At 73.1% G+C, this 56532-nt stretch carries 50 protein-coding genes and 2 pseudogenes (2 of these 52 cut by a window edge); 19 read left to right on the forward strand and 33 right to left on the reverse strand.

Annotated features, from left to right (window positions below):
• Nucleotides 1-494: the 5' portion of a response regulator gene (locus tag ACZ607_RS12485; RefSeq protein WP_469734508.1), read on the reverse strand. Its footprint begins 208 nt before the window's first position; 494 of the gene's 702 nt are visible here — the first part of the coding sequence; it begins with the start codon at nt 492-494; its stop codon lies off the left edge, out of view.
• A gap of 251 nt (nt 495-745) precedes the next feature.
• Here ACZ607_RS12485 and ACZ607_RS12490 point away from each other — a divergent pair, with 251 nt between their 5' ends.
• From ACZ607_RS12490 to ACZ607_RS12500, 3 genes are all read left to right on the forward strand, one after another.
• Nucleotides 746-2476 (forward strand): sensor histidine kinase, encoded by a 1731-nt coding sequence (locus tag ACZ607_RS12490; protein WP_469734510.1) that lies wholly within the window; start codon nt 746-748, stop codon nt 2474-2476.
• A 111-nt stretch (nt 2477-2587) separates the two neighbouring features.
• Nucleotides 2588-2797 carry a hypothetical protein gene (locus tag ACZ607_RS12495; RefSeq protein WP_469734512.1) on the forward strand — a complete coding sequence of 70 codons (210 nt, stop codon included), beginning with the start codon at nt 2588-2590 and terminating at the stop codon, nt 2795-2797.
• Nucleotides 2798-2819: 22 nt separating this feature from the next.
• Entirely contained in the window at nt 2820-3476 is a 657-nt protein-coding gene (locus ACZ607_RS12500) for a CBS domain-containing protein (protein WP_469734514.1), read from the forward strand.
• 14 nt (nt 3477-3490) lie between these two features.
• Here the strand turns inward: ACZ607_RS12500 and ACZ607_RS12505 are convergent, their stop codons facing one another.
• Nucleotides 3491-3946: a universal stress protein gene (locus ACZ607_RS12505; protein WP_469734516.1), complete on the reverse strand. Its 456-nt coding sequence runs from the start codon at nt 3944-3946 to the stop codon at nt 3491-3493.
• A 191-nt stretch (nt 3947-4137) separates the two neighbouring features.
• Here ACZ607_RS12505 and ACZ607_RS12510 point away from each other — a divergent pair, with 191 nt between their 5' ends.
• Nucleotides 4138-4821 (forward strand): helix-turn-helix domain-containing protein, encoded by a 684-nt coding sequence (locus ACZ607_RS12510; RefSeq protein WP_469734518.1) that lies wholly within the window; start codon nt 4138-4140, stop codon nt 4819-4821.
• A gap of 71 nt (nt 4822-4892) precedes the next feature.
• Here the strand turns inward: ACZ607_RS12510 and ACZ607_RS12515 are convergent, their stop codons facing one another.
• The gene (locus tag ACZ607_RS12515) at nt 4893-5579 is read right to left on the reverse strand and encodes an AAA family ATPase (protein ID WP_469734521.1); all 687 of its coding nucleotides are present in this window, start codon (nt 5577-5579) and stop codon (nt 4893-4895) included.
• Between the two features lie 129 nt (nt 5580-5708).
• Here ACZ607_RS12515 and ACZ607_RS12520 point away from each other — a divergent pair, with 129 nt between their 5' ends.
• Nucleotides 5709-6380 (forward strand): GNAT family N-acetyltransferase, encoded by a 672-nt coding sequence (locus ACZ607_RS12520; RefSeq protein WP_469734523.1) that lies wholly within the window; start codon nt 5709-5711, stop codon nt 6378-6380.
• A 48-nt stretch (nt 6381-6428) separates the two neighbouring features.
• Here the strand turns inward: ACZ607_RS12520 and ACZ607_RS12525 are convergent, their stop codons facing one another.
• Together ACZ607_RS12525 and ACZ607_RS12530 are read right to left on the reverse strand one after the other, a co-directional pair.
• The gene (locus ACZ607_RS12525) at nt 6429-7355 is read right to left on the reverse strand and encodes a nitroreductase family protein (protein WP_469734525.1); all 927 of its coding nucleotides are present in this window, start codon (nt 7353-7355) and stop codon (nt 6429-6431) included.
• Entirely contained in the window at nt 7355-8746 is a 1392-nt protein-coding gene (locus ACZ607_RS12530; RefSeq protein ID WP_469734527.1) for a nicotinate phosphoribosyltransferase, read from the reverse strand. Before ACZ607_RS12530 ends, ACZ607_RS12525 begins: the two co-directional genes overlap by 1 nt.
• Nucleotides 8747-8999: 253 nt before the next feature.
• On the opposite strand from ACZ607_RS12530, the gene ACZ607_RS12535 reads away from it, so the two are divergent.
• Both ACZ607_RS12535 and ACZ607_RS12540 read left to right on the forward strand, forming a co-directional pair.
• Nucleotides 9000-9878, forward strand: a complete 879-nt coding sequence (locus ACZ607_RS12535) for a universal stress protein (protein ID WP_469734529.1) — start codon at nt 9000-9002, stop codon at nt 9876-9878.
• Nucleotides 9875-10732 (forward strand): universal stress protein, encoded by an 858-nt coding sequence (locus ACZ607_RS12540; protein WP_469734531.1) that lies wholly within the window; start codon nt 9875-9877, stop codon nt 10730-10732. The genes ACZ607_RS12535 and ACZ607_RS12540 overlap by 4 nt, the downstream gene beginning before the upstream one ends.
• Nucleotides 10733-10903: 171 nt before the next feature.
• Here ACZ607_RS12540 and ACZ607_RS12545 read toward each other — a convergent pair whose 3' ends face one another.
• Nucleotides 10904-11557, reverse strand: a complete 654-nt coding sequence (locus ACZ607_RS12545) for a CBS domain-containing protein (RefSeq protein ID WP_469734533.1) — start codon at nt 11555-11557, stop codon at nt 10904-10906.
• A gap of 55 nt (nt 11558-11612) precedes the next feature.
• On the reverse strand, nt 11613-12197 hold the full coding sequence (locus ACZ607_RS12550) for an Rv1733c family protein (protein ID WP_469734535.1): 585 nt from the start codon (nt 12195-12197) through the stop codon (nt 11613-11615).
• Nucleotides 12198-12544: 347 nt separating this feature from the next.
• Between ACZ607_RS12550 and ACZ607_RS12555 the strand changes: the two genes are divergently transcribed.
• Nucleotides 12545-13576, forward strand: a complete 1032-nt coding sequence (locus tag ACZ607_RS12555) for an alcohol dehydrogenase catalytic domain-containing protein (RefSeq protein WP_469734537.1) — start codon at nt 12545-12547, stop codon at nt 13574-13576.
• A gap of 52 nt (nt 13577-13628) precedes the next feature.
• Here ACZ607_RS12555 and ACZ607_RS12560 read toward each other — a convergent pair whose 3' ends face one another.
• Complete coding sequence (locus tag ACZ607_RS12560) at nt 13629-14921, reverse strand: sialidase family protein (RefSeq protein ID WP_469734539.1); 1293 nt, start codon at nt 14919-14921, stop codon at nt 13629-13631.
• A gap of 413 nt (nt 14922-15334) precedes the next feature.
• Here ACZ607_RS12560 and ACZ607_RS12565 point away from each other — a divergent pair, with 413 nt between their 5' ends.
• Both ACZ607_RS12565 and ACZ607_RS12570 read left to right on the forward strand, forming a co-directional pair.
• Nucleotides 15335-18826, forward strand: coding sequence for a phosphodiester glycosidase family protein (locus ACZ607_RS12565; protein ID WP_469734541.1), 3492 nt, complete (start codon nt 15335-15337; stop codon nt 18824-18826).
• Nucleotides 18827-19041: 215 nt separating this feature from the next.
• Nucleotides 19042-19836, forward strand: a pseudogene (locus ACZ607_RS12570) (GH12 family glycosyl hydrolase domain-containing protein); the annotation flags it as partial.
• A 59-nt stretch (nt 19837-19895) separates the two neighbouring features.
• Here ACZ607_RS12570 and ACZ607_RS12575 read toward each other — a convergent pair.
• The 3 genes from ACZ607_RS12575 to dhaK all read right to left on the reverse strand — a co-directional run bounded on the left by ACZ607_RS12575 (nt 19896) and on the right by dhaK (nt 22028).
• Nucleotides 19896-20306 carry a PTS-dependent dihydroxyacetone kinase phosphotransferase subunit DhaM gene (locus tag ACZ607_RS12575; protein ID WP_469734543.1) on the reverse strand — a complete coding sequence of 137 codons (411 nt, stop codon included), beginning with the start codon at nt 20304-20306 and terminating at the stop codon, nt 19896-19898.
• Nucleotides 20303-20920 (reverse strand): dihydroxyacetone kinase subunit DhaL, encoded by a 618-nt coding sequence (gene dhaL / locus ACZ607_RS12580; RefSeq protein ID WP_469734545.1) that lies wholly within the window; start codon nt 20918-20920, stop codon nt 20303-20305. The genes ACZ607_RS12575 and dhaL overlap by 4 nt, the downstream gene beginning before the upstream one ends.
• A gap of 115 nt (nt 20921-21035) precedes the next feature.
• Nucleotides 21036-22028 (reverse strand): dihydroxyacetone kinase subunit DhaK, encoded by a 993-nt coding sequence (gene dhaK, locus ACZ607_RS12585; RefSeq protein WP_469734547.1) that lies wholly within the window; start codon nt 22026-22028, stop codon nt 21036-21038.
• 294 nt (nt 22029-22322) lie between these two features.
• Between dhaK and ACZ607_RS12590 the strand changes: the two genes are divergently transcribed.
• A complete protein-coding gene (locus tag ACZ607_RS12590) occupies nt 22323-23423 on the forward strand; it encodes an NAD-dependent epimerase/dehydratase family protein (protein WP_469734549.1) in 1101 nt (366 codons plus the stop codon).
• Between the two features lie 10 nt (nt 23424-23433).
• Here the strand turns inward: ACZ607_RS12590 and ACZ607_RS12595 are convergent, their stop codons facing one another.
• On the reverse strand, nt 23434-24546 hold the full coding sequence (locus ACZ607_RS12595) for a sensor histidine kinase (RefSeq protein ID WP_469734551.1): 1113 nt from the start codon (nt 24544-24546) through the stop codon (nt 23434-23436).
• Nucleotides 24547-24550: 4 nt separating this feature from the next.
• On the reverse strand, nt 24551-25321 hold the full coding sequence (locus tag ACZ607_RS12600) for a response regulator transcription factor (protein WP_469734553.1): 771 nt from the start codon (nt 25319-25321) through the stop codon (nt 24551-24553).
• A gap of 125 nt (nt 25322-25446) precedes the next feature.
• Here ACZ607_RS12600 and ACZ607_RS12605 point away from each other — a divergent pair, with 125 nt between their 5' ends.
• The 3 genes from ACZ607_RS12605 to ACZ607_RS12615 are packed head-to-tail and all read left to right on the forward strand — an operon-like array spanning nt 25447 to nt 27601.
• On the forward strand, nt 25447-26175 hold the full coding sequence (locus ACZ607_RS12605) for a glycosyltransferase family 2 protein (RefSeq protein ID WP_469734555.1): 729 nt from the start codon (nt 25447-25449) through the stop codon (nt 26173-26175).
• Nucleotides 26172-26831 (forward strand): TIGR04282 family arsenosugar biosynthesis glycosyltransferase, encoded by a 660-nt coding sequence (locus ACZ607_RS12610; RefSeq protein ID WP_469734557.1) that lies wholly within the window; start codon nt 26172-26174, stop codon nt 26829-26831. Before ACZ607_RS12605 ends, ACZ607_RS12610 begins: the two co-directional genes overlap by 4 nt.
• Nucleotides 26828-27601 (forward strand): class I SAM-dependent methyltransferase, encoded by a 774-nt coding sequence (locus ACZ607_RS12615; protein ID WP_469734559.1) that lies wholly within the window; start codon nt 26828-26830, stop codon nt 27599-27601. Before ACZ607_RS12610 ends, ACZ607_RS12615 begins: the two co-directional genes overlap by 4 nt.
• A gap of 310 nt (nt 27602-27911) precedes the next feature.
• On the opposite strand, the gene ACZ607_RS12620 is transcribed toward ACZ607_RS12615, so the two are convergent.
• The gene (locus tag ACZ607_RS12620) at nt 27912-29186 is read right to left on the reverse strand and encodes a molybdopterin-dependent oxidoreductase (protein WP_469734561.1); all 1275 of its coding nucleotides are present in this window, start codon (nt 29184-29186) and stop codon (nt 27912-27914) included.
• A 164-nt stretch (nt 29187-29350) separates the two neighbouring features.
• On the opposite strand from ACZ607_RS12620, the gene ACZ607_RS12625 reads away from it, so the two are divergent.
• On the forward strand, nt 29351-30763 hold the full coding sequence (locus ACZ607_RS12625) for a hypothetical protein (protein ID WP_469734563.1): 1413 nt from the start codon (nt 29351-29353) through the stop codon (nt 30761-30763).
• A 157-nt stretch (nt 30764-30920) separates the two neighbouring features.
• Here ACZ607_RS12625 and ACZ607_RS12630 read toward each other — a convergent pair whose 3' ends face one another.
• The 3 genes from ACZ607_RS12630 to ACZ607_RS12640 all read right to left on the reverse strand — a co-directional run bounded on the left by ACZ607_RS12630 (nt 30921) and on the right by ACZ607_RS12640 (nt 33807).
• Nucleotides 30921-31190, reverse strand: coding sequence for a hypothetical protein (locus tag ACZ607_RS12630; RefSeq protein ID WP_469734565.1), 270 nt, complete (start codon nt 31188-31190; stop codon nt 30921-30923).
• Between the two features lie 19 nt (nt 31191-31209).
• Nucleotides 31210-32406, reverse strand: coding sequence for a glycoside hydrolase family 26 protein (locus ACZ607_RS12635; RefSeq protein ID WP_469734567.1), 1197 nt, complete (start codon nt 32404-32406; stop codon nt 31210-31212).
• Nucleotides 32407-32517: 111 nt separating this feature from the next.
• On the reverse strand, nt 32518-33807 hold the full coding sequence (locus ACZ607_RS12640; protein ID WP_469734569.1) for a cytochrome P450: 1290 nt from the start codon (nt 33805-33807) through the stop codon (nt 32518-32520).
• Between the two features lie 191 nt (nt 33808-33998).
• On the opposite strand from ACZ607_RS12640, the gene ACZ607_RS12645 reads away from it, so the two are divergent.
• The gene (locus tag ACZ607_RS12645) at nt 33999-34478 is read left to right on the forward strand and encodes a tyrosinase family oxidase copper chaperone (RefSeq protein ID WP_469734571.1); all 480 of its coding nucleotides are present in this window, start codon (nt 33999-34001) and stop codon (nt 34476-34478) included.
• A 12-nt stretch (nt 34479-34490) separates the two neighbouring features.
• A complete protein-coding gene (locus ACZ607_RS12650) occupies nt 34491-35351 on the forward strand; it encodes a tyrosinase family protein (RefSeq protein ID WP_469734574.1) in 861 nt (286 codons plus the stop codon).
• An 82-nt stretch (nt 35352-35433) separates the two neighbouring features.
• Here ACZ607_RS12650 and ACZ607_RS12655 read toward each other — a convergent pair whose 3' ends face one another.
• From ACZ607_RS12655 to ACZ607_RS12695, 9 genes are all read right to left on the reverse strand, one after another.
• Nucleotides 35434-35715, reverse strand: coding sequence for a chaplin (locus ACZ607_RS12655; protein WP_469734576.1), 282 nt, complete (start codon nt 35713-35715; stop codon nt 35434-35436).
• A 110-nt stretch (nt 35716-35825) separates the two neighbouring features.
• The gene (locus tag ACZ607_RS12660; RefSeq protein WP_469734578.1) at nt 35826-36992 is read right to left on the reverse strand and encodes a GNAT family N-acetyltransferase; all 1167 of its coding nucleotides are present in this window, start codon (nt 36990-36992) and stop codon (nt 35826-35828) included.
• Nucleotides 36989-37657: a YveK family protein gene (locus tag ACZ607_RS12665; RefSeq protein ID WP_469734580.1), complete on the reverse strand. Its 669-nt coding sequence runs from the start codon at nt 37655-37657 to the stop codon at nt 36989-36991. Before ACZ607_RS12665 ends, ACZ607_RS12660 begins: the two co-directional genes overlap by 4 nt.
• Complete coding sequence (locus tag ACZ607_RS12670) at nt 37654-38808, reverse strand: glycosyltransferase (protein ID WP_469734582.1); 1155 nt, start codon at nt 38806-38808, stop codon at nt 37654-37656. The genes ACZ607_RS12665 and ACZ607_RS12670 overlap by 4 nt, the downstream gene beginning before the upstream one ends.
• Entirely contained in the window at nt 38805-39575 is a 771-nt protein-coding gene (locus ACZ607_RS12675) for a polysaccharide deacetylase family protein (RefSeq protein WP_469734584.1), read from the reverse strand. The genes ACZ607_RS12670 and ACZ607_RS12675 overlap by 4 nt, the downstream gene beginning before the upstream one ends.
• Nucleotides 39565-41187: a lipid II flippase MurJ gene (locus ACZ607_RS12680; RefSeq protein ID WP_469734586.1), complete on the reverse strand. Its 1623-nt coding sequence runs from the start codon at nt 41185-41187 to the stop codon at nt 39565-39567. Before ACZ607_RS12680 ends, ACZ607_RS12675 begins: the two co-directional genes overlap by 11 nt.
• Nucleotides 41184-42536 carry an O-antigen ligase family protein gene (locus ACZ607_RS12685; protein WP_469734588.1) on the reverse strand — a complete coding sequence of 451 codons (1353 nt, stop codon included), beginning with the start codon at nt 42534-42536 and terminating at the stop codon, nt 41184-41186. Before ACZ607_RS12685 ends, ACZ607_RS12680 begins: the two co-directional genes overlap by 4 nt.
• 3 nt (nt 42537-42539) lie before the next feature.
• A complete protein-coding gene (locus tag ACZ607_RS12690; RefSeq protein WP_469734590.1) occupies nt 42540-44030 on the reverse strand; it encodes a sugar transferase in 1491 nt (496 codons plus the stop codon).
• Nucleotides 44027-45202: a glycosyltransferase family 4 protein gene (locus ACZ607_RS12695; protein ID WP_469734592.1), complete on the reverse strand. Its 1176-nt coding sequence runs from the start codon at nt 45200-45202 to the stop codon at nt 44027-44029. The genes ACZ607_RS12690 and ACZ607_RS12695 overlap by 4 nt, the downstream gene beginning before the upstream one ends.
• A 591-nt stretch (nt 45203-45793) precedes the next feature.
• Between ACZ607_RS12695 and pgm the strand changes: the two genes are divergently transcribed.
• A complete protein-coding gene (gene pgm / locus ACZ607_RS12700; RefSeq protein ID WP_469734594.1) occupies nt 45794-47440 on the forward strand; it encodes a phosphoglucomutase (alpha-D-glucose-1,6-bisphosphate-dependent) in 1647 nt (548 codons plus the stop codon).
• A gap of 63 nt (nt 47441-47503) precedes the next feature.
• Here pgm and rho read toward each other — a convergent pair whose 3' ends face one another.
• From rho to ACZ607_RS12715, 3 genes and pseudogenes are all read right to left on the reverse strand, one after another.
• The gene (rho, locus tag ACZ607_RS12705) at nt 47504-48646 is read right to left on the reverse strand and encodes a transcription termination factor Rho (RefSeq protein ID WP_469734596.1); all 1143 of its coding nucleotides are present in this window, start codon (nt 48644-48646) and stop codon (nt 47504-47506) included.
• A 407-nt stretch (nt 48647-49053) separates the two neighbouring features.
• Nucleotides 49054-49383 (reverse strand): annotated as a pseudogene (locus ACZ607_RS12710) (type III effector protein); the annotation flags it as partial.
• A 47-nt stretch (nt 49384-49430) separates the two neighbouring features.
• Complete coding sequence (locus ACZ607_RS12715; RefSeq protein ID WP_469734598.1) at nt 49431-49826, reverse strand: cupin domain-containing protein; 396 nt, start codon at nt 49824-49826, stop codon at nt 49431-49433.
• Between the two features lie 52 nt (nt 49827-49878).
• On the opposite strand from ACZ607_RS12715, the gene ACZ607_RS12720 reads away from it, so the two are divergent.
• Nucleotides 49879-50871 (forward strand): helix-turn-helix domain-containing protein, encoded by a 993-nt coding sequence (locus tag ACZ607_RS12720; protein WP_469734600.1) that lies wholly within the window; start codon nt 49879-49881, stop codon nt 50869-50871.
• 78 nt (nt 50872-50949) lie between these two features.
• On the opposite strand, the gene meaB is transcribed toward ACZ607_RS12720, so the two are convergent.
• The 4 genes from meaB to ACZ607_RS12740 all read right to left on the reverse strand — a co-directional run.
• The gene (gene meaB, locus ACZ607_RS12725) at nt 50950-51945 is read right to left on the reverse strand and encodes a methylmalonyl Co-A mutase-associated GTPase MeaB (protein ID WP_469734602.1); all 996 of its coding nucleotides are present in this window, start codon (nt 51943-51945) and stop codon (nt 50950-50952) included.
• An 11-nt stretch (nt 51946-51956) separates the two neighbouring features.
• On the reverse strand, nt 51957-54191 hold the full coding sequence (gene scpA / locus ACZ607_RS12730) for a methylmalonyl-CoA mutase (protein WP_469734604.1): 2235 nt from the start codon (nt 54189-54191) through the stop codon (nt 51957-51959).
• Nucleotides 54191-56047, reverse strand: a complete 1857-nt coding sequence (gene mutA / locus ACZ607_RS12735) for a methylmalonyl-CoA mutase small subunit (protein ID WP_469734606.1) — start codon at nt 56045-56047, stop codon at nt 54191-54193. Before mutA ends, scpA begins: the two co-directional genes overlap by 1 nt.
• A 163-nt stretch (nt 56048-56210) precedes the next feature.
• Nucleotides 56211-56532, reverse strand: the 3' portion of a protein-coding gene (locus ACZ607_RS12740) for an ATP-binding cassette domain-containing protein (RefSeq protein WP_469734608.1). Its footprint extends 2069 nt past the window's final position; the window shows 322 of its 2391 coding nt (coding positions 2070-2391); its start codon lies beyond the right edge, outside the window; the stop codon is at nt 56211-56213.

Below are 56532 nucleotides of genomic sequence, written 5' to 3' on the forward strand. Positions count from 1 at the left end.
CCGGACAGCCGGTCGTCCTCCTCCGTGTGCGTCTGCGCGGGGGCGCGAAGCGAGCGCATGAGCTGTGCCGTGGTGGCCGGGTCCAGCATGGACTGCCCGGCGGCGACCGTCCGTACCGCCGCCACGAGATCGACCCCCTTGACCTCCTTGAGCACATAGCCGGCCGCGCCCGCCATGATGGAGTCGAGGAGCGCCTCCTCCTCGTCGAACGAGGTCAGCATGAGGCAGGCGAGATCCGGCAGGCGCGAGCGCAGCTCCCGGCAGACGGTGATCCCGTCGCCGTCCGGCAGCCGGACGTCGAGCACGGCGACATCGGGGCGCAGGGCCGGCCCGCGGGCGACGGCCTGCTGCGCGGTCGCCGCCTCGCCCACCACCGTGAGATCCGGTTCGGAGTCCAGCAGGTCGCGCAGACCGCAGCGCACCACTTCGTGGTCGTCCAGCACGAAGACCCGGGTGGGTTCCTTCCCGGGGGTACCGGCGGGTGTGTCCGTCATCTTTGGCCCCTGTACTCGTCACGCCACTCCCCGGGCACCACCCTCGGCCGGGTGCTGAGCCCGGCCGGTCGCGGAGCCCGAGCGGTCGCAGAGCCAGTGTCCCTCCGTGCGGCCCGTCCGGCCTCCGCAAGGGAAAACCGCAGGTCAATGCCGGTTGCTCCGGATCCCGGCCGCTGGGAGGGCGGCCTGCCGCCGTCGGTCATACGGTGGTACGGATGGCGTCCGTACGCCGTCGCAGGAGGTTGCGTGTCGTGAGCCAAGGCGATCCGGCCGCCGGGCCGGGCACGGATGAGCTGCTGAGCAGGCTCCAGTCACGGGTCGATGCCGCCCGTGGCTCCCGGGACCGGATCCACAGTCTCCTGGAAGCGGTTCTGTCGGTCGGCCGCGAGCTGGAGCTCTCGCAGGTGCTGCGCCGCATCGTCGAGGAAGCCACCGTCCTCGTGGACGCCGAGTACGGGGCGCTCGGTGTGATCGGCGAGGGGAACAGGCTCGCGGAGTTCATACCGGTGGGGGTGAGCGACGAACAGTGGGCGGCGATCGGCGCGCTGCCCGTGGGGCACGGTCTGCTGGGCGAGCTGATCCGCCACCCCGAGCCCCTCCGGCTCGCGGAGCTGTCCGAGCACCCGGCGTCGTACGGATTCCCGCCGCACCACCCGCAGATGCACTCCTTCCTGGGCGTCCCGATCCGGGTGCGGGGGCAGGTCTTCGGCAACATCTACCTCACCCAGAAGCGCGGTGCCGCCGAGTTCGACGCCGAGGACGAATCGGTGCTGCTGACCCTGGCCGTCGCCGCGGGCATCGCCATCGAGAACTCCCGGATCTACGAGGAGTCCCGCCGCCGTGAACGCTGGCTGGCCGCCGGCTCCGAGGTCACCAACAGCCTGCTGTCGGGCTCCCCCCGGGCCGAGGTGATGGCCCTCATCCTCGAACACGCCGGCGCGAACGTCCCCGCGGACCTCGCCATGATCGCGGTACCGGTGGAGGGGGCGGGCAAGCTGCGGATCGTACTGGCCACGGGTGACGACGGGGAACGGCATCACGGGGCGTTCGTGCCGGCACGGGACGGCTATCTCGGCGCGGCCTTCACCCGGCCGGGGCCGTCCGAGAGCCCCGACATCGAGAGCGACCCGCGGAGCGAGGGGGACACCGCGCGCTGGGCCGGCTTCGGACCGGCGGTGGCGGTGCCCATCGGATCGGGAACCGTCGTGCGCGGCGTACTGCTGCTCACCCGGAAGAAGAGGGGCCTCCCGTTCTCCGCGTCGGAGTCGGAGTCCCTGACCGCGTTCGCCCACCAGGCCTCGCTCGCCATGGAGCTGGCCGAACGCCGGCAGGACGCCGAACGCACGGCTCTGCTGGAGGACCGGGACCGCATCGCGCGTGACCTGCACGACCTGGCGATCCAGCGCCTGTTCGCCACCGGCATGACGCTGCAGAGCGCACAACGGTTCGTGACCCACCCGCAGGCCGAGCAGCGCCTGCGCAGGGCGGTGGACGATCTGGACGCCACGATCAAGATCATTCGCTCCACGATCTTCGGGCTCCGCACCCATGGGACCGCGGGCGCGAGCTCATCGGGCCTGCGCAGCCGGGTCGCACAGGCCGTCGAAGCGGCCGCGGCCCCTCTCGGCTTTCCGCCCGCGCTGCGCGTCGAGGGGCTCGTGGAGACCCAGGTCCCGGTGCCCCTCGCCGACCACGTGGTGGCCGTGCTCGTCGAGACGCTGAGCAACGCCGCCCGGTACGCCCGGGCCGACTCCGTCGACGTACATCTGCACAGCACAGCCGTGCGGCTCACCCTGACGGTCACCGACAACGGCGTGGGCATCCCCCGGGACGCGGTGTTCAGCGGGCTGCGCAACCTCGAGGAACGTGCCCGGGAGGCGGGAGGCAGCCTGGAGATCAGCTCGCCCGAGGGGGGTGGCACCCGGGTGGCCTGGTCGGCTCCTCCGACACCGGAGAGGAGTGCCGACCGGTCCCCGCGGTGACCGGACCGGTGCCCGTGAGGCTCTCCGGCCGGGACCGGTCGGCCCTGTCCCGGAAGGCGGCGCCGATGGGACGGTGACGACAGTGGCAAGCCGGAAAGGGCGGTGAGATCGATGTCGTCTTCACCCATGGTGACCGGTGTGGACGGGAGCGAGTCCGGTCTCCGGGCCGCGGACCGGGCGGCCGACGCGTTCGCCCTGGTGACCGGCTCCCGGGGAAGGGGCGAGACCGTCGACCATCCGCCCCTCGCCGACGGCCCCGCACACGAGCGGTCCTGCATCACGCGGACCGCCCCGTGGCCGTGGTCCCGCGCGGCGGCGTGAACGCTTCGGAGGGAGCGACGTCATGAACCGCCGATCACCCCACCGTGTGAGCGATGTGATGACACGGACGGTCGTCGCGGTGGGCCTCGACGCCCGGTTCAAGGAGATCGTGACGGCCATCGACCAGTGGCGGGTGACCGCCGTACCCGTACTGGAGGGGGAGGGGCGGGTCGTGGGAGTGGTCTCCGAGGCCGACCTGCTGCCCAAGGAGGAACTGCGTGAGGAGGACGCGACCATGATCGGCCAGAGGGACCGCCTGACGGACTACGCCAAGGCCGGAGCACTGACCGCGCGGGACCTCATGTCCTCTCCGGTCGTCACCGTCCCCCTGGACGCCACGCTTCCCGAGGCCGCCCGGCTCATGGCACGGCACGGCGTCAAGCGCCTCCCGGTCGTCGACGGGGAAAGGCTGCTCAAAGGCATCGTGAGCCGCGCCGACCTGCTCAAGGTCTTTCTGCGTACGGATGAGGAGATCGCCGAGGAGGTGCGGGAGGACGTCGTCGACCGGCTCTTTCCCGTCTCGCGCCGGAACGTCCGCGTCGAGGTGAGCGAAGGGCGCGTGGCGATCACCGGGAGCGTCAGGGACGCCTCACTGATTCCCGTCGCCGAGCGACTGGCCGGAGCGGTGGAGGGCGTGGTGGACGCGACATGCCATCTCGACGGTCCTGGGAGCGTCTGAAGCGGGGCCGTCGCTCAGCCGGCTCCCTGGGCGTCGGCTCGGACGACGACCACCGGGCACCGGGCGTGCTGGGCGCACCGCTGGCTCACCGAGCCCAGCATGGCCCGCGCGAAGCCGCCGCGTCCCCTGTTGCCGACGACGAGCAGCTCCGCACCCTCGGACGCCCTCACCAGGACTTCCGACGGATCGCCCTGGACCAGCAGTTCGCGCACCTCGGCGGGCTTGACCTCGCCGAACACGCCGCGGATGCCCTCGGTGAAGCGGAGCCGGGCCCGCTCCAGGTCGAAGCCCGCCTCGGTGGCAGGGCCCGCCCAGCCGATCTCCGAGGGCGTGTCCCAGGCGCACACCGCCTCGACCACGGCTCCGGTGAGCTGCGCGTGCTGCGCCGCCCAGCGCAGGGCCTCCTGGGAGGCGCTGGAACCGTCCACTCCGACCACGACGCGGGGGGTGACTTCCGTATCGCTGCCCATGACCGCCTCATCATTCGTCCGAGTACATCTCCGTCCACAGTGCCCGGGCTCCCTGGGCCACGCCAGCGGAACACAGCCGTGGTGCGGTGCCGACCATCCGTACCTAGCGTGAACTGACGGCGGTTCCCCGCCCGGTCACCGCTGCCCGCGGCGATGGCCGCCGCCGTCCGACAGCAGGAAGGTGAACCGACATGGCCGACCGACCGCAGAAGGACCCGCACGAGACCCCGCCGGTGGGTGACATCGGCAGACGTGTGGCCGCGCGCCGGGAGTACCTGGGACTGTCCCGCAGGGACCTGGCCCTCCGCACCGCCTCCGCACCCGGTTACATCGAGTACGTGGAGACGAAGCCGGGCTCCCACGGCATGGGATTCATGGTGCGTCTGGCCAACGCGCTCGAGACGACGGTCGAGGAACTCACCGGGGGAACGGTCGATCTGCCCCCGGGCGCCGGCCGCGCGGCGTACCACCCGGAGCTGGTGGAGCTCGGCCTGGAGGAGTGCTGGGAGCTGGTCGGGACCCACGGGGTGGGCCGGGTGGTCGTCAGCGACGGACAGGGCCCGGCGGTCTTCCCCGTCAACTACCTCTCCACCGGGGAGGAGATCGCCTACCGGACCGCACCCGGCTCCGGTCCGGCGGACGCGGCGGGGCACGAGACGGCCTTCGAGGTGGACCACATCGACGAAGCCTTCAGCCGGGGATGGAGCGTGCTGCTCGTGGGGGAGGCACGGGCGGTGACGGAGCCGGAGGACGTACAGAAGTTCGAGGCGGCACACGCGTCCACCTTGCCGTGGGCCGGCGGGGAGCGGGACCTGTGGATCGCGGTGACACCCGGCAAGGTGACCGGCCGCCGCATCGTGGTCCGCGAGGGCTGACGCCGCACTCCCGGCCGGCGGCACCGTTGTTCACGGGAATCGGCGGCCCACGCCCTCCGCGCCCACGGACGTCAGGACTGTCGGAGGAACGAGAAGCGCGCTGCGGCCTCGGCGGGAGCAACCCCTTGCCGGCGTCCGGGGACATCGTGGACGGCGTACGCGCCCTCGGAGCGCAGTCGGTCGGTCCCGCCGTGCCGGGCCATGGCCGCGGCACAGGCGCGGACGCCGGCGGCGGTGACGTCGGTGCGGCCACGCTCCGCGTGCTGCTGGAGGAGAGCGCCGAGGCCCGGGTCGAATCGCAGCATCGTCACCGGGGCGTCGAAGCGCCCGGCGATGGCGAGGAGACGGGCGCGCGAGGGTGGAGTGATGTTCGTGGACTCGGCGACGGCTGTCCGTCCGCAGGCGAGCCGGGCGACGATCCTTCGGTCGCGTTCGGCGAAGATACGAGCGTCCGCCGCGTCGCTCTCCGCCTCTGCGGGCGAGGTGCCGAAGAGCTCCGCGCGGATCTCGTCGCTGGACACCACGACGTCCTCGTCGATCCGCCCGTGCGCGATCAGGGCGCGTACGAAGCTGGTCTTGCCGGAAGCCGGCGGTCCGACGAGAACCACGAGTCCCGCCGGCACCAGGTTCGGCCCGGGACGGGCCGAGGTGTGACGCCCGAGGCGGGGGCCGTCCTCGCCGGGCGGACGGGCATGGGCAGAGCCCGGACCCAGGGGCGCCGGGGCGGGATCGCCGTCGGTCGGCTTCAGTTCGCACATACGGCGACTCTCCGCGCTTCACCGTCGGCCCCGCAATCGGATATGTCATTCGTGCGGAGTCGCGCCGGCCGGTAGGTTTTCTCCCCACCGGGCAACGGCGGGACGGGACTGTACGGAAGAGAGGCTGCCGTGGCGCGCACCCTGACGGACATCGCCCAGGACCCTGCTTGCCTGACGCGCCGTCTGACAGCTCATGACGGTTCGGCTCTCGTCCTCCGCCCCCTGACACACGCCGACACGGCGCACCTGGCCCGGTTCCTCGATGCCCTGTCCTCCGCGTCGAGGCGGTTCAGTACGTTCGACGGGTACGACCTGGCGACCGCACGGGAGCTGTGTGACGCGATCGCGCGCCACGACAAACTCCGGCTGGTCGTCGAGGACGTATCGTCCGGCAGGATCGTCGGGCTCATCGAGTTCAGCCTCGATCTCACTCCGGCGGACATCGCGCGCTACCGGGAAGCGGGCGTCCACCTCACCGGGGCGACCGACTGCCGCTTCGGCGCCACACTGGCCGACGACCATCAGGACCGGGGGCTGGGGACGCTCGTCCTCCCGTCGGTCATGGAGACCGTACGGCTGCTCGGCAGGACGAGGATCATCCTGTGGGGCGGTGTCCGCGCCGACAACCCGCGGGCCATCCGCTACTACGAGAAGAACGGATTCCAGCGGGTCGGCCGCTTCACCGAGGCGGACGGCTCCGCGTCGCTGGACATGATGCTGGACCTGCGCACCGTGCCGGGCCCGGCACGGCCCGAGACGACACCGCATCCGGAAGAAGGCCGCGGGGACGGGGCCACCTAGGACGTGTTGTGAGAGTCCCGCCTGCCCGGCGGGCGGACGGCGCTACTTTCAGAACACGCCCTGGTCGATCTCCAGCACCTCGCTCACCGCTCGGCGCGGCGTCGGCTCGACCGGCGGTCCGTAGCCCAGCCGGAGAAGCATCTGAGGGAACGCCGACGTGGTGGGCGCGTGAGGATCCCGCAGAAGCCAGCGCAGGTCGGACCGTTCGAGCGCCTGCGAGTTGAGGGAGGTGGACAGCCCGTCCAGTGTCGCCCGCAGGAGCACCCGTTCCAGCGCCTGGCCGGCGGTCAGCCAGTCCTGCGCACGGTCCTGAGGCGTTCCGATCACCGCGAGGCAGGGGGACTGCTCGAAGTCCGCCGACCGGCGATCGGGGACCGGGCGTCCCAAGGCGAAGTCCCGCACCGGCGCCCGGCCGCCGTGAGACCGTGGGCCGAAGGCCTCGGCCGGTATCCCCGCGGAGTCATCGGCCCCGGACCCCGTCCACCGGGCGATCTCGTCACGGACGCCCGGCGACAGCGACTCGTCCTGCTCCGCGTCCCTGGCCACGTCGACCACCGCGTCGACCTCCCACTCGCCGAGCACGGACAGGCCCGCGCCCTCGGCCCGCGCCGCACCCATGAGGCCGGCGAGCAGCTCTTCGGGGACCGGCTCGCCCGCCTCGTCCTCGGCGAACGACACGGTGGCCACCAGCACGGGATCGGCCGGGTCGGGCAGCAGCCGCACATGGGCCGGCCATCCGGCGCGCGCGGCCGCCACCCGGAGATTGAACAGCGCGGCACCGCAGCCGATGTGCATGCCACGCCCTGAAGGATCCGTACGGGGCATCGACCGCGTCGTGTCCGTACGCAACTGGAGGACGCCGGTCGCCGGAGCGTAACGGAACCTCCACGGCTGGGCGTTGTGCATCGACGGCGCCATGGCGGCGGCCTCGACCCACGCCGTCACCGACGCGGCATCAGCGGTTCGAGCAGGCATCAGGGCTCCTTCCTCGGCCGGTCGTCCGGAGGGCCGGCGTCCGGGCCAGCCCATGCGCCGCGCCGTTCCCCGACGCCCTCCTCCAGACGGCGACGCACGTCCGACGTGAGTGCCGAGAGCCGGGCCGAGACAGCGGCGACGGGGGGCTCCGGGTCCTCGATCCGGAGCGCGTGCCGAGGGACGGCGGCCAGGTCCTCGGCGAACCGGTCGTGCGCGGCGGCGAGCGTGTCCGGCGGGCCGGTGCGGCGGCCTCCGGCCATGACCGTGCGCAGCAACGGCTCCCGGCCGCCGGTCACTTCCTCGTCGGCCAGGACGATCACATCGTCGACGCCGTCGCCACGCAGGACCTGCTTGCGTCCCGGCGCGGTCACCTTGGACGCGGAGAGTTTCATGACCGGCCGCCCGTCGTACTCGACCAGCTTGTAGGCGGAGTCCAGATACGGGGCGTCGGCGGAGGTGCCCACCTTGGTCCCGACGGCGTACACATCGATGGGTGCTCCGGTGCGCACCAGGTGGTCGACGTGGTATTCGTCGAGACCACCGCTGGCGATGATCGCGACCTCCGGCAGTCCCGCTCCGTCCAGGATCGCGCGGGAGCGGCGGGCGAGCTCCGCCAGGTCGCCGCTGTCCAGCCGGATCGCCGAACCGGCACCACGGCCCAGGGTGTTGAGCACACGGGCCGCGGTCACCACGCCGTCCTCCGTGTCGTAGGTGTCGACCAGGAAGGTCACCGGCCCCGCACGGCTGCGCGCGTACGCCAGGAACGCGGCCTCCTCGTCGCCGAACGCCTCGATGTACGAGTGCGCCATCGTGCCGGAGGCACGCAGGCGCCACTTCAGCGAGGCGGCGACGTTGCTGGTGCCGGCGAACCCGACCATCGCGCCGACCCGGGCCGTCTGCATTCCCGCCTCCGGCCCGTGCCCCCGGCGGAGGGAGAAGTCGACGACGGGGCGGCCCTTCGCGGCCAGCACACAGCGGGCCGCCTTGGAGGCCACCGTCGTCTGGTGGCTGACCTGACCCAGCAGCCAGGTCTCCACGAGCTGCGCCTGCGGCAGCGGGGCCGTGACCTCGAGCAGCGGTTCTCCGGGCAGGACCATCCGTCCTTCCGGCACCGCCCTGACCTCACCGTCGAAGCCGAGGCCGACGAGCGGACCGGCGTCGTCCGGCGAGCACCCGAGAGCCGCGGCGAAGTCCTCGGCGTCCTGCGGGGTGACACGGAAGTCGGTCAGGAAGTCGAGCACCGGCTCCAGCCCCGCGCTCACGAGGAAGCCGCGCCCGGGAGGCAGATCGCGTACGAAGAGGCTGAACGTGGCGTCCCGCGTCATCCCTTCCCGCAGATACGAGAGGGCCATCGACGCTTCGTAGAGATCCGTGACCGTGGCGTGCGACATGCCGCTCACCGTTTCCTCCCGCGTGACGGGGCCGCCGTCCCGGAACCGGGGCCTCCGCGTGCACGACCAGCGTTTCCCGGAGCGGGACCGGCGAGAAGGGCCGAGTGGGGCACGTTCGGGAATCCGTGCCACAGGGGTCTTCAGGGACCTTCGGCCCCTGGACGTGACCGCCGTGGCCCTGCCACCCGCGCGTCCGTGACGGGACCCTCGGAGACGAGCCCATGCGATCGAGCCCATGCGATGAGGAGCGGATATGAGCACCGAGGGACAGATCGTCGTAGGCATCGACGGTTCGGACCATGCCGGGTCCGCCGTGTCGTGGGCGGCCGCCCAGGCCGACGCGGGCCGGCAGGAACTGTGCGTCCTGTACGCGGCCGACCTCGACCGGATCTCCCGGTTCGCCTCCTTCGAAACGGTGGAGAGCGTCAAGGAGAAGGGGCACGAGCTGCTCGACGGGACGGCGGAAGCGGTGCAGGAGCGCTATCCCTCCCTCGACATCACCCGGAGCCTCAGCCGCAAGGAGCCGGTCTCCGCTCTGCACGACGCGGCCGGCCGCCGGGGCCGTATCGTCGTGGGGAGCCGGGGGCGGGGCGGTTTCGGCGCGCTTCTGCTCGGTTCGGTCGGCCTCGGGGTGGTGACGGGGGCCGCCGTTCCCGTCGTGGTCGTGCGCGGAGAGTCCGCCTGGTCGGGGACCGGGCGCGTCACGGCGGCGGTCCGGGGCGCCACGGACAGGGACTGGCTGGAAGCCGCCGCACGGGAGGCGCGGCTCCGGAAGTCGAGCCTGAACCTCCTGGGGGTCAGGAGCATCCTGGCGCGGGCGGTCGGCACCCGGCGCCTGCCCGACCCGGAGAAGGACGCCGACCGTCGGCACGAACAGGAGATCGAGGACCTCGCGCAGAGCCTCCGTGAGGGGTTCCCGGGCACCACCGTCTCCTGCGGGGTGGAGACAGGCAGATCCGCGGCGGCCGTACTCGTGGAGGCGAGCCGCGACTGCGATCTCGTGGTCGTGGGCGGGCGCCGGGAGCAGGACCATGTGAGGGCGGCGCCGGGCCGGGTCGCCCACGCCCTGCTGCACCACGCCCACTGTCCCGTGGAGATCGTGCCCCGGGGCGTGACCGAGGAGGTGGCGTGACCGCCTTCGACGCCGACCAGCAGATCGTGGTCGGCGTGGACCCGCTGGATCCCTCGGTGCCCACGCTGGCCTGGGCGGCGGACGAGGCCGAGCGCAGAAGCGTGCCGCTGCGGCTGGTGCTCGCGGTCCCGCCGGGCCACGACACCCAGCACGTGGACGCGTCACCGCAGCATCTCTCCCTGCAGGCGCGGGGCCGGGATGCGCTGTCCGCCGCGAGCGAGACGGTCTTCCGCCTCACCCCGGACGCGCATGTGGTGACCGAACTCGTCGACGGGCCACCCGCGGTGGTGCTCTGCCGCCGTACGACCGGCCCCACCCGCCTCGTCGTGGTCGGCTCACGCGGGCTCAGCCGCGCGGCCGAGATCCTCGGCACCCGGTCGGTGGCGGCGCCCCTCACCGCACAGGCGCACTGCCCCGTCGTCGTCGTGAGATCACCGGAACACACGGCTCGCCAGCCCGCTCAGCTGGTCGTCGGCGTGGACGGCAGCGAGTCCTCCCGCGAGGCCGTACGTTTCGCGTTCGAGGAGGCGGCGCTGCGGCACGCCTCCGTGCACGCGGTGTGGGTGTGGCCGCGTCCCGTGATCGAGCCGGCGGGGGAGAGCGGACGGGAGGAACGCACACGTCTGCTCGCGGAAACCGTCGCCGGGGCCTCCGTACGGCACCCGGGCGTGGACGTGACACAGGAGGTACGCCGAGGGCATCCCGTGGAGGAACTCGCCCGGGTCTCCTCGGCCGCGCTCGCCGTCGTCGTGGGGAGGCGCGGCCACGGGGGCTACACCGGGATGCGACTCGGCTCGGTGGCCCACGGACTCCTGCACCGGGCCGAATGCCCGGTGATCACCGTTCCCGGCTGACCGGCGTGATCACCGTTCCCGGCTGACCGGCGGCAGACGCGGCGGCCCCCGGGCGGGCGAACCTCCGGATCGCGCGGGTTCACCGGCGCGCGGCCCGCCCGGCGGCCGGGATCACCGTCCGCACGCCGCGCTCGGGCACGCCGGATCCGCCTGAACCCACCCCGCTGGGGATCACGCTCCGGCGTCGGACGGCCTCCCCGGGCCCAGGTCGAGGCGGATGTCCACGACGCCCTCCACCGCCCGTACCGCGCGAGCGACGAGCGGGACCAGCGCCCGGTCGGAGAGGGCACCGCCCAGGGTCACCACTCCGTCGGACACCCGTACGTCGATGCCGGAGGCGGCTGGGAGCCCGGAGAGCACGGTGCGTGCCTCGGCGGCGATGTCGTCGTCGGAGCGCAGGAAGACCTTCAGCAGGTCACCCCTGCTGATGACACCCCGCAGGAGTCCGCCGCTGTCGACCACCGGCAGGCGCTTGACGCGCCGCCGCGCCATGATCCGGGCCGCTTCGGCCACGGTGGCGTCCGCGTGCACGGTGACGGCGGGGCTCGACATGAGCTGCTCCGCGTACAGGGCGTCGGCCTTCGCGATGTCCGCGAACGGCGGGTCACCCGGTACGGATCCGGCGGTGGGACGGTTCTCCTCCTTGGGCAGGAGGTCCGCCTCCGAGACCACCCCGACGACACGCCCGTCGCCCGCGAGCACGGGCAGCGCGCTCACCTTCCACTGGTGCATGAGGGAGACGATGTCCTTGTACGAGGCCCGGCCGCCCACGGCGACCGCGGCCCTGGTCATCAGATCGCTCACGGTGTGGGGTGAGGTCGTCATCACGGGCTCTCCTGGCGGGGCGGACGCGGGCCCGCCCCGCGTCGCCGGTCGGGACTCAGACACGTCGGCTCCATTCCGGTTCCACTCTGCTCCACTCCGTCTCCCAGTCGGCCGTACGCCGCCGGTTGCACATGACCCGGATCCCCAGCCCGGCCACCACCCCGGCGCCCACGGTGACGGCCGCGATCCCGCCGCCCGCCACCAGCGCCTCCGCCCAGGCCTCCCGGTCCCCGGCGGGCGCGGTCGTGACACGGCCCCGGTGATCCAGCCACACGTCCGTCCGCTCCCCACGCTCGGTGCCCGGGGCGACCATCGCCTTCCCCGTGACTCGGCCGCCGTCGGCATCGGTCCAGCGGACCGGCACCTGGACGCGTGCGGAACGGCCCGACTCGTCCGACCAGGGCGACGACGTGGCGGCGTTCCGCAGGACCAGGGCGCGTACGAGATGCCGGTCGGCCCGCTGTTCGGCGGCGACCGACCGTTCGCGATCCAGGGCGGCCCAGCCGTGTGCCACACCGATCGCCGAGGCACAGACGAGAACCAGGACGGAGAGGACGAGGAACAGCCGTACCTCGATGACGTCGATCCCCCGGCGCAGGGGATGCGTTCGCCACCGCCGGCTTCCGATCGCAGCGGACATGGGTGCACAGCCTTTCGGGCCATGGTCCGGTCTCGGCGGCCGCCCCGGTGCCCCGTTCCGCGACAGCGGTCATCCGCCTCCGCCCGGGATCCGGGGGCCGGTCGCCTCCCTACCGAGTCTCCGCACTCCCGCGCGGGCGCAGAAGGGCCGTCCGACGCATCGGGGAGGGCCGACCGGTCCCTCGTCCACGTCTTCGCCGGCAGGGGAATCGCCCCGTGCCCGCCGGGAGGGGGACCGGATGTCCCGGAGGACTACCCCCTCCGTCTTTCGAAGGGGGCGCCGTACGGACGGAGACTGGGAGTGCTGCGGGCCAGCCGTCGGCCGGCGTCGGAGAGGGAGTGAGCACCGTGCACGCATTCGTCTACCACGGCCCGGGCGAGGGACGCTGGGAATCCGTCGACGACCCGGGGATCGAGCACCCTGCCGACGCCCTCGTGAGGGTCGAGGCGGCCACGGTCTGCGCGGGCGACCTGCACACCCTGCGGGGAGAGATCGGCGGGGTGAGGCCCGGCACGGTCCTGGGACACGAGGCCGTCGGCGAGATCGTGGACGTCGGACCCGAGGTCCACGCCGTGGTCCCGGGCGACGAGGTGATCCTCTCGTCCATCTCCGCCTGCGGTCAGTGCCCGCCGTGCAGGGAAGGTGCGTACGGCCGGTGCACGCAGGGTGGCGGGTGGCTGCTGGGGCACGAGGTGAACGGCACCCAGGCGGAACTCGTCCGGGTCCCCTTCGCGGACCATTCGACCCACAAGCTTCCCTACACCCTGGACAGGAGCACAGCCGTCCTGTTCTCCGAAGTGGTGCCCGCCGCCTTCGAGCTCGGCGTGCGCAACGGGAAGGTCGGTCCCGGTGCCGTCGTCGTCGTGGTGGGCGCGGGCCCCGTGGGCCTGGCCGCTCTGGTCGTCGCCGGGATGTTCAGCCCTTCCAGGATCATCGCGGTCGACCTGTCGCCCCGCCGCCTGGAGGTCGCCGGCGGTCTGGGAGCCGATGCCGCGGAGCTCCCCGGCCGGCTGATAGCGGAACTGTCGGAAGGCCCCGGCGCCGACGTGGTCATCGAGGCGGCGGGAACTCCCGACAGCTTCAGCCTGTGCACCGGGGCCGTGCGCGACGGCGGCCACATCGCCAACATCGGCATGCACGATTCCGCGGTCACCCTGCACCTCGAGAACCTGTGGCGCAAGAACGTCACCATCAGTACGGGCCAGGTCGACGCGTCGTCCACGCACTGGCTCCTCGAAACGCTCACGCCCCAGCAACTGGAGCGCCTCTCGCGGCTCATCACCGGTGAGCTCGGCCTCGCCCGGACGGCCGAGGCCTACGACGCCCTGGCCACCGGTGTCGACACGGGCGCGCTGCGGACGGTTCTCCAGCCGGCGTAGGGGCGTGCGACGAGAGTCCCGCCCGCTCCCCGGGCAGCGCGCCCGTGCCGCGCTACGGCAGGTTCCCCGTCCCGAAGTACGCCCTGCACACCGTCCCGTCGAAGTCGGTGGCGATCTGCAGCACCTGCCTGCCGTCCGCCGAGGGCAGCAGCGGCGAGCTGTAGTTCTGGCAGTAGTTCACCTCCGGGTCCGGCACGGTCACCGGCGCGGCGATCGCGGACCAGGCCCCCGCGCCGTTCTGCGAGTTGACCAGGACCGTACGGCCGCTGCCTGCGGCGGGCGTGCCGTCCCGGTTCAGCAGGCGCTGCCCGACCAGCAGGATGCGTCCGTCGGATCCGCCGCCCGGAGCGGGCGCCCAGGCGATGGTGGGAGCGGCGCGGAAGTACCGGCCGTCGGCGGTCTCGGGCCGGATGCCCAGCCCGGCCGGGTCTCCCCAGTTCCAGCCGTCGGCGGACGTCCGGTAGTGCACCACGCACTGGTACTGCCCGCCGGGATTGCAGATCTCGTAACTCATGAAGTAGGTGCCGTTCGGCAGTCGGCGGACCACGGGCATACCCGGCCGGTCGGGCTCCCAGCCGCTCGCCACGACGTTGTGGTGCCCCTCCCAGTGCACTCCGTCGTAGCTGCGCGCCGCGACGAGCTTCTGGCTGTGCGCGGGGTCGGTCTCATCGGCGTAGTGGCAGACCAGCGCACCGTCGGCGGCCACCGAGAACTCCGGCTCCCACAGGCCGCCCGTCCCGCCCGCGACCGCGCACGAGGACAGGTAGGACCAGCTGGCTCCTATGTCGTCGCTCCGCCAGATCCGCAGCGCCATACGGCGGTCGGTCTCGTCCTGGCCGGCGGAGGACGCCCACAGCAGCGTGCCGGCCCGCAGCGCGCCCACCTGCTGCGGCAGTTCGAACAGGGTGGTGCAGCAGAGGCCCTGGCCGGCCGCCGACTCCGGGTCGGTGACCCTGCCGACCTCGTGGAAGGTCGCCCCCGAGTCCGTGCTCTCGTGAATGGCGCCGATGCCGTTGTTGCCGTCGAAGCTGACGACGCTCGCCAGGACACGCCCGTTGGCCGACCCGTTGTGGGCCAGGCGGATGGCCCGCGGATACAGGGCCGTACCGTCCCGCAACGGGGTCCCGGTGGCCAGGGCGGAGGACACACCGGCCGTGCCGGTGCCGGTTGCCGTGGCGGTGGCCGAGGTGGTCAGCAGCAGGCCGAGTACGCCGGTCAGGGCCAGTACGAGGACCTGTGTGCGGCGGCCGGCGGACCGACGGCCGGGCCTGCGGCGACCGCCGGGACTCTGGTCGGGGCCGGCGCCGCGGCGCCGGCCGAAGGCATGCGAAAGAGACAGGATCACGGTCGTGTTCCTTCCGGGGCAGGTGGATTGCGCGTCAGGCTAGAGCCGGATGTACATCGATGTAAATAGACGGGACGTCAGTCCTCGGACACGGAGGACATGGAACGGACCTGGCGCCGCGTCAGCCGTGACGAGCACCCCACGCCTCCGTGGTCCGGGCCGGCGGCCGCCGCACGACCGGTCTCCACACCCCGTGGCGCGTCGACGGTCCGGTCCACGCCCCGCGGTGCGTCGACGCCCCGGCCCACCGCCGGAGGTTGGGACGCTCCCGCTCGTCCGTACGGGGTCACTCCCTCGCCGCACGCTGTTCCTCCTGATGTCCCCGTTGTCCTCTGGCGCCTCCCACCGGGCACGGTCATGCTGTCCGCCGACAGCGCTTTCCGCGCGCAACCAGCTCCGCACCAGGAGGATTTGTGGGCCCTGGCAGATTCCGCTCCACCCTGCGGCCACTCGTGCTGCTGGCCACCGTGGCGGCGACGACGGCCGGGGCCGTCGCCCCCGCAGCAGCCGACTCGACCCCGGACCCCCGCCCGCACACCACCGCCGAGATCCTCAGACCCGTCGCCCCGCCGGCCGCCGGCGGCCCGTCCGGCGGAGCGGGATCCGTGGTGGACGGCGACGGCATCGAGACCGCCCGCGCGTCCCGCCCCGTCGCCCCGGGCGTGCGTCTGGACTCGTACGACCGCCTGGAGTCCGACAAGTGGCTACGGGTCGACAACCTCTCCGTCGATCTGGACGGCAGCGGAGTGCGCGCCGACTACCTCTCCTCGGGCAAGGTCGCGGACCGGCACACGGTCTCCGAACTGGCGGCCGGGCACGATCCGGGGAAGGGGCGCCGTACCATCGCCGCGATCAACGCGGACTTCTTCGACATCAACGAGACGGGGGCTCCCCAGGGCCCCGGTGTGCGGAACGGCCGGGCCGTCCACTCCCCGGCCCCGGGCGTCAACCGGGCGGTGGGCATCGGGCCGGGGAACGCCGGCCGGGTCCTGGAGCTGTACTTCGACGGCACCCTCACCCTCCCGTCGGGCACGCACCCCCTCGCCGCGTACAACGCGGCGAACGTGCCCGCCCAGGGCGTGGGCGCCTACACATCCGCCTGGGGGAGCGCCGACCGCGCCCTGACCGTCGACGACGCGAAGCCCGTCGCCGAGGCCGTCGTGCGCGACGGCACGGTGGTCTCCGTGTCGGGCACCCCCGGCTCGGGGCCCGTTCCCGAGGGCACCGTGGTCCTCGTCGGCCGGGAGGCCGGGGCGGCCCTGCTGACCGCTCTGGAGCCGGGGGACCCGGTCGACATGACCTACCGGGCACGCCCCGACGGCGGAACCGTGCCCCGCACCGCCGTGGGCGGCCGTGAGCTGCTCGTCGTCGACGGAGTGGCGCAGAACCACGACGGCGAGGGCAACAACACCGCCGCGCCGCGCACCGCCGTCGGGTTCTCCCGGGACGGCCGGACCATGCAGGTCATCACCGTCGACGGACGCCAGGCCGACAGCGGCGGCGTCACCCTCACCGAGCTGGGCGAGATGATGCGCGGGGCGGGTGCGTACAGCGCCCTGAACCTCGACGGCGGGGGCTCGTCGACACTTGTCGCCCGTGAGCCCGGCAGCGACGTGCTCCAGGTCGAGAACAGCCCCTCCGACGGCAGCGAGCGCACGGTCCCCAACGGCCTGGCCCTGACCGCCCCCGACGGCAGCGGGCGGCTCGAAGGGTTCTGGGTGGAGACCCGTACGCCGCCCGGTGCCGCCCCCGGCGACGACCCGGTGGCCGGCGGCCGTCCCGAGCGGGTCTTCCCCGGCCTGACCCGGAAGCTCACCGCGGCCGGATACGACGAGACGTACGGACCCGCCGCCGGCACCCCGCGCTGGCGCGCCGTCGACACGTCGGTCGGCAGCGTCGACTCCCGGGGCACGTTCACCGCCCGCCGCGGCGGCACGACCGACGTCAGGGCGGAACGCGCCGGCGCCCACGGCTCCACCCGGCTCACCGTGCTCGACCGGCTGGCCCGGATCAGCGCCACCACCGCGCGCGTCGGCCTGGCGGACAAGGACGCCACCGGCAGCTTCGGCATCGTGGGACTCGACGCCCACGGTGCGAGCGCTCCCGTGGAGCCGCAGGACATCACGCTCGACTACGACCACACGCTGTTCGACATCGACGACGACGGCCGGGGCTCCTTCACCGTCACTTCCCTCACCGGGGACGGGGCAGGCCGGATCAAGGCCACCGTGGCCGGCGTCAGCACCGTCCTCGCGGTGAGCGTCGGCCTCACGGAGCAGGGCGTGTCGGACTTCGAGGACGCCGGATCCTGGAAGTTCAGCCAGGCCCGCGCCGACGGCTCGCTCGGGGCGACCCCGGACGGGCACACCGGCACCGGCCTCCGGCTCACCTACGACTTCACCCGGTCGACGGCCACGCGCGCCGCCTACGCGGCCCCGCCGCAGCCCGTCGCCGTACCGGGCCAGCCACAGGCGTACACGCTCCGGATCAAGGGGGACGGCAACGGTGCCTGGCCGACCCTGCACCTCAAGGACGCCGCCGGCTCCGACCAGCTGCTGCGGGGGCCGTACATCACCTGGACCGGCTGGCGGCAGGTCACCTTCGCCGTGCCGCCCGGCGCGGCGATGCCGCTGACGGTGTCCCGTTTCTACCTCGCCGAGACGGCCGCGGCCCGGCAGTACACCGGCGAGATCGTCATCGACGACCTGACCGCCCAGGTGCCGCCCACCGTCGAGCTTCCCGAACAGGTCGCGCCCGCCGACCCGTTGATCGACCCCGCCGCCGTCACCGAGGGGCGCGACTGGCAGTTCGCCGTGATGTCGGACGCCCAGTTCGTCGCACGCGAACCGGACAGCGACATCGTCCGGCAGGCCCGCCGCACCCTGCGTGAGATCAAGGCGGCCCGGCCCGACTTCCTGGTGGTCAACGGCGACCTCGTCGACGAGGGGTCCCCGGCCGACCTGGCCTTCGCCCGCCAGGTCCTCGACGAGGAACTCGGCGACGCGCTGCCCTGGTACTACGTGCCGGGCAACCACGAGGTGATGGGCGGGAAGATCGACAACTTCATCACACAGTTCGGTCCCGCCCGACGGACGTTCGACCACCGGGGCACCCGGTTCGTCACGCTCGACACGTCGAGCCTCAGCCTGCGCGGTGGCGGCCTCGCCCAGATCAAGGAGGTGCGGGCCCAGCTGGACGCGGCGGCGAGGGACCGCTCCGTCGGCTCCGTGATGCTGATCGAGCACGTGCCGCCGCGCGATCCGACCGTGCAGAAGGGCAGCCAGCTGAGCGACCGCAAGGAGGCCGCCCTCCTCGAACAGTGGCTCGCGGACTTCCGCCGTACGACCGGCAAGGGCGCGGCCCTCGTCGGCAGCCACGTCGGGGTCTTCCACGCCTCGCACGTGGACGGAGTCCCCTACCTGGTCAACGGGAACTCCGGCAAGGCACCGGCGGGCCCCGCGGACCAGGGCGGATTCACCGGCTGGTCCCTGATCGGCGCCGACCGCGTCACCCCCGGCGAACAGGCGACGGCACGCAGGCAGCCGTGGCGGGGCGGGCCCGACTGGGTCTCCGCGCAGACCCGCGCGCACGTCGACGAGCTGGCCCTCGACGCCCCCTCCACGCTCGTCGCGGGGGAGCGGACGAAGGTGAGCGCGCAGGTCGCCCAGGGCACCCGGACCGTGCCGGTGGCCTTCCCGCTCAGCGCGGACTGGACCGGTTCGCCGAACGTCCGCATCGGGGACGCGGACGGAGCCCGCCGGCACCACATCGCCGTGCTGGATCCGGCCACCGGCACCCTCACCGCTCTGCGGCCCGGAGCAGTCACGCTCGCGGTGACCGTCAACGGCGTGACCCGGCAGGTACGGATCCGGATCGCGGCGGGGGCGGCGGCGCCCGCAGCCTGACGTACCGTCACCTCCCGTACGGCTCCCGGGCACCCACGCCCGGGAGCCGTACGGCGTCCCGGCGCGCGGCAAGTGCCGGAAACTCGTCGGTGACCGGCCCTTGCGCCCGGTCCCACCCGCCCCCTAGGTTCCACGCTGGAATGGAGTGGGAGCGCTCCCGTCTGGCCCTGCCGCGGTCCTTCCCGGGACCTCGGCCCCCCCACCGAAGGGACATCATGAAGAGCCCCATCCGCTTTCTCCGGTCGTTACGGACCAAGGCCGCCGTGCTCTGCGTGGCACTGGCCTCGTGCGCGGCCCTCGCCCTCACCACCTCGCCCGTGCACGCGGACACCCAGCTCTGCGAGCAGTACGGTTCGGCCGTCGTCCAGGGCCGGTACGTGGTGCAGAACAACCGCTGGGGCATCGCCGAGGAGCAGTGCGTCAACGTGACGGCGAACGGCTTCGACCTGACCCGCGCCGACGGCTCGGTACCGACGAACGGGGCCCCCAAGTCCTACCCGTCCGTCTTCGACGGCTGCCACTACACGAACTGTTCACCGGGGACCCGGCTCCCGGCGCAGCTCAGCTCGATCGACAGGGCGCCGAGCAGCATCTCCTACCGGTACGTCGACAACGCGGTCTACGACGCGGCCTACGACATCTGGCTCGACCCCACGCCCCGTACCGACGGCGTGAACAGCACCGAGATCATGATCTGGTTCAACCGGGTGGGCCCGGTCCAGCCGATCGGCTCGCCGACCGGGCACGTCACGGTCGGCGGACGCGACTGGGAGGTGTGGACGGGCAACAACGGCGGCAACGACGTGATCTCGTTCCTGGCCCCCTCCGCGATCGACAGCTGGAGCTTCGACGTCATGGACTTCGTCGACGAGACCGTGAACCGGGGCATGGCCCAGCCCTCCTGGTACCTCACCAGCGTCCAGGCCGGGTTCGAGCCGTGGCAGGGCGGAGCGGGGCTCGCCGTCAGCTCCTTCTCCTCGTCCGTGGAGACCCGGTCCGGCGCCGCCGGCCCGGCCTGACCCGTCCCGCGCCGGCCGCTCCTCCCTACGGGGGCGGCCGGCGCGGCACCTCATGCCTTCCGGTAGCCGTACGCGTCCGTGGCCGCCGCCTCCACGGTGTCCAGGTCGCCCCCGGCCGACGCCGTCACCAGCGCGGCCACCGCGCCCTCGACGAAGGGCGCGTCCACCAGCCGCGAACCCTCGGGCAGCTCATCACCCTCCGCCAGCATGGACTTCACGGTGAGCACCGCGCTCCCGAGGTCCACCAGCAGCGCCACCCCGGCGCCCCTGTCGACCGTCCTCGCCGCCTCGGCGATCAGCTCCGCGCTCGTGCCCAGGCCTCCGGCCGAGGTGCCCCCGGCCGCCGCCACGGGAGCCGTCGCACCCCCCGCCGCCAAGCCCCTGGCCAGCTCGACGACGGCCTCCGCCACCGGGCCGCTGTGCGAGACCAGCACTATCCCGACCTGCTTCTCGTCGCTCATGCGTCGCCTCCGGCGCCCGTTTCCTCGGCCTCGGTGAGCGCCCCCACCAGCAGCGCCGCGGAGGCGGCCCCCGGGTCCTGGTGCCCGATGCTGCGCTCGCCCATATAACTGGCCCTGCCCTTGCGCGCCCGCAGCGGCACGGTCGCCAGAGCACCGGCCAGCGCCGCGTCACGGGCCTCCCCGAACGAGGAGCCCAGCACCTCGACGGCCGGCAGCAGCGCGTCGAGCATCGTCTTGTCACCGGCCTGCGCCCCGCCGAGCTGCGCCACCGCGGCGACCCCCGCCCCGAGGGCCTCCGCCAGCTGGTCCGGGGTCACCTCCGGCGCGTCGCCCAGCGCCTTCCCCGTACGGCGCAGCAGCGTCCCGTACAGCGGCCCGGACGCCCCGCCGACGGTGGAGATCAGATGGCGGCCGGCCAGGGTCAGCACGGCCCCCGGTGTGGCGGGGGCCTCCTTGTCGAGGACGTCGACGACCGCGGTGAAACCCCGCCGCATGTTGCTCCCGTGGTCGGCGTCCCCGATCGCGGCGTCGAGATCGGTCAGCCGGTCCGCCTCACGGTCGACGGCGGCGGCGGTGGCGGCCATCCAGCGACGGAAGAAATCGGTGTCGAGCACAAGGTCTCCTGTTCCTCACACACGGGTGGAAAGGCCGGACGCACGGCGGGCGGTCCGGCGCACGGCGGGAAGTGCGCGCGCGGCGGCAGGTCCGCGCGCACGGGGGGAGGACCGCTCACCGGCCCCAGCGGAGCGCGGGCGTCTGCACGGGCGCGTCCCAGAGCCGCACCATCTCCTCGTCCACCTGACAGAGCGTCACCGAGCAGCCCGCCATGTCGAGCGACGTCACATAGTTGCCCACCAGCGTACGAGCCACCGCGACACCCCGCTCCGCCAGCACCCGCTGCACCTCGGCGTTGAACCCGTACAGCTCCAGCAGCGGTGTCGCGCCCATCCCGTTGACCAGCACCAGCACGGGGCCGGTGGGCCGCAGGTCCTCCAGCACCGCGTGGACCGCGACATCGGCGATCTCCCCGGACGTCATCATCGGCCGGCGCTCCCGGCCCGGCTCGCCGTGGATGCCGATCCCCAACTCCAGTTCACCCGGGGGAAGATCGAACGTCGGCGTGCCCTTCGCCGGAGTGGTGACGGAGCTGAGCGCCACCCCGAAGCTGCGCGAGGACTCGTTCACGCGCCGGGCCATGGACTCCACCCGCTCCAGCGGCGCCCCCTCGTCGGCGAGGGCACCGGCCAGCTTCTCGACGAACAGCGTCGCCCCCGTGCCACGCCGGCCGGCGGTGAAGGTGCTGTCGGCCACCGCCACGTCGTCGTCGACCAGGACCTTGGCGACCTGGACGCCCTCGTCCTCGGCGAGTTCGGCGGCCATGTCGAAGTTCAGCACGTCGCCCGTGTAGTTCTTCACGATGAACAGCACGCCCGCGCCGCTGTCGACGGCGGCTGCCGCCCGGACCATCTGGTCGGGCACCGGCGAGGTGAAGACCTCACCCGGACAGGCGGCGGACAGCATCCCGGGGCCGACGAACCCCGCGTGCAGCGGCTCGTGCCCGGAACCCCCGCCGGACACCAGTCCCACCTTCCCGGCCACCGGGGCGTCGTGCCGGACGACGAGACGGTTCTCGGCGTCCACGACGAGTTCCGGGTGGGCGGCGGCCATTCCGCGCAGGCCGTCCGCGACGACGGTCTCCGGCACGTTGATGAGCATGCGCAACGGTTCCTCCTGAGAAGAGCGACGGCGGGCCGCTGGCGCTGCCCGGCCGTAGGCGTGGATCCTGTCCTCCGGTCGCAGGTCGTTCGGCACCCAGTATCGAAGAGACCGGGGTGATCGGGAAGCGACGCGTCGAAGGACACGGCCGGAACCGTCGCGGACCGCCCGCACACACCGCCCGGCCGGGTGGAGCGCGCAGGGCCACACAGGGCCATCCGGCTCCCGGGGTCTTACGTCCCCGTGACGTGGGCGCGCCGCACGACCTCTCCCGCCGCCGGGCCGCCTAGCGTGGCGGCCATGCGTGTACTGGTCACCGGCGGAGCCGGTTTCATCGGGTCGTACATCGTCAGGACCCTCGCCTCCGGCGGGCACGAGCCGGTGGTCCTCGACGCACTGCTGCCGTCCGCCCACGGACCGGCCGGCTCCGACGCCCCGGCGTCCGGCGACCTCCCGCCGGGGGTCCGTACGGTCGTCGCGGACGTACGGGACCGTGAGGCGGTGGACGGAGCGCTCCGCGGGGTCGACGCCGTCTGCCACCAGGCGGCGATGGTCGGCCTCGGAAAGGACTTCGCGGACGCGCCCGAGTACGTCGGCTGCAACGACCTCGGCACCGCGGTGCTGCTCGCCGCGATGGCCGCCGCCGGCGTCCGCGACCTGGTGCTCGCCGGCTCGATGGTCGTCTACGGCGAAGGGCGCTACGACTGCCCCCGGCACGGCACCGTCAGGCCCGGCCCGCGAGCCGTGGCCGACCTCGACGCCGGCCGCTTCGAACCGCACTGCCCGCAGTGCGGCGCGGAACTGGTGCCCGGCCTGGTCACCGAAGAGGCACCCGGCGATCCGCGCAACGTCTACGCGGCGACCAAGCTCGCACAGGAGCACCTCGCCGCCGCCTGGACCCGCGCGACGGGCGGCCGGGCCGTCGCGCTGCGCTACCACAACGTGTACGGCCCGGGGATGCCCAGGGACACCCCGTACGCCGGTGTCGCGTCCTACTTCCGGTCGGCCCTGGCCCGTGGCGAGGCCCCCCAGGTGTTCGAGGACGGCGGCCAGCGCCGTGACTTCGTCCACGTACGGGACGTGGCGACGGCCAACGCCGTGGCGCTCGCGGCGCTGGGGGAGCGGGAACCGGGCACCTTCGACGCCTACAACACGGGAAGCGGCACACCGCACACCATCGGAGAGATGGCCTGGGCCCTGTCCTCGGCCCACGGCGGTCCCGACCCCGTCGTCACCGGTGAGTACCGGCTCGGGGACGTCCGCCATGTGACCGGGGATTCGCGGCGCCTGCGCGATGAGCTCGGCTGGAAGCCGGGGACGGGGTTCGCGCAGGGGATGCGGGAGTTCGCCGAGGCACCCCTGCGGAGTTCCGGGGGACCGGGCGCGGCGGGGGACCGGTAGCGGTCCGGCCTCAGCCCGGTGCTGCCGGAAGGGTGACCTCGAAGCAGCAGCCACCGGCCACGTTCCGCACGTCCGCGCGGCCGGAGTGCGCCTCGACGATGCCTCGGACGATGGCGAGTCCGAGGCCCGCGCCCGCCGGCGGCGTACGGGCCGGGCTGCCCCTCCACCCCGTGTCGAACACGCGCGTCAGCTCGTCCTCGGGAATGCCGCCGCACCCGTCGGTCACCGAGAGCACGAGACCGTCGGGCGAGCGCTGTGCGGCCATCGAGACCGTGCCGTCGGCGGGCGTACGCCGGATCGCGTTGATCAGGAGGTTGCCGAGGACCCGGCTCATCTCCTTGCTGTCGACCTCCACCGGCACGGAGTCGACCCGGTCGCCGATCAGCCGGACCCCGTGCTCACGAGCCAGCGGATGGGCCCCGGCGAGCGCGTCGCCGACCAGGTCGTGGGAGGACACCCGGGCGGGTGCCAGCGTGAGCGACCCGGCGTGGATCCGGGAGAGTTCGAAGAGATCACCGACCATGTCGTTCATACGCTCCACCTCCCGGCGCATCTGCCGCAGATAGCGGCCCGAGTCCACGGCCATGCCGTCCTCCAGCGCCTCGGACATGGCGCGGAGCCCGGTCAGCGGGGTCCGGAGATCGTGCGAGATCCATGCGACGAGCTCCCTGCGCGATCGCTCCAGGGCACGCTCGCGCTCCCTGGACATCTCCAGCTTCGCGCTGGTGGCCGCCAGTTCACGGGTCAGCTCGGCGAGTTCCGCGGTGGCCTGACCCTCCGGCGCCGCGAACCTCCCGCCTTCGCCGAACGAACGCGCGGCCAGCGTCAGGTCCCGGCTCCTGGCGGCCACCCAGCGGCCCAGCAGCATCGCGGTCGCGAGGGACACCGCGGCGGCCATGGCGACCACGGTCGTCACCACCGTCAGATCGTGCGGAGAGAGGAACATCGCCCAGGCCACGGTCAGGGTCCCGGCCAGCATCGCGGTCACGGCCACCGCGGCGACGACGGTCAGGGAGACCACCAGCGGGCGCTGCCGGAGCAGCCGCAGGGCCAGGGCGCCCAGCAGCCCGGCCGCGGCGGCGCCGAGAAAGGCGAGGAAGGCGATGAGGAGGAGGTCGGCCATGTGCTCAGCTCCCGGGGATGTCGTCGTACGGCAGATCCAGGCGGTACCCCACGCCCCACACCGTCCTGATCAGCGCGGGCCGGGCGGGGTCGGCCTCGACCTTGCCGCGCAGCCGGCGTACGTGCACCGTCACCGTCGACAGATCGCCGAAGTCCCATCCCCAGACCTCCCGCATCAGCTCCTCACGGGCGAAGACCTGGCCCGGGTGGGTGAGGAAGAACGCGAGGAGGTCGAACTCCCGGAGTGTGAGGGCGAGGTCCCTGCCGTCACGGGTCGCCCGGCGGGCGAGCGGCTCCAGTCGCAGCCCCGCTCCGCCGAGTGCGGCGGGTGCGCCCGCCTCGGCACGCCGGCCCCGGCGCAGGACCGACTCCACACGCAGCACCAGCTCGCGCGGGCTGAAGGGTTTGGTCACGTAGTCGTCCGCGCCGGTCTCCAGCCCGAGGATCCTGTCCTCCTCGTCCCCCCGGGCGGTGAGCATGATGACGGGCACCGGCCCGTGGGCGCGCATCCGGCGGCACACCTCGAAGCCGTCCATGCCGGGCAGCATCAGGTCGAGCACCACCAGATCGGGCCGGTGAGCCGCGAAGCGTTCCAGTGCCGCCGGCCCGTCGTCCGCCCGGTCGACGTCGTACCCCGCGCGTTCCAGATATCCCGCCGCGACCTCCACGACCGTCGGATCGTCGTCCACGACGAGCACACGACCGTGCGACACGCCGTCGCCGCGGCCGGTCGGTGACGCGGCGCGGTGGCCGGGAGGGGAGGAGATGTTCCGCATGGGGGCAACTGTGGCACCACCGGCCGTCCGGACGTACGGTCCCCGGGCCGCCACACGGTCGACGTCCACGTTTCGTAAGAACCCGAAGACCGAAATGCCGGTTTTCTCTCCGTAGGGTGATCGATGTGACCCACCCTTCACCGGCTGATCCCGCCGGCTCCCCCCGCGCCGACATCGTTCTGCCCTGCCTCGACGAGGCGGAGGCCCTGCCCCGGGTGCTGGCCCGTGTACCCGACGGGTGGCGGGCCATCGTCGTCGACAACGGGTCCACCGACGGCTCGGCGGACCTCGCCCGCTCGCTCGGCGCCACCGTCGTGCACGAACCCCGCCGCGGCTTCGGCTCCGCCTGCCACGCGGGGCTGCTCGCCTCCGACGCGGAGTACGTCTGCTTCTGCGACTGCGACGGCTCGCTCGACCCCGCGCTGCTCCCCGGCTTCGTGCGCAGGATCGCCGAGGGCGAGAGCGACCTGCTCCTGGGCCGCCGCCGGCCCACGACCCGCGGTGCGTGGCCCCTGCACGCCCGACTGGGCAACATCGCCCTGTCCGGAATGCTCCGCCGCCGTACCGGCCTCCGGCTGACCGACCTCGGACCGATGCGGGCCGTGCGCCGCGAGGCCCTGCTCGCACTCGACCTGACGGACCGTCGCAGCGGCTATCCGCTGCAGATGGTGGTGCGCGCCTCGGACGCCGGACTGCGCGTCGCCGAGACCGACGTGCCGTACCACCCCCGGACCGGCAGGTCCAAGGTCACCGGGACCTGGCGGGGGACCTGGCACGCCGTACGGGACATGCGCGCCGTGCTGCGCCAGCCGCCGGCGGCCCCGCGCGGCGTCAGGGCGGAGGCGTCCCGATGAGCGGGAAGACGGCCCCCACCGGGGCGACCACGGTGCTGGTCATCGCCAAGGAGCCCGTTCCCGGCCGGGTCAAGACCCGGCTCACACCGCCGTTCAGCCCCGCCGAGGCCGCCGAACTCGCCGCCGCGGCGCTCGAGGACACCCTCAGGACCGTGCTCACCCTGCCCGCGCTGCGACGGGTCCTGGTGCTCGAAGGGCGTCCCGGCCCCTGGATGCCGCAGGGCTTCGACGTGCGGCCGCAGGGCGAGGGCACCCTCGACCGGCGCATCGCTGCGGCGTTCGGGACCTGTACCGGACCCGCCCTCCTCATCGGGATGGACACGCCCCAGATCACCCCGGCCCTGCTCGCCCCCGCGCTCTCCCCCGGCGGCTGGGACGGCTGCGACGCCTGGTTCGGGCCGGCCGAGGACGGGGGCTTCTGGGCCCTCGGCCTGGCCGAGCCCGACCCCGCCCTCGTCCGGGGCGTGCCGATGTCCCTCCCCGGAACGGGCGGCATCCAGCGTGCGCGCCTGACGGGAGCGGGCCTCACCGTGCGCGACCTGCCGCCGCTGCGCGACGTGGACACCGCCGACGACGCGCTGCGCGTCGCCGCCGACGCGCCCGGCAGTCGGTTCGCCGCGGTCCTCTCCCGCCTGGGCCGGGCGGTGGTCCGATGAGCACGACCCTGCCACCGGCGGGCCCCGCCGCCTGGGCGACCGATCCGTACGCCCGTGCGCTCAGCAGGGGCCGCGGCCCGCTCTTCCTGCGCCGGAAGGACGGGTGGCTCCTGCCGCTGGACGTCGAACGCTGGTGCGCGGAGGCCGACGCCGCCGACCTGTCGGCACTCCGCCGCAGCGAGGGGGCGGTCATCGACATCGGCTGCGGCCCCGGACGGCTGGTGGCCGCGCTGGCCGCCCGTGGACACCGCGCGCTGGGGATCGATGTGAGCGAGGCAGCCATCGGACGCACCCAGCGGATCGGTGGACCGGCGCTCCGCCGCAGCGTGTTCGAGCCGCTGCCCGGGGAAGGCCGCTGGGGAACCGCCCTGCTCATCGACGGCAACATCGGCATCGGCGGGGACCCGCAGGCCCTGCTCCGCCGGGTCGGCGCCGTCCTGGCACCCGGGGGCCTGCTCATCACGGAGGCCGCGCCCCACGAGGTGGACGAACAGGTCCAGGTACGCCTCGACGACGGCCGGGGGCCCACCGGTGCGCCGCACTTCCTCTGGGCCCGTGCCGGGGTCTCCGCCCTGCTCGGGTACGCCCGTTCGGAGGACTGGGAACCCGTCGATCAGTGGGAGGCGGACGGCCGCCCGTTCCTCGCCCTGCGCCGCGCCCGGACGGTCCGCACGACCAGCCAGAGCGCCGACACGGCGAACAGCGCGGCCGTGATCAGCAGCCAGTTCCCCAGGAACCTGTCGGGGGACAACCCGCTCGCGGGCTCGTAGCGCTCCGCCTGACGCGTGATCAGGGGGAACCACATCAGCAGCAGCAGTCCGGACAGGAACAGCGGTACGCGTACGAAGTTCACCAGCGACGGCCGCCGGGCCGGGGGAATGCGCAGGGCCCGGTCCGCCGCCGAGTACAGCGGCACCAGCACCAGGTCGTGCACGAGCGCGGCGCCCACGAACCACACCAGGATCATGAACGTGTCCCCGTCGAGCAGCCGCACCCCCGCGTACCCCGCGAGGGCGAACGACGCGGCCATCAGCAACAGGTGCAGCGGCCCCTCCCCGTACCAGCGACGCAGCATCCGCATCACAGCTCTCCGAACGTCAGACGGCTCACCCATTTGGTGTTCATCACTCCGGGGGCCGCCGGCACGATGACCCGTGCCGGATAGCCGTGATCCGGTGACAGCGGCTCGCCGTTGACGCCCAGCGCCAGCAGCGAACGGGGGTCGCGTACCTGGTTGTCCCTGAGCGCCACCCTCCGGAACGGCCCGCTCCGCTGGAGGGACTCCACCAGCACCCCCGGCGGACGGCCGTCGGGGAAGCCCGCGAGCGTGGCGAGATCGCACAGACGGACCCCGCGCCACCACTGGTCGGACGTCGACCAGCCCTCGACACAGGCGATGGGCAGCGCCGCGCTGTGCTGGTCCATGGCCAGGAGCTCCGCCCGGGACAGCCGGATCTCCCCGGCCGGCCCGGCCACCGTGAGCCGCCACCGTTCCCCCGTCTCGGCCGGAACGATGCCCACCTTCGCGGCCGTCTTGTTGATCTGGAAGCCGTTGGGCCCCGAGCCGGGCTCGGCACCCCCGCGCGGGGTCAGCAGCGCGGTCCGCCGCAGCACGCCGTCGAAGCTCCGGCCCGCGGACGTCAGCAGGAGCAGCAGCGACCCCGCCCCCACGACCGCCAGGGCGCCGCGCCGGGAGACGGTCGGCGTCGCGGGATCCGGTGAGGCGAGTTCGTCGCTCCCCGCCCCGGGAAGACCGTGGCGCAGGATCCGCAGCGCCCGGGGCAGCTTCAGACAGGTGTGGGCGAGGAACGCGGCGAAGAAGACCCAGGCCCCGTAGAAGTGCAGGGGGTAGAACGACCCGGGGAACAGATACTCCAACTGGATGTTGAGCAGCCCCGTCACGAACTCGAAGAGCCCGCCTCCCACGAGCAGCAGCAGCGACAGGCGCTCCAGGGCGTGCCCCGCCGACCGCGCCGGCGGCAGTGCGAAGAGCCTGGGGACCACCGACCACAGCTTGGCCAGCAGGACCGGGACCAGGACGATGCCGAGGGTGACGTGGACCCCCTGGGTCAGCCGGTACAGCCAGTGCGGACCGGTGGGCCAGTCGAACAGGTAGAAGCCCAGCCACCCCTTGGCCGGGGTCTTGTCGTTCACCGCGGCGAGATCCGGGTTGTACGCCGCGTACGACAGGAGGCCGGTGACGAACAGCAGTGTGATGCCCGCGAGGAGCACGAGACCGAGTGCGGCCGTGAACCGGACCCCGCGCACCGGACTGCGCCAGAAGGCCGGCCGGGTGGGAAGAGGGAGACCGGGGGAGGGGAGCTGTGCACCGTTTCGCTGACGTCTGTCACGCATGTGCCGACGTTATGCCGCGGATGCCCCTCCCCGGGGTGAACGACTCCTGACGGAAGTCTGACGCCGGCGGTGCGCGGGGGATCACCCGTCACGGAATCTGACCGTTGTGTGACACGGCGGCGTCGCATCCGCCGCCGGGCCCGACCGGTGCGTAGCGTGCCCGGGTGACGACCGAGGAACGAAGCGACCGCGTCCGGCCCCCCGAAGCCCCCGTACCCGCCCGCACCGACGAACCCGCCGGCCGCCGCCGGGATCTGACGGCGGCAGCCGCGGGGGTTCTGCTGGTGGCCGCGGCCATAGGGATCGGCTGGGTGATCCAGCAGGGCGACGGCAGCCTTCAGGTCCAGTGGCCGCCCCTCCTGGCGTCCTGGGACCCGCATCTCGGCCCCGGAACCCCGGCGGCCGTGGCGGTGGCGGTGGCGGTCGTCGCCTACGGGCCACGGCTCGCGGCCCGGCTCCCCTGGAGGCGGCTGCTGTTCACCTGCTGGGCCGGCTCGGTGGCGTGGATCCTCTCGCTCGCCCTCATCGAGGGCTGGTACCGGGGGATCGCGCGCAGGCTGACCACCAAGCACGAATACCTCCGCGTGATCGACCGGTTCGACGACATCGGCGCCGCCCTGCGCGGCTTCACCGACCACATCGTCATCGGCCCGCCGGGCAACTGGCCCGCCCACGTCGCGGGCCACCCGCCGGGCGCCACCCTCACCTTCGTCGGCCTGGACCGGGCCGGACTCGGGGGCGGCGCCTGGGCGGGCATGTGGTGCATCGTGCTCGGCGGCTCGGCCGCGGTGGCCGTCCTGGTCGCGCTGCGCGCCCTGACGGACGAGCACCTCGCCCGGCGCGCGGCCCCGTTCCTCGTCCTCGCCCCCTTCGCCGTCTGGACCGGCACCTCCGCGGACGGCTACTTCGCCGCCGTCGCGGCGTGGTCCGTGGCGCTGCTGGCCCTCGCCGCGACCCGCACGGCCAGGTACCCCGGGGCAGCCGCGCTGGGCTCGGGCCTGCTGTTCGGTCTGACCTGCTACCTCAGTTACGGTCTGACGCTCATCGCGGTCCTGCTGGGGGCCGTCCTCGTGCTGGCCCGGACGGCTCGCCCGCTCGCCCTTCTCGCCCTCGGCGCCCTGGTCGCCCCCGTGGCCTTCACCCTGGCGGGCTTCAACTGGTGGGAGGCCTACCACCAGCTGGTCGAGCGCTACTACCAGGGCGCGGGCGGCACCCGCCCCTACTCCTACTGGGTCTGGGCGAACCTCGCCTGCACCACACTCGCCGCGGGCCTCGCCACCGTCGCCGGTCTGCGCCGCGCGGCGGTGTCCGCCCCCGCCGCCGTACGCGGAGTCCGCCCGGACACCACCACGGCGGCCCAGCGGCTCGCGCTCCTCACCCTCGCGGCGCTCCTGGCGCTGGCCGCCGCGGACCTGTCCGGGATGAGCAAGGCGGAGACGGAGCGCATCTGGCAGCCCTTCGTCGTCTGGCTGATGCCCGCCGCCGCCCTCCTTCCCGGCCCCGGCCGGCGCGGCTGGCTCGCCGCCCAGGCGGCCGTCGCCCTGCTGGTCAACCATCTGCTGTGGACCGGGTGGTGAGCGACAGCGGCGGCCCGGCACCGGGACAGGGCTCCGTCACACTCCCCGGGTGACCGCACCGGCGAGCCACTCGTCGAACGTCTGGCTGCCCCGGGGCCCCGCCCCGGACGGCAGCTGGCCGTCCCCGCCATGGCGGCCCCCACGGCACCCGGCAGCCTCACCGGCACCACCAGCCTGCACCCGCGTCCAGCAGATTGCGGCTGACCGAGCCGAAGAACGCTTCCGCCCTGCCCCGGCTGGACGCCTTCCTGCCGCTCACATCGATGACCGCCTCCACGCCGGCGAGGGCCGCGTCGAGGACCTCGCCGGAGACGAGGTCCACACCGCGCGACCGTGCCAGGACGACCGCTTCGTGTCCGGCCGCGGCCAGTTCCTCCACGACCGGCCGGCCGACCACACAGGTCCCGCCCGCCACCGCCACCCGCATGCCGCGCTCCTCGGGTACCTCAGCCGCGTACGCAGAACTCGCGGTCGCTCAGCCACTGGCCGAACCATTCGCTCAGCGGGACCGTGAAGCACCATCCGGAGCCGTTCGTGTCCGGCGTGGGCACCGTAGGCGTCGGCTTGTCCGGCTTGGGCGCCGTCGGAGTCCCGCTCGGGTCGGGAGCGGGCGCCGAGGGCTCCGTGGCGTTCGGCAGGCCGCTCAACATCTCACGGAACACCCGGGAGGACTCCGGGTTCTCGGAGCACTGCCACACCCCGTGCGGACAGTAGTCCGTGATCGTCTGGTACACCGGCTTGTGCTGCTCGATCCACTCCAGCATACGGCGCATGTACTCGGGGTTGTCGCCGTTGCGGAACAGCCCCCACTCGGGGAACGAGATCGGCTTGCCGTGCTCCGCGGCGAAGTCCACCTGCTTCTGCAGGCCGTACGGTTCGTTCACCTGCTCGTCGAAGTCCCGCGCCGGAGGCTGGTCGTAGGAGTCCATGCCGATGATGTCCACGACGTCGTCGCCCGGGTAGCACTCCGTCCAGGGAACGGCGTCCCGCCCCCTGCTCGGCGCGAAGTCGAAGCGGAACTGCTGGCCGGTCACCGACCGCATCGTGGTGACGATGCGATTCCAGTACGCCTTCCAGGCGACGGGGTCGGGACCGCACCGGTGCGTGTACGTCGTCCCGTTCATCTCCCAGCCGAGGACGATCACGGTGTCCGGCACGCCGAGCAGGACCAGCCGCTCGGCCAGACGCCGGAAGTGCTCGTCGAACCGGCCCTCGGCGCCGTCCCGCAGCAGGCCGCGCACCTCGCCGTCGGAGACGTGCTCCTCGTTCCGCTCCAGCATCGGGGTGTTGAGCACGAACATCCGGTCCTCGGCCGCCTTCCGCCAGGCCGCCCAGGAGGCGAGGAACCCGGGGCGGCCCTCGATGTTCTCCCACAGGTCGCCCGGCAGATAACTGTGCCCGACGCGCATCTCCGTACCGCCGAGCCAGCGCGAGAGCTCGCCCATCCGCTGGACGCCCTTCGGCCCGTAGTCCAGATAGGCGCCGATGGCGGTCGTCGTCCCCGGCTCGGGGACCCGCTGGGCCGCTCCCTTGTCGGCCTGGGTGTCCACGGCGTCGCGATCGGTGAGGACCGCACCGCCGACGAGGAGGCAGAGCGCGGTCGCCCCGACGCCGAAATTGATGAGACGGCGCTGTACGGGCACGGCTCCTCCTTGGATTGCGGCCTTACTCCGACCCTGCCGACCCTAAGGAGAAAGATTCAACAATGGGCTCCGGGACCGCCCGTGAATAGACCATTCGCGACACGCGCCCGCTCATAGCGGCCCGTTCGGGTGACATCTGTCGAAGGTGAAGGGGAGGGAGCCGACGCGGTTGTCGAAATTCGAATCGACCAGACCGGCTTCTCCCGAGGCCCGGACATTTCCCAGCCGTGTGAGCATTTCGCGGAAGAGCGCTTTCAGCTCCAGCTTCGCGAGATGCGCTCCCAGACAGTGATGAGGGCCCCCGCCGCCGTATCCGAGATGCGGATTGGGCGACCGGGTGATGTCGAACGCGTCGGGCTCGTCGAACACGGACGCGTCGCGGTTCGCGGACGCGTAGAGGAGGACGACCTTCTCCCCGGGCACGAAGGTGCGGCCACCGAGCGCGCACTCCGCCGTCACCGTCCGGCGGAACTGGATGATCGGTGTCGAGTGCCGCACGATCTCCTCGACCGCGCCGTCGGCGTAACGGTCGAAGTCGGACTCCAGGAGCGCCCGCTGCTCCGGGTGCTCCGTCAGCAGGACCAGCCCGTGGGCGATCGCGTTCCGTGTGGTCTCCACACCGGCCACGAGCAGCAGCGAGAAGAACGCGCCGAGCTGACGCGAGGACAGCGCCTGCCCGCCGACGTCGGCACGGACCAGAGCGGAGATCACGTCGTCCGCCGGGACGCGGCGGCGCTCACGTGCGATGCCGGCCATCTCCAGCTGCATGCGCGCCAGCGAGCGCAGCCCGCGCCCCGGGATCCGCAGCCGGGCGCGGCCCCGCCGCTGGACCCCGACGTACTCCGAGGCGTGGTCGATGCGCGCGGCGATCCGGGCCCGGTGGCGCTCGGGGATGCCCATGAGGTCGCAGATCACCTCGAACGGCATGCGGGAGGGCGCCGCGCGCATGAAGTCACCCGGCCCCGCCGCGGCGGCCTCGTCCACCAGCCGCCGCGCGACGGCACCGATGTTCTCCTCGGCGGCGGCGAGCAGTCTCGGCGTGAACGCGCGGGAGATGGTCCTGCGCAGCCCCGCGTGCTCGGCGCCGTCCATGTTGACCATGGAGTTGCCGAAGACCGCCTTGGCCCAGGGCGCCGGCTCCGGAGTGGTGACACCCGGTGCGCTGGCGAAGAGCTGCGGCTGCCGGCTGGCCGACTTCACGTCCGCGTGCCTCACCACCGCGTAGAAGGCCGTGCGTGAGCCCGTACGAGGGGTGAAGAGGACCGGTGCGTCGAGCTCCCTCAGCCGGGCGAACGCGGACAGCCGTGCGTGCCGCGGCAGCCGCCAGAACGCCGGATCGGCCAGATCGGCACCGGTCGTTCCCCGTACGCGGACCGTGGACACCTGCGTCGGCGCGTTCATGCACCACCTCCGGGAGCTCGGACCGCCATGCTGACCCGGCCGGCCGCTCCACGGGGCCGACACGGCCGGGCAGAGCCACGGAATTCCCACGGTCGCGTGATGTCCTGCGGATGAGAACCGTTCGCGCACCGTCTCGTTGCCCACTCGAGCGAGACACCTCGCAGGAGCGCACGAGAGGGAGGTACACCCCCATGAACCCGAACGACGGTACGAGGGCGGAGCCGGCCGGCGCCCCACGGCCGGCCCGACGCGCGGTGCTGCGCACCGCCTTCACCGCGGCCGTGATCGCCGGGACCGGCGGCGCGCTCGCCCCGGTCCTCCTCGGGCCCCAGGGATCCACGGGCACCGACCGGGAGCGCGGCGCGGTGGGACCGGAGCGCTTCTCCGAGCTGTACAAGGGCCGCGAGATCCGGGGCACGGTGACGCCCATGGTGCCGGCCGGCGCACAGCCGCACGCCGGTGAGGCCGGGGCCGCCGCAGCGGAGACCGGCACCGAGGTCAGCGTCGACGGGAGGCCGCTGCATGTGATGAGGCGCGCCGACGGGAGCTATCTCAGCACCGTCAACCACTACGAGTCGTTCCCCACCCTCCTCGAGACGGCCCGCGCGGCGGTCGACGAACTGGGCCCCGCCCAGCTGTCGGCCGCCTCCCCGCACACCATCCGAGCCTAAGGACGAGCACGCGTGTACAGCCGTAAGAACCAGCGTGACCTCACGCGCACCGAGAAGAAGCGTCTGGTCGACGCCATCCTGGAGCTCAAACGGACCGGCCGCTACGACGACTTCGTGAGCCTGCACCGGCAGTACTACGTCACCGACGCCGAGACCAGGCCACGGCCCGCCCATATGACCCCGTCCTTCTTCCCCTGGCACCGCCGATATCTGCTGGAGTTCGAGAAGGCGCTGCGGGCGGTCGATCCCCGTGTGTCGATCCCGTACTGGGACTGGACGCGCGACAACAAGGCCAGCTCGTCCCTCTGGGCGGAGGACTTCCTGGGCGGCAACGGCAGGCCGGGCGACCGGCAGGTGATGACCGGTCCGTTCGCCTACCGGCAGGGGAACTGGCGTATCCGCGCCGGGGTCACCGACGACCCCTTCCTGCGGCGCAACCTCGGCAGGCCCTCCTCGCCCGTCACCCTGCCCGCGGCGGCGGACGTGGAGCGTGCGCTGAGCGACCCGGTGTACGACACCGAGCCCTGGAACAGCGTCAGCACCACCGGCTTCCGGAACCGGATCGAGGGCTGGGGCATCAGAGGGGGCCGCGGGGTGGGAAACCACAACCGGGTGCACCGCTGGATCGGCGGGTCGATGGCGGGCGCCGCGTCACCCGACGATCCCGTCTTCTGGCTGCACCACGCCTTCATCGACCTGTTGTGGACCCGCTGGCAGAAGGCGCACCCGCGCTCCCGCTACCTCCCGGCCCGGGCGCTCCCCGAAGGCGATCCGCAGCGGGACCGGATCTTCGCGCTCGACCGGCCCATGCCGCCGTGGGACGTGGCCCCCTCGCAGCTCATGGACCACAGCCGGCTCTACCGGTACGTCTGAGCGGCACACGCCGAAGCGGACCGGGCCCCCTCCCTCCGCGGCGAACGTGGAGGAAGGGGGCCCGGACGGTGCCTCGGGGGGATCAGTGGCCGTAGGCGTAGTCGCCCTCGTCCTCGTGGCTGTCCGAGACGTTCGCGCAGGTGTTGCCGAACGCCGGGTTCAGCAGGGCGATCACGTTGACCGTGTTGCCGCAGACGTTGACCGGGATGTTGACGGGCACCTGGACGGCGTTGCCCGAAATGACGCCGGGGGAGTGGGCCGCGACGGCCTCAGCCCCGGAGTCGGCGGTAGCCATGCCGGCGCCGCCGGCGATCAGGGCACCGGTACCTGCCATGACGGCGGCCACCTTCGAGATACGCGACATCAGTTCTCCTTGAGGGGGTTGAAGCCGGCCGCGTGTGTGCGACCGGTATGCCCTGACAACGCGAAAGTCGACAGACGGTAACGGATCGACTCAAAAGTCATCATCACGGCTCAACTCCGGCCGATCAGTGCGGCCCCGGCCGCGGGCAGCTCGCTCAGACGGCCGCGCCACTCCCGTGCCGCGGGAAGCCGGGACTTCACCGTCGCGGCCGTCCGCTCCCGGACGTTCACCTGTGTCTCGCGTAGCCGCAGCAGCGGCTCCAGCGAGGAACGGGCCAGCAGCAGACGCCGGTTGACGACCGGCACCGGGCCCCAGTGGCTCTTGTACTGCTCCGAGCCGCGCAGCAGACTCAGCACACCGCGGTCCAGGCCGTCGGCCTCCCGCGCGATCTCGCGCAGCAGCATCGAGGAGACGTCCACCTTCGTCTCCCTGAGCCTCGGGTCGGCCCCGTAGAGATACCCCCCGGTCAGCCGCGCCGACCGGAACGACACATCGGCGGCCACCACCTCGCCGTCGAGCACGAACTCCCTGACCGAGGCCTCGCCGTCGCGGACCATCCGGCGGGCGGAGCGCACCAGATGCGCGCAGAACCGGGGCCGCAGGTGCTCCGGGTTGACGCCTCTGCCGAGCCACTGGAGCTCGTGGAGCCGCAGCAGGGTCCCGATCGCGCCCGCCACCCCGTGGACGGGCGCGGTGCGGCACTCGATGCCCAGGGCGTCGACCCTGCGCAGCTTGGCCCGGACCCGCTGGGCGCGCGAGCCGGTCATCCGCCCGATGAGTGCGTCGATGGGCTCGGCGGGCAGTTCCATGCAGGTCGAGTCCGTACGGCTGCTCCGTGCGCCGGACCACGCCTCGAACAGCAGATGGGCCGAGGCGTCGGGCCGGACCTCCCGCAGGTCCACGACGGTGTGCGCGGCCGCGCGGTGGAGCCCGCGCTCCAGCGCGGTGACCGCCGCCTCGGTGTCCTCGCCGTCCACCAGGATGTCGAAGTAGTCGGAGATCGCCCCGCCCATCGGCACCAGCAGCGGCATCGGACGGTGCACGAGCATCAGCGGTGCCGCGCCGATCAGCCGTCCGGCCCTGCGCACCAGGACGACCCGGAGCCGGCCGGGGGTTCCGTAGGAGAGCCACCACGAGTGGAGCCACGCGTGGCTCTGGAACGGAGTGGCGGTGGGGCACCCGCGGTGCAGCGCGTTCCACTCCGGGGCGAGGTCCACGAAGTCCGGCAGGTCCCTGCACAGAGTCACGGTGAGCCGTCCACGGCGGTCGATGTTCATCGTACGAGCTCCCGTTCGCCGGTGGTCCCGCCCTGGGAGGGGCCGGGTACCTGGGCCGTCACGTCCCGTCGTCCGGGCCGGGGCCGGACGAGCAGGATCAGCCCGCCGACCAGCCCGCCCGCGGCGGCGCCCACGGCCGTGCCGAGCGGCGCGGAGGGGGAGACGGGATCGACGGGCGGCACGGCGTGCGAGAACTTCACCAGCTTCACACCGGTGTCCTTCGCGACGTGGCCACTGCTCACCACCACCGCCTCGGTCACCGCGTTGGCGATGTCCGCGGCACGGCCGCGGTCGGCGGACGTACCGGTGACCGCGATCATGGGCGAGTCCGGGGACGTCTCGGACCGTACGTGCGCGCGGAGTTCGCGTACGGGCTCCCCGGCGGCGCCCTTGGCGTACGACAGGGTGGCATCGCTGGTGGCCAGACGCCCGTACGACTGCGCGTACCCCAGGGCGGCGGCCGGATCGATGCCCTTGCCCGCGGTCACCATGGCGTAACTGGTGGCCGCGTACTCGGGCCGGGCGAGCATGCCGTACGAGAACCCGCAGGCGGCTCCGAGCAGGACACAGGCCGGCAGGGGCCACCAGGTGGGCCGTACGAATGGGGGGCGGAGCCTGCGCAGCCGTCCGGGGACGGCCGGCTGCTGCTCGGGCGACTCGGTCATGAAAGTGCTCTCTCGGTCGGGGTGACGGTGGGGGTGTCGATGGCCTGTGCGTAGACGTCCATGAGGCGCCGGCTGCTGAGCCTGATGTCGTAGTGGGCGACGGCGGGGGGCGGCGGCAGTCTCCGGGCGCCGCTCTCCATCCGGTGGCGCAGCGCGGCCGTCAGCTCGTCGACGGGATCGCCGGCACCGGAGGCGCAACCGAAGCGGACGGCCCCCGGCGCCTGGTCCGCCGGGAGGTCCTCGACGGCGGGGCAGGCCGCGTGCACCACGGGCAGTCCGGCCGCCAGGGCCTCGACGACGGCGAGACCGAAGGATTCCTCGCGGGACGCCGAGACGAACGTGTCGACGGCGCTGAGCACCGCCGGGACGTCCGGAGCGGTGCTTCCCGGGGCGCCGCACTCGCCGAGGAACCTGACGCGGCCGGCCACGCCGAGCCGGGCGGCGAGCGCGCGCAGCGCCACGGCCTCCGGCCCGTCCCCGGCCAGGACCAGCCAGGCACCGGGGAGGGCGGCGACGGCACGGATCAGCAGGTCGAAACGTTTGCCGGGGACCAGCCTGCCCACACCGCCCACCACGAACGCCGTGCCGGGAAGCCCCAACGCGGCCCGGGTGGACCGTCGTCGTGCGCCGTCGAACCGGAAGGCGGCCACGTCCACACCGTTGGGCACGGTATGGATCCGCGCGGCCGGCACCCCCCAGTCGCGCAGTCTGCCCGCGACGGTGGGGGAGACGGCGACCGTCGCCGCCCCCAGCCGCTCGGTGCGCAGATAGAGCTCCCGGGTGCCACGGGTGAGCGGCCGCCCCTCGATCTCCGCGCGCCCCAGCGAGTGCTCGGTCGACACCACGGTGGTCCCGGCCAGGCGGGCCGCGATCCGGCCGTAGACACAGGCCCGGTAGAGGTGCGTGTGCACCAGGTCGTAGGAGCCGCGGCGGATGAGACGCGCCAGCCGGGGCACGGCGCCGAGGTCCCGGTTGCTGCGCATCCCCAGATCCCGGACCCGGACACCGTCGGCGCGCAGCCCTTCCGCGACCGCCCCCGGGTTGGTGAGCGTCACGACGTCGCAGCGCACCGGCAGATGGCGCAGCAGCAGGCGCAGCTGCTGCTCGGCCCCGCCGACGCCGAGACCGGTGATGACGTGCAGTGCTCTCATCCCGCGTCACCCGGCCCCGTGGCGTCGGCGGTGCGGTTCCGCAGCCGGTGCCTGATCTCCTTGGCCCGCAGCCGCGCACCCCGGTCGGCGTGGCTGACATGCGTACGGGGCAGGGCGAACGGCCCCGCCAGGGAACCGGGGGCGAGAGCGCACCCGTAGGCGTATCCCGCCTCCCGCACGGACGCGGCCACCCGCCGGTCGGACGTGCCGTACGGGTAGCAGAAGCCGGCCGGCGCCTGCCGGACGAGGCGGTGCAGCGCGTCCCGGCTGCCGTGCGTCTCCTCCCGGAGCTCCTCGCCGGACAGCGCCGTGAGATCCCGGTGGAGCATGCCGTGCGAGCCGACCTCCATACCGGCCGCCGCGACCGTACGGATGCCCTCCTCGGTCAGCAGCGGTCGGCGCGGGCCGAGCGGGTCCCAGGCGTTGGAGCCGCCGGGCCTGCCGGGCAGGACGAACACCGTCGCACGGCACCCGTGGGCGAGCAGCACCGGAAGCGCCTCGTCGAGGAAGTCGGCGTACCCGTCGTCGAAGGTGAGGCCGACCAGCCCGCGCCTGCCCTCGGCCCGCGCCCGCAGCAGTTCCGCGACCCCCACACCGGTCAGGCCCCGGCGCCGCAGCCAGGTCAGCTGCTCGTCCAGCCGGTCGGCGGAGACGGTGATGCCGTACGGATCGTCCGTGGGATCGCTCACCGAGTGATAGGTCAGGATCCACGGCCGGGTCCGGAGGCGGGGCGTCCGGGCACGCGGTGCCGAGGTGTCAGCGGCCATGAGGGAACCTCCGTCGGATGAGTGCGGGCAGATGAACGACGTCGGGCATCCGGAGCGCGAACCCGGCCAGAAGGAACGCCACGGGTACGGCGAGGCAGCCGGCCGCCAGACCCGGCACCGCCCCGGGCACCAGCTCCGTGGCCAGCCGGCCCGCCGCCGCGGCGACGGCCGCGGCGGCGGCCGGGCGCGCGAGGGAGAGGGCCACGGCCCCGGTCCGTACGGCGACGGCCCGGCTGCCCAGTCCCAGGAGCATCAGCAGGGCGGCCGTGCTGATGCCGACGGCATTGGCGGCCGCGATGCCGTTCACGCCGAAGGGGCCGGTGAGCAGCGCGCCGACGACGGTGGTGACCAGGAGCCCGGCGCCCATCGCGCCCAGCGGGTACCAGGTGGGACGGCCGGCCGAGAAGAACGGCCGGCACAGGGCGCCGACGAGGGTGTGGCCGAGCAGGCCGAGTGCGTAGACCCGCATGACACCGGCGGTGGCGGCGGTGTCCGCCGCGTCGAACGCGCCGCGCTGGAAGAGGACTTCGACGATCAGGGGAGCACAGCCGAGCACCGTCGCCGTACCCAGCAGCACCACGGTCCCGGCCAGGGCGAGATCCCGCTCGACGCGTCGCCGGGCGCCCTCCCGGTCCCCGGCGGCCATGGCCCGCGCGACGACGGGGAACGTCACCGTGCAGATCATCATGGACAGCACCATCGGAAGCTGCGCGACCTTCTGCGCGTAGTTGAGATGGGAGATGGCGCCGTCCGGCAGGGACGAGGCGAGGAACCGCTCGACGAAGACCTGGGACTGACGGCTCACCACGAACAGGACGACCGGCACCAGGACCGTCGCCCCGAGAAGGGCGGAACCGGAATCCCGCTCCCGTACCGCCGGCTTCCCGCTCCGCCCCGGCATCAGCCGTACGAACGTGGGCAGCAGCGTCAGGATCATCAGCAGGCTGCCGACGGCGACGCCCGCGGCCGCGGCACGTACCCCCCAGACGGAGTGCAGCGCCAGCGTCATCCCGATGATGCCGATGTTGTACGCGATGTAGACACCGGCGGGGCCCAGGAACCGGCCGTGCGCCCGCAACGCCGCGCTGAAGTACCCCGTGACGCCGAAGGTGAGCACCGTGACGGCCGTCAGCCGTGTGCAGTCCACCGCGAGCCGGGGGTCGTCCAGCCCGGGCGCCAGGACGCCGACGGCCCAGGGGGCGCCCCAGACCAGCAGCCCGCCCGCGCAGGCCAGCGCGGCGAACAGCCGGGGCAGGGTGTCGGCGACCAGGACGCGGACCGGGTCCTGCGCATGGCCCCCGGCGGCCCGCCGGGTCAGCGCCAGACTGAACGCGGGCACCAGCAGCAGCGCCATGCCGTCCTCGATGAGCAGCGTGGCCGCCATCTCCGGCACCGTCCAGGCGATCAGGAACGCGTCGCTGGCGTGGCTGGCACCGAAGAGCCGGGCGACGGCCTGGTCCCGTACGAGTCCCAGCAGGGCGGCGACCACGGTGAGACCGGCGGCACCGCCCGCCGCCCGGGCGAGGAAGCTCCCGGGCCGTACCGGAGCGTCATGCGTGGTCGTTCCAGGCGCGGGTGCGTCCGCGGCCTGGTCGGTGGTGGTGCTGCTCACGCGGCGGTCGCCTCCTCGGGACCGGCCAGCGCCCACCACGCGGCGAGGCCGAGCACGATCCCGGTCAGGACGGTGGAGGGGCCCCCGATGTCCGCGTACAGGAAGTCGACGGTCTGCCAGGTCATCAGCCCGACGGCGGCGAGCCCGCAGTCCACGGCCGCCGACCCCCGGGCCCGCGCGAGCACGAGCCTCCGCACCCCGCCGGCCAGGAGCGCCGCCCAGGAGCCCACCAGCGCCGTGAAGCCGATGAGCCCCTGCTCGCTCAGCACCAGCAGATACATGTTGTGAGGGGAGAGCAGCGGCTGCTTACGGAACTCCTGGCCGGCGCCCGCCGTGTCGCTCCCCGAGGAGAGACCGATCGAGGCGTGCCCGTCCCGGTGCGCCGGGAAGCCCTTGAGGCCGACACCGGCCGCCGGGTGTTCGCGCCACATCCCGGCCGCCGCGGCCCACATGGTGTAGCGGTCGTTGACCGAGCGGTCGGGCGCGCTGGTCACCTCGGTGATGCTGGTGAGCCGTTGCGAGATCATCTCGGACCCGACGCCGAAACCGCCCACCAGGACCACCCCGGCCGCGCCCAGCACCGCCAGGGCGCGTACGGCCTGCCGGAGCCCGGTGAGCGCGATCACGGCGAGGGCACCCGCCGCCGTGGCGATCCACGCCCCCCGGCTGAAGGAGAGCGTGAGCGGGACCAGCAGAAGTGCCGCGGTCACGGCGGCCCACGGCTTCACCGTGCGGGTGGAGGCGCGGAGCGCGTACGCCACGGCCGCCACCACGCCGTAGCCGACGACCGTCGCCATCCCCATGACGTCGCCGGGGCCGAACGTCCCGACCGCGCGGAGGGTCTCGCCCATGTACGAGGCGCCGGTGTCCGTGACGTACTGGTGGACCCCCACCGCCCCCTGGACGGCCGCCAGCAGGACGAGCGCGCCCGCGACGGCCCGGAACCCCGAGGCGTCCCTGACCAGGAGGAGGACGGCGGCCGGCACGAGGACGAAGATCTGCAGATACCGCACGAACCCCGGCAGGGCCGCCGCCGGGTCCGCCGCGGTGACCGTGGCCAGGGCGAGCCCCACGGCCGGAAGCCCCAGCACGAGCGCCGCCGCCGGAGTGAGCGGGCGCCGCCGCAGGAACAGCAGGACGGCCACGCAGACGAGGACCGCCGCGCCCGAGAGGAGATCGGCCACCGGCACGCCGGCCAGCGCCCCGGCCTCACCGTCGCCGGACGGGACGGCCACGAGCAGGACCGTCGCGATCAGCGGCAGCAGCGGCCGCAGACCGCCCCACCGGTGAGGGGGCGCCTGCTCCTCGACGGCCGGTACGGCCGGTACCGCGGTAACGGTGAGTGTCACGGTTCAGCTGCCTCCGAGCCTGAACACCGAGCCGGCGGTGCGCGCCAGCACGCACAGGTCCTGCCACAGCGACCACGTCTCGATGTACCGGTTGTCGAAGCGGGCCCGGTCCTCGATCGAGGTGTCGCCGCGCAGACCGTGCACCTGGGCCAGCCCCGTGATGCCGACGGGCATCCGGTGGCGTGACCGGTAGCCAGGGTGCGTGCGGCTGAACTGCTGGACGAAATAGGGGCGTTCGGGGCGCGGACCGACCAGGCTCATATCGCCGCGCACGACGTTCCACAGCTGCGGCAGCTCATCCAGCGACGTCCTGCGCAGCGTTCTGCCCACGCGGCTCATGCGGCGGTCCTCCGACACGTTCCACCGGGTGGCCGACTCGTGCGCGTCCGCCGGGCGCAGGGTGCGGAACTTCAGCAGCACGAACGGCCGCCCGTGCCGCCCGATCCGCTCCTGCCGGAAGATGACGCCCGGACCGTCGCACACACGGACGGCGAGCGCGCAGGCGGCCATCACGGGGGAGGCCGCGACCAGGGCGACCAGGGCGAGGACGGCGTCCATGGCCCGCTTCACCCGGTGCGCCACGGGGTGGTGGGGCCCGGCGTGCAGCGCGTGGGCGGCGAAGCCCCACACATGGTCCGGGCGGGGCGCGGTCCGGTACCGCGCGACCGCTCCCTGATCGGTGATCAGCCACACCCGGCAGCCGTGCCGCGTGAACAGGGCGAAGAGTTCCGCCCCTTCGGGCACGGCCTCGGGCGGCACCGTGAAGACGGCGTGCCGCACGGAGTTCTGCACGACCGCCCGCGCGGCGTCCTGCACCGACGCCAGGACGGGCAGCGGCGCTCCGCCCGCCGGCGCCTCCGCCGTCTCGTCCGCGTCCGGGCCGGAGCCCCCCACCCGGCCGACCGGCCGCATCCCGTACCGCGTGTGCTCCTGCAGCACCGTGATGACCCGGTCCGCGAGCGGACCGTCGCCGACGACCAGGGTGGAGCGCGGACGACGTGCGGCCGACCAGAGCCTGGCCCGGTGGACGACGGCACGCCCCCCGCAGCTGACCAGGATCTGGAGTCCGGCGGCGCAGCCGAGCGCCGCCCACGCGGGGGTGTGGCGCGGGTCGTACGTGGACACCGCCTCGGCGACGACGTACCACTGCACGGCGGCCAGCCCGGCCAGCGCGGGCAGTTCCGCCAGCGCGGAGGGGGAGAACCCGGCCCGGTAGAGGCCCCGGTAGGCGTTCAGGAGCAGTTGGACGGCTGCCTGGAACAGCACCACGGCCGGGGGCCAGGTCCCGGGCGCGACCAGGGCGACGGCCAGGCCGAGGGCCAGCGCGTCGCAGGCCATGAGCGCGACCGGGGCCCGGTGACGCCCGAGTCCTCCGGCGGTCCGTGGGGCCGGAGCGCCGTCCCTGCCGCTGCGCGGCGGGCGGATCGCGGGAGCCGCACGCCGTACGGCGGTCGCCTGGGCGGCTCGGGGGGCAGGTGCACTCTCCGTCGTCATCGCTCGATGCGCTTCCTCGTCGTGGGGCGGGACTGGCCGACAAGTTCCTCGTACAGGCGCAGGACCGCTCCGGCGGTCCTCGTCACGTCGAAGACCGCCCGGGTACGGCTCTGTCCCGTACGGCCCAGCTCCGAACGCAGCGCCGGATCGCCCAGCAGTGCGGTGAGTGCCGCCGCGAGGGCCGTGGGATCCCCGGGCGGCACCAGGCAGTGGGGCAGATGGCCGGGCGGCAGGCTCTCCCTGGCCCCGGCGACGTCGGTCAGCAGGACCGGGGTGCCGCAGGCCATCGCTTCGAGTGGGGCGAGCGCCATCCCCTCCCAGCGCGAGGGGAGGACCAGCAGGTCCGCCGCGTGGATCCAGGGCCGTACATCCGCGCTCGCACCGGCGAACAGCACGCCGGGTGGCGCGGTCCGCCGCAGCTCCTCCCCGTACGGTCCCTCGCCGACCAGGACCAGCCGCGCACCGCCCGTCGCCGCCGTCCGCCAGGCTCGCAGCAGGACGTCCTGGCCCTTCTGCCGGCTCAGGCGTCCGACGCACACGACGAGCGGCACTTCGGGCGGGACCCCGGCGAGCGGTGTGAGCACGGCACGGGCCGCCGCTGCGGCGTCCGCGCCCGGAGGCCGGAAACGGCCCAGGTCGATGCCGTTGTGGATGACCGACCAGCGTGCCGTGATGCCCGCGCGCTGCCCGGCCAGACGCTCGGACTCGCTGACGCAGAGGATCCGGTCGCTCCACCGCGCGCCGAACCGCTCCCAGACCGTGGCCAGTCGGGCGGCCCGGCCCTCCAGGGCCTCGAACGACCAGGCGTGCGGCTGGAAGACCGTCGGAACCCCGCCGCGTACGGCCAGCCTTCCGGCCAGCCCTGCCTTGGCGCTGTGGGCATGGACCACGTCGGGAGCGCACGCGCGGATCAGACGGCGCGCCGAGAGGACCTCCCGGCCGAGCCGGGGGCCGGGGGCGCGCTCCGCCGGCCAGGCCCACACCCGTGCCCCCGCCGTGGACGCGCCGGCCGCCAGCGGCCCGTCCGGCGGGCAGGCCACGACGGGCCGCATCCCCGCCCGTACCTGCGCCGCGACGAGGTCGGTCACGACCCGTGCGACTCCGCCCTCCACGGGCTGGACCAGGTGAAGGACCGTCAGTCGGCTTTCGTCGGTGCAACTCTTCTGCAGCACGCACGGCTCTCTTTCACATGCCCCCGAAGAGCCGGTTCGGGTAAACACCGGCGGCAAGGAATATCGCGGAGGAGATCAAGTGGGTAAAACCGAACTGCACTGTCGCAGACCGTGCGTGCGAAAACACGTATGACTCGCGCTCGTGTCTTCTCGATTACCTTCGGCCAGGCCGCCGACCACCGGTTCCTCGCATTATGCGGCGTGTCGGACGGCTATGGAGGTCCCTGCCCGGCGTAATGCCGCATGCTGTCCGTGAGGTGCGCCTCTGCTCGTATCCGGAGGGTGTATCGCGAGGCCCGGAGACGTCCGGCGTTAATCACCGCAATTCCCGTCCGGTTGAGCGCGGGAATTCCGCTCGCCCGTGTTCCGTCCGGGCGGTCCGGCATTCCCGGGTGTGGTGGCCGCCCGGCAGGCTTTCCGCGCGAACCGGCCGGCCATGCCGAATCGGCCCCGGGATCCACCGTGTGCCGGATGTACTGCTGGTCCGGCCGTGTACCCGGGAGCGGGGCCGAAGAGGCAGTATCGGGTACGACTCGTGATGATCGTCCGCCCGGTGGCGGTCCGCGAACGGCCGAGGACAGAGGAGAAACGATGGTTCACGAACGGGCCGGTCAGCCGGCGCAGCCCGGAGACCTGGTGGACGTGGCGCGGCTGGTGACGGCCTATTACACCGTCCGTCCCGATCCGGCCGAGCCCAACCAGCGTGTGGCCTTCGGAACCTCGGGGCACCGCGGATCGGCGCTCGCGGCGGCGTTCAACGAGGACCACATCGCCGCCACCACCCAGGCCATCTGCGACTACCGGGAGCGGCAGGGCACCGACGGGCCGGTGTTCCTCGGGGCCGACACCCACGCACTGTCCGAACCCGCCCGGATCACGGCCGTGGAGGTGCTCGCCGCCAACGGCGCCACCGTCCTGATCGACAGCGACGACGGCTACACCCCCACCCCCGCCGTCTCGCACGCGATCCTGACGTACAACCGGGACCGTACGGGCGGCCTCGCCGACGGCATCGTCGTCACGCCCTCGCACAACCCGCCCGCCGACGGGGGGTTCAAGTACAACCCCCCGCACGGCGGGCCGGCCGGTTCGGACGCCACCTCCTGGATCCAGGACCGGGCGAACGCCATCATCGAGGGAGGGCTGAAGGAGGTCCGCCGGATCCCCTACGCCCGGGCCCTCGCCGCCGACACCACCGGACGCCACGACTTCCTGACCGGTTACGTCGACGACCTCCCGGCCGTCCTCGACCTCGACGCCGTACGCGACGCGGGGATCCGGATCGGCGCCGACCCCCTCGGCGGAGCCTCGGTCGCGTACTGGGGGCGGATCGCCGAGCGCCACCGGCTCGATCTCACCGTGGTCAACCCGCTCGCCGATCCCACCTGGCGTTTCATGACGCTGGACTGGGACGGGAAGATCCGGATGGACTGCTCCTCGCCGCACGCCATGGCCTCGCTCATCGAGCGGCGGGACGCGTACACCGTCGCCACCGGCAACGACGCGGACGCCGACCGGCACGGCATCGTCACGCCGGACGGCGGGCTGATGAACCCGAACCACTATCTGGCCGTGGCCATCCGCTATCTCTTCTCGCACCGCGAGAACTGGCCGGCCGGCACCGGCATCGGCAAGACCCTCGTCTCCTCCTCGATGATCGACCGGGTCGCCGCGGACCTCGGGCGGCACCTGGTCGAGGTCCCGGTGGGCTTCAAGTGGTTCGTCGACGGGCTGTTCGGCGGCACCCTCGGATTCGGCGGTGAGGAGTCCGCCGGAGCGTCGTTCCTGCGCCGCGACGGCCGGGTGTGGACCACCGACAAGGACGGCATCCTGCTCGCCCTGCTCGCGTCCGAGATCACGGCCGTCACCGGCTCCACGCCCTCCCAGCACTACGGCGAACTCACCGCCCGGTTCGGCGACCCGGCCTACGCCCGGATCGATGCCCCCGCGAGCCGTGAGCAGAAGGCGGTGCTGGCCCGGCTCTCCCCGGAGCAGGTCACCGCGGACACGCTCGCCGGGGAACCGATCACCGCCGTGCTCACCGAGGCCCCCGGCAACGGCGCGGCCATCGGCGGGCTCAAGGTCTGCACCGACAGCGCGTGGTTCGCGGCCCGCCCGTCCGGCACGGAGGACGTCTACAAGGTGTACGCGGAGAGCTTCCAGGGGGCCGAGCACCTGGCCAGGGTCCAGGACGAGGCCCGCGCCCTGGTCTCCGACGCACTGGGCGCCACGGGCTGACCGTCCGGGCGGGCGGGCCCGGCCACCGGGCGCGCTCGCCCGTCGACAGGGGGTACCGCGCGGTCACGCGTCGGGAACGGTCTGCTGGATCTGGCGGAGGAAGGCCGCGTTGTCGGGGGTCCTGCGGATCTTCTCCAGCAGCGCTTCGAGCGTGGCCTGGGCGTCCCTCGACCGCAGAGCGCGCCGCAGCCCCCGTACGGCGGCCAGTTCACCCGCGGGCAGGAGGAGTTCCTCGCGGCGGGTGCCCGAGGGCGTGATGTCGACCGCGGGGAAGACCCGCCGGTCCGCCGACGCCCGGTCGAGACGGAGCTCCATGTTGCCGGTGCTCTTGAGCTCCTCGAAGAAGTAGTCGTCGGCGCGGGAGCCGGTGTCCACCAGCACCGTCGCCAGGATGGTGAGCGAACCGCCCTCCTCGGCGAGCCGTGCCGCTCCGAACAGCTTCTTGGGTCCGGTGAGGGCCGCCGCGTCCACGCCGCCGCTGAGCGTGCGGCCGCCGGCGCCGGCGGCGTTGTTGTGCGCGCGGCACAGCCGGGTCAGGGAGTCGAGGAGGATCACGACGTCCTGACCCTGCTCGACCAGCCGCTTGGCGCGTTCCACGGCGAGACCGGCGAGCGCGATGTGCTCCTTGGCGGGCCGGTCGAAGGTGGAGGCGTACACCTCGCCGCGCACGGAACGGCGCATGTCCGTGACTTCTTCGGGGCGTTCGTCCAGGAGGACCACCATCAGGTGGCACTCGGGGTGGTTGACGGCGACCGACGCCGCGATCTGCTGCAGCAGCACGGTCTTGCCGGTCTTCGGCGGCGCGACGATCAGGCCGCGCTGCCCCTTGCCGACGGGCGAGACGAGGTCGATGATCCGGGGCGCCGGGCCCCCGTCCGGCCGCTCCAGGCGGAGCCGCTCCCGGGGGTGGAGCGGGGTGAGGTCACGGAAGTGCGGACGGCCCCGGAGCTCGTGCGGCGCACGGCCGTTGACGGAGTCGACGGCGGACAGGGCACGGGGACGCTCGCACGTCCCCTCGACGACATCGCCCTTACGCAGGGCGTACCGCCGGATGAGTGCGGGCGACACCTGGACGTCGCGGGGAGAGGGGTGGCCGCCGTCGGTGCGCAGGACCCCGTGTCCGTTGTCCGTGGTGTCGAGGACACCGACGGCGCGGGTGACGGGGCGGCTCTGCGGGATCACGGGGCGTTCGAGTGTGCTGGTCATGGAGGGGTCCTTTCGCGGACATGGCGAACGAGAGGTCCGGCGAAGGCAAGGCGGCGGAATCACGCCTCGTACGACGGGCACGAGAGGCCCGGACCGGACGGAAGAGATGGTGCGAGACGCTGGATCGCCGGTCACGGAATGACGGGCGCAACAGCGGATGAGAAGCACCGGCGCCCTGACCGGGCGTCCACGAGTGCTGATCGCAACGTACCACGCGGGGCAGGAGCGGGGGAAGACCTGGCCCGGCCGCCCCCGGCCCGAACCGGTCTTCACGCCGGAGCCGACAGCCGATGGCGGACCAACTGCCGCCCGGTGCCGGCCCCGGTGCGGGGGAATCCGGGGTGCGACCGCATGGCGCCCCTTGGGAGCAGCGGCACGGCCACGATCCGTGCGCGAGGCGGCCCTTGTCAGCCCCGGCGTGTGGTGAGGGAGTCGGCCTGGGCGGCCAGGTCCGGGTGGGCGCCGGCGAGGTGGTCCCGGACGGCGGCCAGGGGGGCGATGAGGTCGGCGGGGTCGTCGTGGGCGAGGGCCGCGTGGAGTTCGCCGACCGGGAGACGGGCGGCCGGGGGAAGGTCGGTGAGTGCGGTGATCCGACCGGCGAGACGGCGCAGGTCGGCCGCATGGCGGCGGGCCCAGCGGGCGGTGGTGCGGTCGGCGGCGCGCGCCTGTCGGGTGGCCGTCACTCGCTCCCCGCCGGTGCTTCCGTCCGGGCCGGGGCGACCGCGCAGGTAGCGGCGCTAGGCGGCCCGGCCCCGCGACGAGGACCTCTCCCGTGCGCCACCGGTCAGGTGCCGAGGGCGTGTCCGGTCGTCGAGTCGACGTGCTCCGGGATCTCGTCGTGACGATCTCCCACCGTGGGTGTCCCGGTGGGCTCGAACATGAGGATCGCGGCGCCGGAGGGAGCGTACGGCTTGTGCTCCGTGCCCCGGGGGACGGTGAAGACCGTCCCCCGGGGGAGCAGGACCGTGCGCTCCCCGTCGGGCTCCCGCAAGGAGATGTGCAGCTCTCCGTCGAGCACCAGGAAGAACTCGTCGGTGTCGTCGTGGACGTGCCAGAGGTGCTCGCCCTCGACCTTGGCGATGCGGACGTCGTAGTCGTTGACGCGCGTGACGATGCGGGGGCTCCACAAGGCGTCGAATGAGGCCAGAGCCTTGCTGAGGGGGATGGGTTCGCTGCTCATGGGTTCATCCTGAGCCGTTTCGCACGGCCGCCGTGAGTGCTAGGAATTGCACATGGCGAAAGAATCCTCGCAGGCGGCTCCTGCTGCGGGCGTCCACCGGGTCGTCGTGGTCGTCGACGAGAACTCGAACCCGTTCGAGCTCGGGTGCGCGACCGAGATCTTCGGTCTGCGTCGCCCTGAGATCGGCCGTGATCTCTACGACTTCGCGCTCTGCTCCTCGGAGCCGCGCACCCTGATGCGGGACGGATTCTTCACGCTCACGGGAGTCGCCGGCCTGGAGGCGGCCGACGCGGCGGACACCTTGATCGTCCCCAACCGCCCGGACGTCGAGGTGCCCCGCCGTTCCGCCGTGCTCGATGCCGTCCGCCGGGCACACGCCCGCGGTGCGCGCCTGGTCGGCTTCTGCAGCGGCGCCTTCACACTGGCCGAGGCCGGAGTCCTCGACGGGCGCCGGGCCACCGCACACTGGCAGTGGGCGGACACCTTCCGGGCCCGCTTCCCCTCGGTCCGGCTCGAGGAGGACGTGCTGTTCGTGGACGACGGGGACATCCTCACCGCGGCGGGGAGTGCGGCCGCACTCGACCTCGGGCTGCATATGGTCCGCCGCGACCACGGCGCGGAGGTCGCCAACTCCGTGAGCCGGCGGCTGGTCTTCGCGGCGCATCGGGACGGTGGGCAGCGGCAGTTCGTGGAGCGTCCCATGCCCGACCTGCCGGACGAGTCCTTGGCGCCGGTCCTGGCCTGGGCCCAGGAGCGGCTGGACTCACCGCTCACCGTGTCCGGCCTCGCGACGCGTGCGGCGGTCAGTCCGGCGACACTGCACCGCCGCTTCCGGGCGCAACTGGGTACGACGCCGCTGGCGTGGCTGACGGGGGAACGGCTGGCCCTGGCGTGCCGGCTGATCGAGCGCGGCGAGTCCCGGTTCGAGGTGGTCGCGCGACGCAGCGGGCTCGGCACCGCTGCCAATCTGCGCACACTGATGCGGCGCGCGACCGGCATCACACCTTCGGCGTACAAGCGCCGGTTCGGGCCGGAGTCGAACTGACGGCGGGTTCCCCGACTCGTTCTCCGGACCCGCCCTCCGTCGCGGACATCGCCCCGGGCGCGGCCGTCCCCCGCGCCCTCAGCCGTCCCCGCGGAACGCTCGCAGGATCTCTCCGGCGGCCAGCGTGGCCGTCAGCTCGCCGTCGCGGACGCGCTGTTCGAGCTCCGGGGTGAGCGTACGCACCGCGGGGTGGCCGCGCAGGCTGTCCAGCAGTTCGTCCCGGACCATCGCCCAGGTCCAGTCCACCTGCTGGTCACGGCGTTTGGCCGCCAGCCTTCCGGTGGACTCCAGGAGCGTACGGTGCTGCTCCAGCCGTTCCCACAGGGCGTCCAGGCCGGTCGATTCCCTCGCGCTGCAGGTCAGCACCGGGGGCGTCCAGGCCGCGTCCGCGGGGTGCATCAGCCGCAGCGCGCCCGCCAGTTCGCGCGCCGCGGAGCGCGCGTCCCGCTCATGGGGGCCGTCGGCCTTGTTGACCGCGATGGCGTCGGCCAGCTCCAGGACGCCCTTCTTGATGCCCTGCAGCTGATCGCCGGTACGCGCCAGGGTGAGCAGCAGGAAGGTGTCGACCATGTTGGCGACCGCCGTCTCCGACTGCCCGACGCCGACGGTCTCCACCAGCACCACGTCGTAGCCGGCGGCCTCCATCACCACGATCGACTCGCGGGTCGCCTTGGCCACCCCGCCCAGGGTCCCCGCGGTGGGGGAGGGGCGTACGAACGCCCGCGCGTCCACCGCCAGCCGCTCCATCCGGGTCTTGTCACCCAGGATGGAACCGCCCGTACGGCTGGACGACGGGTCCACGGCCAGCACGGCGACTCGGTGCCCCAGCCCCGTCAGCAGCGTGCCGAGCGCGTCGATGAACGTGGACTTGCCCACGCCCGGCACCCCGCTGATCCCGATGCGCCTGGCCCGCCCCGAGTGGGGCAGCAGCTCGGTCAGCAACCGCTGTGCCAGCACCCGGTGATCGGGGCGGACCGACTCCACGAGGGTGATCGCGCGTGCCACGAACGCGCGCTTCCCGTCGAGCACGCCCTTGACGTACGCGTCGATGTCGATGTTGCTCCTCGCCGCCATCCGTCAACGGCTCACAGCTCGTGGCCGAGCGCGGCACCGAGCCGCGTGACCAGGTCGTGCGCGGCGTCCGGGATCACGGTGCCGGGCGGGAAGACCGCCGTGGCCCCCGCCTCGTGGAGCGCCTCGATGTCCTGCGGCGGGATCACCCCGCCGACCACGATCATGATGTCCTCCCGGCCCTCGGCGGCCAGCTCCTCACGCAGCGCGGGCACCAGCGTGAGGTGGCCGGCGGCGAGGGAGGAGACGCCCACGATGTGCACGTCCGCCTCGACCGCCTGCCGGGCGACCTCGCCCGGCGTCTGGAACAGCGGGCCGACGTCGACGTCGAAGCCCAGGTCGGCGAAGGCCGTGGCGATCACCTTCTGGCCGCGGTCGTGGCCGTCCTGGCCCATCTTGGCGACGAGAATGCGCGGACGCCGCCCCTCCGCCTCCTCGAAGTCGTCGACCAGGCTGCGGGTGCGGTCCACGGACGGGGACTCTCCTGCCTCTTTGCGGTACACCCCGGAGATCGTACGGATCTGGCCCGCGTGCCGGCCGTACACCTTCTCCAGCGCGTCCGAGATCTCGCCGACCGTGGCCATGGCCCGGGCGGCGTCCACGGCCAGCGCCAGCAGATTGCCCTCCAGGCCCGGCCCGGGATCCCGCTCCGCCGCCGACGTCAGGGCGCGCAGCGCGTCCTGGCAGGCCGCCTCGTCGCGCTCCTCGCGCAGCCGGCGCAGCTTCTCGATCTGCTGGGTGCGCACCGAGGAGTTGTCGACCTTGAGCACGTCGATCGTCTCGTCGGTCTCCACCCGGTACTTGTTCACGCCGATGACGGGCTGGCGGCCCGCGTCGATGCGCGCCTGCGTACGGGCCGCGGCCTCCTCGATGCGGAGCTTCGGGATGCCCGCGTCGATGGCCTTGGCCATGCCGCCGGCCGCCTCGACCTCCTCGATGTGCTGCCAGGCACGCCGCGCCAGGTCGTGGGTCAGCTTCTCGACGTACGCGCTGCCGCCCCACGGGTCGATGACCCGGCAGGTACCGGACTCCTGCTGGAGCAGCAGCTGGGTGTTACGGGCGATCCGAGCCGAGAAGTCCGTCGGGAGCGCGAGGGCTTCGTCGAGGGCGTTGGTGTGCAGCGACTGGGTGTGCCCCTGCGTCGCCGCCATCGCCTCGACACAGGTGCGTGTCACGTTGTTGAACACGTCCTGGGCGGTCAGGGACCAGCCGGACGTCTGCGAATGGGTGCGCAGCGAAAGCGACTTGGCGTTCTTCGGCCCGAACTCCTTGACCAGCTTCGCCCACAGCAGCCGGGCCGCCCGCAGCTTGGCGATCTCCATGAAGAAGTTCATGCCGATCGCCCAGAAGAACGACAGCCGGGGGGCGAACGCGTCCACGTCCAGGCCCGCCGCCTGTCCGGCCCGCAGATACTCCACCCCGTCGGCCAGGGTGTACGCGAGCTCCAGATCGGCCGTGGCTCCGGCCTCCTGGATGTGGTAGCCGGAGATCGAGATCGAGTTGTAGCGGGGCATCTTCTGTGAGGTGAACGCGAAGATGTCGGAGATGATCCGCATCGAGGGGGCGGGCGGATAGATGTAGGTGTTGCGGACCATGAACTCCTTGAGGATGTCGTTCTGGATGGTCCCGGCCAGCTTCTCGGGGGCGACCCCCTGCTCCTCCGCGGCCACGATGTACAGGGCGAGGACGGGCAGCACCGCGCCGTTCATCGTCATCGACACCGACATCTTGTCCAGCGGGATGCCGTCGAAGAGCTGACGCATGTCGTAGATCGAGTCGATCGCCACGCCCGCCATGCCGACGTCACCCGTCACCCGGGGGTGGTCGCTGTCGTAGCCGCGGTGGGTGGGCAGGTCGAACGCGATGGACAGGCCCTTCTGGCCCGCCGCGAGGTTGCGCCGGTAGAAGGCGTTGGACTCCTCGGCCGTGGAGAACCCGGCGTACTGACGGATCGTCCAGGGCTGGTTGACGTACATCGTCGGGTACGGACCACGCAGATACGGCGCGATGCCCGGCCGGGTGTCGAGGAAGTCGAGCCCCTCCAGGTCACGCCCGGTGTACAGCGGCTTGACCTCGATGCCCTCCGGCGTCTCCCAGAGCAGCTCCTCCTCGGAGCGGCCGGCGGACTCCTTCACCGCGGCGTGCCACTGGTCCTCGGAGACCGACGCCGGCGCGCCGCCGCTCAGTTCGACGTCGGAGAAGTCCGGTACGGGGCTCCCGGTGGACGCGGTCGTCTCGGGGGTCTGCATCAGGCCACTCCCATGCGGTCGAGTTCGGAGGAGAGGACGGCGACCACGTCGCAGCCGGCGAAGACATGGACGTCCGCCCCGGTGTACTCGCCCGGCCGTCCCGCGAGGAAGATCCGCTCGGCGCCCGCGTCCCTGAGCGCCGAGGCCACGGCGTCGGCCTGCTCGGCGTAGAGCGTGTCCGAGGAGCAGAGGCACGCGATCCGCGCCCCGCTCGCCGCGAAGGCCGCGGCGGCGGTCGACGCGTCCACGGAGACCGGGTCCTGGACGGGCGCGATGCCCCCCGACAGGAACAGGTTGGCCGCGAACGAGGCCCGGGCCGTGTGCACCGCGGCCGGCCCCAGCGCGGCGAGGAACACCTTCGGCCGGGCACCCGTGGCCGCGAGGTGCGCGTCCGACCTCGTCCGCAGCGCCTCGAACGCCTCGTCGCGCCTGACCCGGGGCAGTCCGCCCCCTGACGGCGTGCCGGGTACGGGCTCGCGCTCCACCGACCGCTCGTCCAGGACCGGGAACTCGCTCACCCCGGTCACCGGCTCCTTGCGCCGCGCCAGGTCCCTGCTCCTGGCCGCCCAGGTCGCGGCGAGCCGTTCCCGGACCATGCCGGAGCCGAGCGCGGCCGCCTGACCGCCCGCCCGCTCCACCTCCTGGAAGAACGCCCAGGCGGCGGCGGCGAGTTCATCGGTCAGCCGCTCGACGTACCAGGAGCCGCCGGCGGGGTCGGTGACCCGGGCCAGATGCGACTCCTCCATCAGGATCGTCGAGGTGTTACGGGCGATCCGCCGGGCGAACGCGTCCGGCAGACCCAGTGCGTGATCGAACGGCAGTACGGTGACGGACTCGGCTCCGCCGACTCCCGCGCCCAGACACGCCAGCGTCGTCCGCAGCATGTTCACCCACGGGTCACGGCGCGTCATCATCACCGAAGAGGTCACGGCGTGCTGCCGCTGCGCCCCGGCGCCCGGAGCCCCGCAGGCCTCGGCGACCCGGGCCCACAGCCGGCGTGCGGCACGCAGCTTCGCGATCGTCAGGAACTGGTCGGCCGTCGCGGCGTAGCGGAACTCCAGCTGTGCGCACGCCTCCTCGACGGAGAGCCCCGCCGCCGTCAGCGCGCGCAGATAGGCGACACCGGTGGCCAGCGAGAGCCCCAGCTCCTCGGCGGCGGAGCCGCCCGCCTCGTGGTACGGCAGCGCGTCCACGGCCAGGGCACGCAGGCCGGGGTACTCGCGGGAGCAGAGCCGCGCCCAGTGGACGGCGGACTCCAGCTCCGGCTCCGTGCCCCCGCGCGCGGCCTGCCCGAGCGGGTCCACCCCGAGGCTGCCGCGCACGGACTCCTTCGCGACGCCCCGGGCCTCGTAGAGCCCGAGCAGCTCACGGACGGCGGGCGCGGGGTCGGAGCCCGCGTCGAGCACCACGGGCGCCAGGTCGAGGTAGACGCCCTCCAGCGCCCGGGCGAGGCCGGGGACCGGGACGCCGCCGGGCCCGCCGACGGCCAGCCAGAGCGAGGTGACGCCGTTCTCCAGATCGCCGAGCACGGCCTCGTTGAGGCGCATCGGATCCGTGAGCGCGTGACGCTGGCGTACGTCCCAGCCGTCCGTGGTGTTCCCCGTGGCCCTGCTGCCCCGGGTGAAGGGCGCGAAGCCGGGCAGGCCGGGGTCCGCGGACGTGTCGGCGGAGGTGTACAGAGGGCGGACTGTGAGCCCGTCCCCGAGTGCGGTGGACAGCGCTTCCTCGGCGGCCGGCCCCGTGACTTCCTTGCCCGACCTGCGCAGTACGCCTTCGACAAGGCTCTGCCACTGGTCGTGGGAAGGGTCGGGGAACTCGGCGGCCAGGGAAAACCCGTCAGCAGGCTGGACCGTCATGCTCAGATGCTAGGTCAGCGCTCTGACGAGCAGCAGGGCCACCAGCTGTGACCTTGCACTCTCCGAAATGTGCCGGATGCGCTGGGTGGACCTGCCTTGTCCGTGGATCATGACCGGGGACGGGACCCGACACCGTGACACCGTCCGGCGCCGGGCCCCCGGCTCAGGCGCCGACGTAGGCCGCCAGGTGTTCCCCGGTCAGCGTGGAGCGCTCGGCCACGAGATCGGCCGGGGTGCCCTCGAAGACGATCCGGCCCCCGTCGTGGCCCGCCCCGGGCCCCAGGTCGATGATCCAGTCCGCGTGCGCCATGACGGCCTGGTGGTGCTCGACGACGATCACCGACTTGCCGGAGTCCACGAGCCGGTCGAGCAGGCCCAGCAACTGCCGGACATCGGCGAGATGGAGACCGGCGGTCGGTTCGTCGAGGACGTAGACCCCGCCCTTCTCCGCCATGTGGGTGGCCAGCTTGAGCCGCTGCCGCTCG

This window comes from Streptomyces sp. NPDC104381 (assembly GCF_055583745.1).

Excerpts from the sequence above, each read along its gene's own strand:
- ACZ607_RS12600 (WP_469734553.1), bottom strand. The coding sequence starts at position 25,321 with ATGCGGAACATCTCCTCCCCTCCCGGCCACCGCGCCGCGTCACCGACC.
- meaB (WP_469734602.1), bottom strand. The coding sequence starts at position 51,945 with ATGGCGGCGAGGAGCAACATCGACATCGACGCGTACGTCAAGGGCGTG.
- ACZ607_RS12665 (WP_469734580.1), bottom strand. The coding sequence starts at position 37,657 with ATGACCGAGTCGCCCGAGCAGCAGCCGGCCGTCCCCGGACGGCTGCGC.
- ACZ607_RS12595 (WP_469734551.1), bottom strand. The coding sequence starts at position 24,546 with ATGGCCGACCTCCTCCTCATCGCCTTCCTCGCCTTTCTCGGCGCCGCC.
- mutA (WP_469734606.1), bottom strand. The coding sequence starts at position 56,047 with ATGACGGTCCAGCCTGCTGACGGGTTTTCCCTGGCCGCCGAGTTCCCC.
- ACZ607_RS12545 (WP_469734533.1), bottom strand. The coding sequence starts at position 11,557 with ATGACGACCTCACCCCACACCGTGAGCGATCTGATGACCAGGGCCGCG.
- pgm (WP_469734594.1), top strand. The coding sequence starts at position 45,794 with ATGGTTCACGAACGGGCCGGTCAGCCGGCGCAGCCCGGAGACCTGGTG.
- ACZ607_RS12620 (WP_469734561.1), bottom strand. The coding sequence starts at position 29,186 with ATGCGTGACAGACGTCAGCGAAACGGTGCACAGCTCCCCTCCCCCGGT.
- ACZ607_RS12655 (WP_469734576.1), bottom strand. The coding sequence starts at position 35,715 with ATGTCGCGTATCTCGAAGGTGGCCGCCGTCATGGCAGGTACCGGTGCC.
- ACZ607_RS12690 (WP_469734590.1), bottom strand. The coding sequence starts at position 44,030 with ATGACGACGGAGAGTGCACCTGCCCCCCGAGCCGCCCAGGCGACCGCC.
- ACZ607_RS12500 (WP_469734514.1), top strand. The coding sequence starts at position 2,820 with ATGAACCGCCGATCACCCCACCGTGTGAGCGATGTGATGACACGGACG.
- ACZ607_RS12660 (WP_469734578.1), bottom strand. The coding sequence starts at position 36,992 with ATGAACATCGACCGCCGTGGACGGCTCACCGTGACTCTGTGCAGGGAC.
- ACZ607_RS12525 (WP_469734525.1), bottom strand. The coding sequence starts at position 7,355 with ATGCCTGCTCGAACCGCTGATGCCGCGTCGGTGACGGCGTGGGTCGAG.
- ACZ607_RS12515 (WP_469734521.1), bottom strand. The coding sequence starts at position 5,579 with ATGTGCGAACTGAAGCCGACCGACGGCGATCCCGCCCCGGCGCCCCTG.
- scpA (WP_469734604.1), bottom strand. The coding sequence starts at position 54,191 with ATGCAGACCCCCGAGACGACCGCGTCCACCGGGAGCCCCGTACCGGAC.
- ACZ607_RS12610 (WP_469734557.1), top strand. The coding sequence starts at position 26,172 with ATGAGCGGGAAGACGGCCCCCACCGGGGCGACCACGGTGCTGGTCATC.
- rho (WP_469734596.1), bottom strand. The coding sequence starts at position 48,646 with ATGACCAGCACACTCGAACGCCCCGTGATCCCGCAGAGCCGCCCCGTC.
- ACZ607_RS12535 (WP_469734529.1), top strand. The coding sequence starts at position 9,000 with ATGAGCACCGAGGGACAGATCGTCGTAGGCATCGACGGTTCGGACCAT.
- ACZ607_RS12715 (WP_469734598.1), bottom strand. The coding sequence starts at position 49,826 with ATGAGCAGCGAACCCATCCCCCTCAGCAAGGCTCTGGCCTCATTCGAC.
- ACZ607_RS12615 (WP_469734559.1), top strand. The coding sequence starts at position 26,828 with ATGAGCACGACCCTGCCACCGGCGGGCCCCGCCGCCTGGGCGACCGAT.
- ACZ607_RS12550 (WP_469734535.1), bottom strand. The coding sequence starts at position 12,197 with ATGTCCGCTGCGATCGGAAGCCGGCGGTGGCGAACGCATCCCCTGCGC.
- ACZ607_RS12645 (WP_469734571.1), top strand. The coding sequence starts at position 33,999 with ATGAACCCGAACGACGGTACGAGGGCGGAGCCGGCCGGCGCCCCACGG.
- ACZ607_RS12510 (WP_469734518.1), top strand. The coding sequence starts at position 4,138 with ATGGCCGACCGACCGCAGAAGGACCCGCACGAGACCCCGCCGGTGGGT.
- ACZ607_RS12505 (WP_469734516.1), bottom strand. The coding sequence starts at position 3,946 with ATGGGCAGCGATACGGAAGTCACCCCCCGCGTCGTGGTCGGAGTGGAC.
- ACZ607_RS12590 (WP_469734549.1), top strand. The coding sequence starts at position 22,323 with ATGCGTGTACTGGTCACCGGCGGAGCCGGTTTCATCGGGTCGTACATC.
- ACZ607_RS12530 (WP_469734527.1), bottom strand. The coding sequence starts at position 8,746 with ATGTCGCACGCCACGGTCACGGATCTCTACGAAGCGTCGATGGCCCTC.
- ACZ607_RS12670 (WP_469734582.1), bottom strand. The coding sequence starts at position 38,808 with ATGAGAGCACTGCACGTCATCACCGGTCTCGGCGTCGGCGGGGCCGAG.
- ACZ607_RS12630 (WP_469734565.1), bottom strand. The coding sequence starts at position 31,190 with ATGCGGGTGGCGGTGGCGGGCGGGACCTGTGTGGTCGGCCGGCCGGTC.
- ACZ607_RS12720 (WP_469734600.1), top strand. The coding sequence starts at position 49,879 with ATGGCGAAAGAATCCTCGCAGGCGGCTCCTGCTGCGGGCGTCCACCGG.
- ACZ607_RS12675 (WP_469734584.1), bottom strand. The coding sequence starts at position 39,575 with ATGGCCGCTGACACCTCGGCACCGCGTGCCCGGACGCCCCGCCTCCGG.
- ACZ607_RS12575 (WP_469734543.1), bottom strand. The coding sequence starts at position 20,306 with ATGAGCGACGAGAAGCAGGTCGGGATAGTGCTGGTCTCGCACAGCGGC.
- ACZ607_RS12495 (WP_469734512.1), top strand. The coding sequence starts at position 2,588 with ATGTCGTCTTCACCCATGGTGACCGGTGTGGACGGGAGCGAGTCCGGT.
- ACZ607_RS12640 (WP_469734569.1), bottom strand. The coding sequence starts at position 33,807 with ATGAACGCGCCGACGCAGGTGTCCACGGTCCGCGTACGGGGAACGACC.